A 55,593-nucleotide genomic window follows, 5' to 3' on the forward strand; every position below is an offset into this window, starting at 1 on the left:
TGCCGAGTGAGGCCAGGTCGTCCGCGCGGGCCAGGGCGGCGGCGCCGTAGCCGTCGCAGTGGGTCATGCTGCCGATCAGACCGGCCGGCCAGCGCGGTGCGCCCCGCTCGCTGCTGAGCACGGGCTGCGCCGGCACGCCCAGCTTCTCCATGGCCTGCCGGGCGCAGCCGCGTACGGCCGCGAACTCGCGGCGGCGCTTGTCCACCGCGCGTTCGACGAGCACCGCCTCCCCGGGGTAGAGCGGGGCGTCCCACAGCGGATCGTCACCGTGTGCCTCCACGGCCACGACCGACTCCGGGAGCAGCTCCTCGATCACCGGTTCCGACCTCCATCGGCAGGATGCGGCGCAGCCGTCCCGGCGGTTCCGGGCGCTTGCGCCATTCGCGGGGATAGCCTACGGAGACCTCTTCGAAGCGGACTCCGTCGTGCCAGGTGGTGCGCGGGATGTGCAGATGGCCGTAGACCATCGTGGCGACGGGGAAGCGGCGGTGCCAGTCGGCGGTCAGCTCGGTGCCGCACCACATGGCGAACTCGGGATACCACAGCACCTCGGTCGGATGCCGGTGCAGCGGATAGTGGTTGACCGGTACGACCGGCAGGTCCGCGGGGAGCGCGGCGAGCCTGCGCTCGGTCTCGGCGACCCGCGCCCGGCACCAGTCGTCACGGGTCGGATAGGGGTCGGGATGCAGCAGGTACTCGTCGTTGCAGACGATGCCCGTGCCGTGCGCGTACGCCAGGCCCTCGGCCTTGGTGGCGCAGCCGGGCGGCAGGAACGAGTAGTCGTACAGCAGGAACAGCGGGGCGACGGCGACCGGGCCGCCGGGGCCCTGCCACACCGGGTAGGGGTCCTCGGGAGTGACGACGCCCAGCTCCCGGCACAGCTCGACCAGGTGTTCGTAGCGGGCGACGCCGCGCAGGGTGACGGGATCCTTCGGATGGGTCCACAGCTCGTGGTTGCCGGGCACCCACAGCACCTTGCGGAAACGGCCCGCCAGCTTCTCCAGAGCCCAGCGGATGTCGGCGACCGTCTCGGCGATGTCACCGGCCACGATCAGCCAGTCCGCGTCGCTCGTGGGCCGCATGTCCTCGACCAGGGCGCGGTTCTCCGGATAGGTGATGTGCAGGTCACTGATGGCCAGCAGCTGTCCGGCCCCGGCCGCAGACTCCACCCCGCACCCCTTCCGATCATCCTCTGCCTGCACCACAAGAACACATTCCCGGACAGCGGAGCAAGCGGCAATCCGTAACACTCGCGTTGCACGCACAGTCTCTTGAAAGCCGTATGATCGCCCCGGCATCAGCACCCCAACCTCCCTTCTGCAGGGGTTGTTTGGTGTCCCTCCTCCCTCCTGCCCGGGCACGGGCCGCTGAGCCCTGCCCGAAAACCCTGAAAGGCGGCCTGCATGCTCTCTCGCGTACGCGTCTGGCTCAACCGCACGTACGCGGAGAACGTGTTCTTCATGGATCAGCTGCGCAGAAATCCCAGCGACCGCGCCGTGGAGATCCACGCCACGCACGGGGACCCAGACTCCCCCGTGCTGGCCGCCGCCGACACCGCCGACCTGGAGCCGGAGGGCCTGTCCCCGGCCGGGTACGTCGAGTACGCCCTCGACCAGTGCGTCCGGCGCGGCATCGACGTGTTCGTGCCCCGGCTGCACCAGGCGGCGATCGTGGCGCACCGCGCGGAGTTCGCGGCGGCCGGTACGGCGCTGCTGGCGCCGACTCCCGAGGCGGTGGCCGTGTTCGAGGACAAGGCGACCGCGTACGAGGCGGTCCGCTCGGTGGGGGTCCCGGTGCCGCCGTGGTGGCGGGTCCGTACGGCGGACGAACTCCTCGCGGCGGTCGGGCAGTTGGAGGCGGCCGGGCACAAGCCGTGCGTCAAGCCGGCCGCCGGCGCCGGCGGGGTCGGCTTCCGGATGATCACCCGCGCCCCGTTCTCGCTGGCGAACCTCGCCGGGTTCCCGAGCCCGTACGTCCAGCTGGACCTGGTGGTCGAGGCGCTGCGGCGGGCGGATGAGCCGGTGGACTGGCTGGTGATGCCGCGCCTGGAGCAGCCCGAGGTGTCCGTGGACTGCCTGACCGGGCCGGACAACCGGCTGCGGCTCGCGGTGGGCCGCACCAAGAACGGCCGCCGGCGGGGCTTCACCCTGGACGAACGGTGGCTGGAACCTGCCCGGCTGATCGTGGAGGGCTTCGGGGTGCACCACCTGTCCAACATCCAGTTCCGCATGCTCGGTGACCGGCCGGTGCTGCTCGATGTGAACACGCGGCCCTCCGGGGGCTTGCACCAGCTGTCCCTGTGCGGGGTGAACGCACCCTGGGCTGCCGTGCAGTTGGCGCTGGGCGAGGATCCCGGGGAGATCGAGCCGCCGTTCCTGGGACAGGACTACACGGTGGTCTCGGGGCCGCGGCCTGTGGTGCCTGCTTCACTTCCCCGGCAGAGGGGGGCGGAGATCACCCTGCCGGCAGTGCCTGCGCAGGCGGGTTCGGCGGTGGAGGCGCTGCCGCTCTAGGCCGTAGGCCGGGTTCACCTGCTGAGCGCGCCCTCGCCGTCCCCCGGCCCTCGCTGACCCCGTCCTCGCTGTCCCCCGGTTTTCAGGACCGGGGGACATTTTTTTCCGCAGGGGGTGTATCAGAGCGGGGCCTCGCCGCTCTCCATGACAGCAACGGAAAGCCCACGGGGACCAACGGGGGAATCCACGGGGGGACGGGGGAACGGGCCGGTCGGTCGCGGTCACGGGGAGCGACCGGCCGGCCCGGTGGGCCGGAAACACGGTGCCGGCTCTCCGTCGTCCGTGCGCCCGGACCGCACGCCCTACGACCCGCTCGCCCTACGACCCGCTCGCCCGGGCCCGCCGCAGACGCAGGGTCAGGACCTGGAACGGCCGCAGCGCGACCGGGACCGAGCCGTCGGGGCACGCTTCCGCGTCGGCCAGCGGTCGCTCCAGCAGGTCGGTGACCTGGGCACCCGCCAGCGGGAACCCGGTGCGCAGCGCCCCGGCGGCCCGGCCGCCCCGGCACTCGTACAGCCGTACCACCACGTCCCCCGAGCCGTCGTCGGCGAGCTTGACCGCCTCCACCGTCAGTCCCTCGCCCTCGGCGGAGACGACCGGTTCCGGCTCGCCCGCCGAGTCCGCCACGCGCAGCGGGAGGTTGAGGGCGTAGCCCTCGGCCATCGCGTCCTCGATGCTCGCGCCGGGCAGCAGCGCGTAGGTGAAGCGGTGCCGGCCCTGGTCGGCCTCGGGGTCGGGGACGCGCGGGGCGCGGACCAGGCTGAGCCGGACCGTGGTGGTGGTGCCCCCGTCCTCGCGGACGGTACGGGAGACGTCGTGGCCGTAGGTGGAGTCGTTGATGAGGGCGACACCGTAGCCGGGTTCGGCGATGTGCACCCAGCGGTGCCCGCACACCTCGAAACGGGCCGCCTCCCAGCTGGTGTTCGTGTGGGCGGGCCGCTGGACGTGACCGAACTGGATCTCGGCGGAGGAGTGCGGGGCGCGCAGGTCGACGGGGAAGCCCGCCTTGAGGATCTTCTCCGTCTCGTGCCAGTCGATGTCCGTCTCGATGTCGATGCGGGCGCTGCCGGCCCGGACCGTGATCGTCTGGGTGATCCGGGATCCCCTGCCGAAGGAGCGGACCACCCGGATCGCGCCGACCAGAGGGGTGTCCTCGACCACGGCGACCGAGTCGGGCTCCAGCAGGTCGGTGTACCGGTTCCTGTAGTGCTTGTCGATGTCCCAGGCGTCCCAGCAGTTGGGCAGGTCCGTGTGCAGGCGAAGCAGATTGCCCTGGCCGGCGAGGACTTCACGGTCCGACCGTAGATCGCGTACGGACGACAGTGTTCCGTCGTCCGCCACCTGTACACGGACGATCCCGTTGTCCAGGGTCCGTCCGGAGACCGTGACCGGGTGCGGGGGTTCGGCCGCGGTGAGGGGCGCGGAGCCGTTCGCCGGCACCCGCACATACACCGGTGCGCCCCCGGGAGGACGGACCACCTCGGCGCGCGGGCGCGGGCCGGCGTTGAACACACGGGGCCCGCCGGCACCCAGCGCGGCGATCGCCTCGCCCGTGAGCAGCTGCAGCTCCTCGGCGACCCGGGCGTATGCGGCCTCGGCCTCGCGGTGCACCCAGGCGATGGAGGAGCCGGGCAGGATGTCGTGGAACTGGTGCAGCAGGACCGTCTTCCACAGGCGGTCCAGCGTCTCGTACGGGTAGGCGTAGCCCGGCGCGTGCAGGGCGGCCGTGGTGGCCCACAACTCGGTCTCCCGGAGGAGGTGTTCACTGCGCCGGTTGCCCTGCTTGGTGCGGGCCTGGGTGGTGTAGGTGGCGCGGTGCAGCTCCAGGTACAGCTCGCCCGCCCAGACCGGTGCGTCCGGGTATTCCTCGCGTGCCTTGGCGAAGAACGCGTCGGGGTGTTCGATCTCGACCTTCGCCGAGCCCTCCAGGTTCTTCAGGCGGCGGGCGCGTTCCATGATCTCGCGGGTGGGGCCGCCTCCGCCGTCGCCCCAGCCGAAGGGGGCGAGGGAGCGGGTGCCGCCGCCCTTCTCGGCGTAGTTGCGGACGGCCCGGGCCAGTTCCTCGCCGCTGAAGCGGGCGTTGTAGGTGTCGATGGGCGGGAAGTGGGTGAAGATGCGGGTGCCGTCGATGCCCTCCCACCAGAAGGTGTGGTGGGGGAAGGTGTTGGTCTGGTTCCAGGAGATCTTCTGGGTGAGGAACCACTCGTTGCCGGCGAGCCTGGCCAGCTGCGGGTAGGCCGCCGTGTAGCCGAAGGAGTCCGGCAGCCATACGCCCTTGGTCTCGATGCCGAAGTGGTCCAGGAAGAACCGCTTGCCGTGCACGAGCTGGCGGACGAGGGCCTCACCGCCGGGCAGGTTGCCGTCGGCCTCCACCCACAGGCCGCCGACGGGCGCCCACTGGCCCTTCGTCACGGCTTCCTTGATCCGCTCCCACACCTGCGGGTAGTGGTCGCGCACCCACGCGTACTGCTGGGCCTGGGAGCAGGCGAAGACGAACTCCTCGTACTCGTCGGCGAGCGCGGTGACATTGGAGAACGTCCGGGCCGTCTTGCGCTTGGTCTCGCGGATCGGCCACAGCCAGGCGGTGTCGATGTGCGCGTGGCCGACGCCGGAGAGGATGTGGGCGCTGGCGTGGGCGGGCTTGGCGAGCACCGGGCGCAGGGCCTCGCGCACGGCGGGGGCCGAGCCGGAGACGTCGTCCAGGTCGAGCAGGTCCATGGCCCGGTCGAGGGCGTGCGCGATCTCGTGCCGGCGCGGGTCGTGCTCGCCCAGTTCCGCCATGAGTTCGCGCAGCACCTGGAGGTCGAGGTCGAGGTGCCAGACCTGCTCGTCGAGTACGGCGAGATCGGCGCGGCGGAATGTGTACAGGGGACGGTCGCCTGCCGTCCGTACATCGCCGAGCGGGGTCGGTCCGGCGAAGCCGTTCGCGAGGATGTCCGGGTTGGAGGCAGCCTCCACCAGGTACTCGACCGTCTCCCCGCCCGCCGCCGGGCGCGCCACCGGCACATACTGGTTGAGCGGGTTGACCGCCTTGAGCGGGGTGCCGTCGGTGCGGTGGACGAGCGCCTCGGCCTGGTTGCCCGGCCAGTCCCCGACGAAGCCGAGGTCGATGACCGACTCCACCCGCCGGCCGGCCCACTCGGCCGGCACCCGGCCGCGCATCCGGAACCAGGTCGTCCCCCATGGCGGTCCCCACGGCATGTCCTTCACGAAGGGCGCGTACGGAGCGGCCGCGGCCTCCTCGAAAGGAACCGGTTCCCCGGGGGCCTGCCAGGCTTCCACCTCCAGGGGGACGGCGGCGGCGTAGATCGCGGGCCTGATGCGCTGGTGGTGGAGGCGTTCGGTGCGCTCCTCGATCCGGCGGCGTTCGTCGTGCATGGCGGCCTCCCAAGGACGTCGGCGAAAGCAGAAAACGCTGGGAACACAGAGGACGCAGGGAACGCAGGGGACGCTCGGCGGGCAGGACGGGGCGGAGACGCTTACTTCAGGTATGCCAAGCCAGGATGGACCTCGGTGTACGCCTCGACCAGCCTGCGGGCCACATTGACCGAGTCGACCAGCGGGTGCAGCGCGAAGGCCTTCACGGCCGTCTGCCGGGATCCGGAGTCTGCGGCGGCGAGCACCTCGCGCTCGACGGCCTTGACGGAGCAGACCAGTCCGGTGGCGTGACCGGGCAGCGGCGCGACCGCGACCGGATGGGCGCCGCCCGCGTCGACCAGGCAGGGGACCTCGATGACGGCATCGGCGTCGAGCGCCGACAGGGTGCTCCTGTTGCGCACGTTCAGGATCAGCGTCGTCCGCTCGTTGCGGGCGATGGCCCGCATCAACGCCAGCGCCACCTTCTCGTAGCCGCCGGACAGGTCGTCGGCCTCGCGCTCCCCCGCGCCGGCGCTCTCCCGGTTCTCGGCCATGTAGGTGGCCTCGCGTTCGGCGCGGGTGCGGTTCCACACGTCCAGCGCGGACCGGTCCGTGCGCAGGGCCTCCGCGTAGAAACGGGCCTGCTGGTCGCGCAGGAAGGCACCCCGGGTCCGCTCGGCCTCCTGGTAGGCGCGCACGGTTTCCCGGTTGAAGTAGTAGTAGTGCAGGTACTCGTTGGGGATCGCGCCGAGCGACTGCAGCCAGTCGGCCCCGAACAGCCTTCCCTCCTCGAAGGAGCCGAGCAGGGCGGGATCGGCGAGCAGGCGTGGGAGTTCGTCGCGTCCGGCGACGCGCAGGCCGCGTACCCAGCCGAGGTGATTGAGGCCGACGTAGTCGACGAAGGCCTGCGCCGGGTCGGCGCCGAGGACGCGGGCGATACGGCGGCCGAGGCCGACGGGAGAGTCGCAGATACCGATGACGCGGTCGCCGAGGTGCCGGGACATGGCCTCGGTGACCAGGCCGGCGGGATTGGTGAAGTTGATGACCCAGGCGTCCGGGGCGAGGCGGGCCACCCGCCGGGCGATGTCGACGGCGACGGGGACGGTGCGCAGACCGTAGGCGATGCCGCCCGCGCCGACGGTCTCCTGGCCGAGCACCCCTTCGGCGAGCGCCACCCGCTCGTCGTCGGCGCGGCCCTCCAGGCCGCCGACGCGGATCGCGGAGAAGACGAAGTCGGCACCGGTGAGCGCCTGGTCGAGGTCGGTGGTGGCGGTCACCCGGGGCGCGTCGGGGAGGCCGGCGGCTTGGGCATCCAGTACACGGGTTACTGCATACAGTCGACGGTCGTCCAGGTCGTGCAGGACGACCTCGGTGACCCGGCCTTCGGCGCGGTCGGTCAGCAGGGCACCGTACACGAGCGGCACGCGGAATCCGCCGCCGCCCAGAATCGTCAGCTTCACGTCTGCACCCTTCCCGGAACGTCCGACCCGCCACCTCGACGCCCGCTTCCCGGAGCGCGGACCGGGTGGCCGGCCTCACCGACGCGCCCCGTCACCGGCCCGTCCCTCACCGATACACCCAGGAGGGGATTCCGAGCACCCGCTGCTCGGCCGCGGGGTTCCCCGCGTACCGGGCGTGCGCGCGGTGGCCGAGTACGATGCCCGCCTGCTCGCTCGTCGCGTACCTGGGGGAACGTGACATGCCGTCATCGTAGTGGTGCGGGACCCGACGCCGGAACGCCGGACGAAGCCGCTCCCCACAGGGGCACCCCGGATCACTCCCAGCGGCCCGGACAACCGGCGGCGCCCGCGGACCACCGCACGGCCACCGGGTCCGCCCCGGATCTTCAACGCAGCTTCATGCAGCTGTCCCGGGACCACGGCACTGTGCACCGTGTGAGCGACGGAAGACCGGCCGGGCGCAGCGGCGCCCGGCCGTACGAGCACCTGGAGTGCCGGGGTCCGGTGCGCATCCGGTGCCATCGGCACGAGGGGATCGTGCTCGTCAACGACCATGCCGTCCGGGGCCTCGGCCGCCTGGCGGCGACCTGGAAACTGGTGCGGTCCGACGGCCGGATCCTGACCGCTCCCGCCCGCCTGCCCGATCTGAGGCCGGGCGAGACGGCAGCCGTACTCCCGCCGTTCCCGCTGCCGCGGGACGGCGGCGAGGCGTGGCTGACGCTTCGGGTGGTGACGGCGGTGGACGAGCCGTGGGCACCGCGCGGTACGGAGCTGTGCGCGCCGCGGATCCGGCTGCGGACGGCGTCCCCGGCCGCCGGGCGAGCCGATGCCGGCAGTGACGTACGGCCGTCCCGTCCGGCCGCGGCCGGGAACCACCACCGGAACCGGCCCCTGCGCGCCTTGTGACCCGGCCCCTCCTCCCCGGCTCCCCGCACCCACCTGGGCGACCTCACACAGAACACGGGGCCCAGGAGGAATGCGCCGCGATCGGTGAGGCGTTCGGGCCGCCGGACCGACGGGGCGTCGGCCACCGAGGGCACCGTCACCGACTGGGCCGGGAGACGCCGCTGGAGACCTGGTGGCACCTCGCGGTCGTGAACGACGGCAGCCACACGATCCGGTACGTCGAGGGCTGCCCCGTCGTCCGCGAAGATGGCGCACCGTCTTCGGACCTCGCAGGATCAGCCCGGGAAGGGTCCGTGAGGCTGTGCCATGCCCATCGTTCCCGCCGGGGCCCTGCGGCGGCCCGATCGTGCGAGGAGCACACCGGCGATCAGGAGTACCAGCCCCGCGCCGGCGGCCACGAGGCCCGTCATCCACAGCCCCTGCTCCAGCGGCGCATGCCTGGTCTTCGGGGTTCCGTCCGGAGTCGCCAGGTGCTCCCTGCCGTGGTACGTCACCGGAGCGGTCCTGTCCTCGGGGGGCGAGGCGGCGGCCTTCACCGCCGCGGCGGCGTCGATCGGTCCGTAGCCGAGCCGGGCGCTGCCGCCCCCCGCGGGGCGATGTGCGGTGGCGATCAGGACGTCGTTCACCTGCGCCGGGGTCAGTTTCGGGTTCTTGCCGTACATGAGCGCCACGACCCCGGCGGCCAGCGCGCACGCCGGTGAGGTGCCGTTGATCTTCAGGTAGCCGCCGGTGTTCTTCGCACTGACGATGCCGACGCCGGGTGCGGCCACATCGTTGTAGGTGTGCACGGTGGAGAAGCCGGCGCGCCCACCGCCCGGCTGAGTGGCGGCCACCGCGATCACGCCCGGGTATCCGGCCGGGTAGGAGTTGTCGTTGAGTTTGTCGCCCGAGTTGCCGGCCGACGCCAGCAGCGTCACCCCCTTGCGGAGGGCATAGGCCACGGCCTCGGTCTCTTCGTCGTCGTAGGTGCTGAAACCGTCCGCGCTGCCGAACGACATGGAGATCACGTCGGCGCCGTGGTCGGCCGCGTAGCGGATGCCTTGCGCGGCCGGGCTCCTGCCGCCCTTGCGGAGATGTTCCAAGTCCTTCGCGGCGGTCTTCTCGTCGTCCTTGTCGGAGGTGACGCGCACGGCGAGGATCCTGGCTCCGGGGGCCACCTTGAGGACGTCCGAGGCCATGGCCGTACCGTGCCCTCCCCAGTCCGGGTCCCCCGGCCGCAGCCCGTCCTGGCGGTAGTCGGGGCCGGTCGTCACCCTGCCCTTCAGGGCCGGGTGGCCGGCCACCACGCCGCTGTCGAGGACCGCGACCGTCACTCCTTCGCCCTTGCTCTGCTGCTGCGCCGCGGACAGGCCGAGTGCGCCCCCTTCCCACCCGACCGGTGCCGCCGCCTGTGCGGGGGCGGCGGCCAGAGTGCACAGCAGACCGGTGAGGGCGACCGCGGTGCAGGTGGCGCGTATCGTCTTGAGCTTCACTGCGGGTCTCACCTTGCCAGGTTCAGGATGTGGGCGTGGAACGTCTCGCTGAGCGCCTTGGCCTCGTCCATCCAGGGCTGTCTGTCCGCGTCGTTCCCCTCGAAGCCGCTGGGCAGGGTGGACGAGGCGCGCCCGTCGACGGCGCCCGTGGTGACGGCGACGGCGTAGGGGAAGTCGTCTCCCAGGCCGGTGCCGCCCATGCCGTTGCGCCTGCGCTCCTGCCACTTCGCCGCGAGCGTCCCCGGTACCCGCAACGGGACCACCGCGGCGTCGGGAACGTCCGCCGACTGCTGGTCGTCGAGATACTCGCCCATCTCCTGTGCGGCGGTTCCGCCCTTGGGCAGCACGATGACCGCGACGGTGGCGACCATTTCCCCGGTGAGATCGACGTACGTGGCGCGCAGTACGGCCTTGCAGCCGAGCCGCTGGGCGGTCTTGCGCGTCTCTCCGCTGAGACCGGCGGAGCACGAGGTGTCCTCGGAGACGCCCATCCGGCTCCACTGCGCAACGTTCTTGTCCGAGGCCTGGTGGGTGTAGTCGGGCGGTTCGCCGATGGTCGCAGGGAAGAGACGGCCGACGGTCTCGTCGCGCCACAGCACCGGCCCGTAGGCGTCGGAGTTGGGCACCGACTGCCGGCTGTTGCCGTACGCGTGCGCCGCCAGTGCTCCGCCGCCGAGCATGCCGAGTACACCGAACACGCCGAGCAGACTGCCCAGGACCTTCCGGGCGGTGCGTCCTGAGCCCGCGGGGGCCGCCGGCGGCCCGGGCACGGGATGTGCGGGCGCGGGGTAGGCACCGTACGGTGAGGGCCCCGCGTGGGCCGGAGCGGCAATCGGGGGTGCCGTCGGCATGGGCGGCGGCACCGGGGCCGGGCCCTGCCACTGTGGTTGCGGCTGCCAACCGCCGTGCGAGGGCGGCTGCCCATACGGATGGCCGCTTCCCGGCGGCGGGGGGTAAGACATGGGTGGTTCCCTCTCACAGGTCAATCTGCGAGGGAGCACGATGCCTGGTCCGGCTCACGTGGCAGAGCACACACCTCGAACGACCTGCACACCAGGATGCAGCGAGGCACAACTTCAGCCACCCGCGCACCTCTTCGGCGCCCCCGCGAATCTGACGACAGCTTATGACCTTCGCAGACGCAAGGCGTGTGCCGCTCGTGGAGTTCGTATAACGATCTCATCCCTTCGCCACGGCACCTGCTGGGCCCTTCACCCAGTGAACTCATCTGCGGGGGCGTCGACTTTCCTTGCTTCAAGCCTTGACGACCGCAGAGAGGGGGAGCACATTGGCGGCACGGTGAGAGCGCTCTCAAAATGCTCGGCGAGCGCCCGCCGAGGGCTCCCCGCACAACTCCCCGTACCCGAGAGGCCTCCCCCATGAGCGATTGCTCCGGCATACCCGGAATCCACCGCCGCCGGCGCCCCCTGCGGCGCGCGCTCGTCGCCGTCGCCGCGACGCTCGGCCTGGCCGCGGCCGTCGCCACGGCGGCCTCCGCACCGGCGAACGCCACCGCCCCCGCCCCTCCCTCGGGCTGGACCCAGGTCTTCCTGGACGACTTCGACGGCGCGGCCGGCTCCGGCGTGAACACCGCCGACTGGCAGTACGACACCGGCACTTCGTACCCGGGCGGCGCCGCGAACTGGGGTACCGGCGAGGTCGAGACGATGACGTCGAGCACGAACAACGTGGCGCTGGACGGCAAGGGCGATCTGCTCATCACGCCGCGCCGGGACGCCTCCGGCAACTGGACCTCCGGGCGGATCGAGACCACCCGCACCGACTTCCAGCCCCCGGCCGGCGGCAAGCTGCGCGTCGAGGCCCGGATCCGGATGCCCGATGTGACCGGTGACGCGGCCGCCGGCTACTGGCCGGCGTTCTGGATGCTGGGCGCACCGTACCGCGGCAACTACCAGAACTGGCCGAGCGTCGGCGAGCTGGACATCATGGAGAACGTCCAGGGCCTGAACAAGACGTGGGCCACCGTGCACTGCGGCACCAACCCCGGCGGCCCGTGCAACGAGACGACGGGCCTCGGCAACTCGACCGCGTGTCCGAACACCACCTGCCAGTCGGGCTTTCACACCTACACGATGGAGTGGGACCGCTCGGTGAGCCCGGAGGCGATCCGCTTCGCCGTCGACGGCGTGACCTACCAGACGGTCACGGCGAACCAGGTGGACGCGACGACCTGGGCCAACGCCACGAACCACGGCTTCTTCGTCATCCTGAACGTGGCGATGGGCGGCGGCTTCCCGGGGGCGTTCGGTGGCGGCCCGACCGGCGCGACGGAGCCCGGCCACCCCATGGCCGTCGACTATGTGCAGGTCCTGCAGTCCTCGGGCGACGGCGGTGGCACCACTCCCCCGCCGTCCGGCAACCGCGACGCCTACAGCACCGTCCAGGCCGAGTCCTACGACAGCCAGTCCGGCCTCGGCACCGAGACCACCACGGACACCGGAGGCGGTCAGGACATCGGCTGGATCGCGAACGGCGACTGGGCGCTGTACAAGGGCGTGAACTTCGGCTCGACACCGGCCAGGCAGTTCTACGCGCGCGTGGCGAGCGGGGCGGCGTCCGGGGTGAGCGGGCTGGTGGAGGTGCGACTGGACAGCCGTGGCAACGCACCCATCGGCAGCTTCGCGGTGGGCAGCACCGGCGGCTGGCAGACGTGGAAGACGGTGCCGGCCAACATCAGCGCGGTGACCGGCACCCATGACGTCTATCTGACCTTCTCCAGCGGCCAGTCCGCGGACTTCGTGAACATGAACTGGTTCGACTTCGGTCACTGACCTGGAACGGCCGTACGGCCCTGGAGCCGGCACCAGGACGGCCCGGTGCTCGCCCCAGCGCGGTGACACCGGCGGCCCGCGAAGCTGAACGGGTCCGCCGGGGGCGGCAACTGGCCGCCGGCGGCTGCCGGCGCAGCACGAGCAGCACGGCCGGGGCACCCTGGTCCGGGCCGAGAAGCCGTACACCGTCGCGGGCCGTGGCGGCCGGTGGGGCGGGGGCGCCCCGGCCCGCGCCTTCGCGCCCGGACGGCGTACGCCGACAGAACAGGCCGTCACCGCCCACACGGAGCACTGCCGGACGGCTCTGCGCAGGAACGGCGTGAACGCACGGGTCGTCGATGTGGGCGCCGCCGACCACCACGGCTCCCGGCACCTGGGGGCCGACGCCGCGGCCACGCCGCCGATCGTCCGCTGGTTCGGGGAAATGGCCCGCAGTTGAGCCGAACACGGTGCGCGGCGGAAGGTTCAGCGCAGCTCCGCCCGGAACGCCACCGGCGTCTGCCCGGTGTGCAGATGGAAGAACTTGGTGAAGTTCGCCGCGTCGGGAAAGCCCACCGCTGCCCCGACGCGGCCGATCGGCATGTCGGTGTGGGCGAGGAGGCGCTTGGCCTCCAGGACGACGCGTTTGTCGATGAACCCCTTGGGGGTCTCACCGGTGGCGGCACGGACGGCGCGGACGAGGGTGCGGCGGGAGTACCCGAGTGCGTCGGCGTAGGCGCTGACGCTGTGGTTGGTGGCGAAGCCGTGCTCGACGGCGTCCCGGAAGCGGGTGAAGGTGCTGTCCGTCTGCTGCCGGGTGACCTCCGCCGAGCTGGCCGCGAGATGCGCGAGGCGCAGCAGGAACGCGGTGAGGGTGTGTCTGAGGACGGCGGTGTGCAGGCTGAGCGGCAGCGTGGCCGTGTCCTGGTACTCGCGGCGCAGCTGGTCGAGGGAGGCCTTGAGGGCGATGAGCCGGTCCGGGGCGGGGTGCAGCAGGGGCGGGAGGTCGTAGCGGTACAGGCCGGTGGCCTCGACGGTGGCCCGGGGCAGAAAGCCGGGCTGCATGGTCAGGACGGTTCCGCGGTACACGGTCTCGCGGGAGAAACGGTGGACCTGTCCGGGGCGGATCCAGAGCAGGTCGCCGGCACCCGCCTCGTACTCGGCGAAGTCGATCATGTGCCGTACGGGGCCGTCGGTGAACAGCATGACGACGTGGAAGTCGATGCGGTGGACGCGGTGCAGGGGGGCGTCGGCGTGCCAGGTGCGGTCGGTTCCCATGGGGCCGATCTGCATGCCGACGCCGCCGACGGCCAGTTCGGCCGGGAAGGGAAAGGTTCGGATGCCGTCGCCGTCAGCCTGAGAGGTTCCGTCCGTCATGTCCTTTTCGTGCCGTCCCTGTCGCGCGCTCGCTGTCCCAGATTCACCACAGGCTGACACACCCCGACCTTTCCTCGAAAAAGTCAGACTTTTAAGTTTGAACGCGTCAGGCCAGCAATCCCGTACTGAACGAGGACTTCTTGAAGATGACCACGCAGACTCCCGACGGATTCGAGTGGACCGACCTCGACCGGCGTGCTGTGGACACCGCCCGTCTTCTGGCGGCTGACGCGGTCCAAAAGGTGGGCAACGGCCACCCGGGCACCGCGATGAGCCTGGCACCTGCCGCATACACGATCTTTCAGAAGGTGATGCGTCACGATCCCGCCGACCCCGAGTGGACCGGCCGGGACCGTTTCGTCCTCTCCCCCGGCCACACCTCGCTGACCCTCTACACGCAGCTGTTCCTCTCCGGGTACGAGCTGGGGCTGGACGACCTGAAGGCATTCCGGACCCAGGGCTCCAGGACACCGGGGCACCCCGAGTACGGGCACACCGCCGGCGTCGAGACCACCACCGGCCCGCTCGGCCAGGGGGTCGCCAACGCGGTCGGCATGGCGATGGCGGCCCGCTACGAGCGCGGCCTGTTCGACCCGGACGCGCCGCAGGGCGAGTCCCCCTTCGACCACACCGTCTGGGCGATCGTCTCCGACGGCGACCTGGAGGAGGGCGTCTCCGCCGAGGCCTCCTCGCTCGCCGGTCACCAAAGGCTCGGCAACCTCGTCCTCCTGTACGACGACAACCACATCTCCATCGAGGGCGACACCGCAACCGCGTTCTCCGAGGACGTGCTGAAGCGGTACGAGGCCTACGGCTGGCACACCCAGCGCATCGAGCCCGCCGCCGACGGCGACATCGACGTGGCCGCCCTGCACACGGCCCTGAAGGCCGCGCAGGCCGAGACCGAGCGGCCCTCGATCATCGCGATGCGCACGATCATCGCCTGGCCGGCCCCGAACGCGCAGAACACCGAGGCCGCGCACGGCTCGGCGCTGGGCGCGGAGGAGATCGCGGCCACCAAGCGCGTCCTCGGCTTCGACCCCGGGCAGGCCTTCCAGGTCGAGGAGGCGGTGCTCAAGCACACGCGCCGGGCGCTGGACCGGGGTGCCGAGGCGCACGCGGCCTGGGACAAGCGGATCGCCGAGTGGCGTGCCGCCGACGCCGAGCGAGCCGCCCTCTTCGACCGGATCGCCAAGGGCGAGCTGCCCGAGGGCTGGGAGAGGAACATCCCGGTGTTCGAGGAGGGCAGGTCGGTCGCCACCCGCGCCGCCTCCGGCAAGGTGCTCCAGGCGCTCGGCCCGGTGATCCCCGAGCTGTGGGGCGGCTCCGCCGACCTGGCGGGGTCCAACAACACCACCATCGACAAGACCAGCTCGTTCCTGCCCGAGGGCAACCCGCTGCCCGAGGCCGACCCGTACGGCCGAACCGTCCACTTCGGCATCCGCGAGTTCTCGATGGCCGCGGAGATGAACGGCATCGCCCTGCACGGCAACACCCGCATCTACGGCGGCACCTTCCTCGTCTTCTCCGACTACATGCGCAACGCCGTGCGGATGTCGGCGCTCATGCAGCTGCCGGTGACGTACGTGTGGACGCACGACTCCATCGGCCTGGGCGAGGACGGCCCCACCCACCAGCCCGTCGAGCACCTCGCCTCGCTGCGCGCCATCCCGGGCCTGAACATCGTCCGCCCGGCCGACGCCAACGAGACCGCGATCGCCTGGGCCGAGATCCTGAAGAGGCACGCCACCAGCCCCGCCCCGCACGGGCTCGCGCTCACCCGCCAGGGCGTGCCGGTGTACGCGCCGAACGAGGACGCGGCCAAGGGCGGCTATGTGCTGCGCGAGTCGTCGACCGAGGCCCCGGAGGTGATTGTCATCGCGACGGGCTCCGAGGTGCAGCTGGCCGTGGCCGCGCGGGAGCAGCTGGAGGCCGAGGGGATCGGCACGCGCGTGGTGTCCATGCCGTCGGTGGAGTGGTTCGAGGAGCAGCCGCGCGAGTACCGCGAGCGGGTGCTGCCGCCGGCCGTGAAGGCCCGGGTCGCCGTCGAGGCCGGGATCGCTCTGACCTGGTACCGGTTCGTGGGCGACGCGGGACGCATCGTCTCCCTTGAGCACTTCGGCGCTTCCGCCGACGCGAAGACCCTGTTCACCGAGTTCGGCTTCACCCCCGAGAACGTCGCCGCCGCGGCCCGCGAGTCGCTCGCCGCCGTGCGCGCCTGACACCGACGCCCGATACCGACGCAAGCAGAAAGATGATCACTGTGACCGAAGCAATCGCGACCCCGGGAGCCCTCAAGCGCCTCGCCGACGAGGGCGTGTCGATCTGGCTCGACGACCTGTCGCGCAAGCGGATCACGTCGGGCAGCCTCGCCGAGCTGGTGGCGAGCGGCAGCGCCGTCGGTGTCACCACCAACCCGTCGATCTTCCAGGCCGCGATCGGCTCCGGCGAGGGCTACGAGGAGCAGCTCACCGACCTCGCCGTACGGGGGGTGACGGTGGACGAGGCGGTGCGGATGATGACGACCGCCGACGTGCGGGCTGCCGCCGATATTCTGGATTCTGTATACAGCACATCGAAGGGTGTGGACGGCCGCGTCTCCATCGAGGTAGACCCGCGCCTGGCCCACGACACCGGGGCCACCGTCGCCGAGGCCAAGCAGCTGGCGTGGCTGGTGAACCGCCCCAATGTCATGATCAAGATCCCGGCGACCAGGGCGGGTCTGCCGGCCATCACCGAGGTCATCGGCCTCGGCATCAGCGTCAATGTGACCCTGATCTTCTCCCTGGAGCGCTACCGCGAGGTCATGGCCGCCTACCTGGCCGGCCTGGAGAAGGCCCGCGAGCGCGGCATCGACCTGTCCACGATCCACTCCGTGGCGTCCTTCTTCGTCTCCCGCGTGGACACCGAGATCGACAAGCGGCTGACCGCCCTGGGCACCGACGAGGCCCTGGCCCTCAAGGGCCGCGCGGCCCTCGCCAACGCCCGGCTCGCCTACGAGGCGTACGAGGAGGTGTTCGGCTCCGACCGGTGGCTGGCGCTCGCCGGTGCCAAGGCCAACAAGCAGCGCCCGCTGTGGGCGTCCACCGGTGTGAAGGATCCTGCATACAAGGACACCCTGTACGTGGACGAGCTGGTCGCGCCGGGCACGGTCAACACCATGCCGGAGGCCACCCTGAACGCCGTCGCCGACCACGGCGAGATCACCGGCAACACGGTGACCGGCGGCTACGCGCAGGCCCACGCCGACCTGGCCGCCGTGGAGCGGCTCGGCATCTCCTACGACGAGGTCGTCCAGCAGCTGGAGGACGAGGGCGTCGCCAAGTTCGAGGCGGCCTGGCAGGAGCTGCTGGACGCCGTAGCGAAGTCCCTGAAGAGCAAGGGAGTTGACGCCCGATGACCGACAACGCACCCGCCGCCGCCCCGGCGCCCGCAGAGGTGCCGGTCCCGGTGGCCCCGCCGGGACGTGCTCTCGCCGACTGGGAGAATCCGCTGCGGGACGCCCGTGACCGCCGGCTCCCCCGGATCGCGGGCCCGTCCGGGCTGGTCATCTTCGGTGTGACCGGTGACCTGTCCCGCAAGAAGCTGATGCCCGCGGTGTACGACCTCGCCAACCGCGGTCTGCTGCCGCCGGGCTTCTCCCTCGTCGGGTTCGCCCGCCGGGACTGGGAGGACCAGGACTTCGCCCAGGTCGTCCACGACGCGGTCCGCGAGCACTCCCGCACCCCGTTCCGCGAGGAGGTGTGGCAGCAGCTCGCCGAGGGCATGCGGTTCATCCCCGGCGACTTCGACGACGACACCGCGTTCAAGCAGCTGAAGGACGCCGTCGAGGAGCTGGACGCCTCCCGCGGCACGGGAGGCAACTTCGCGTTCTATCTCTCGGTTCCGCCGAAGTTCTTCCCGAAGGTCGTGCAGCAGCTGAAGAAGCACGGCCTGGCCTCCCCGCCGCAGGGATCCTGGCGGCGCGCGGTCATCGAGAAGCCCTTCGGGCACGACCTGGACAGCGCCCGCGAACTGAACGCGATCGTGCACGAGGTGTTCGAACCGGACCAGGTGTTCCGGATCGACCACTACCTCGGCAAGGAGACCGTCCAGAACATCCTGGCGCTGCGCTTCGCCAACCAGATGTACGAGCCGATCTGGAACCGGTCGTACGTCGACCACGTCCAGATCACCATGGCCGAGGACATCGGCATCGGCGGCCGGGCCGGCTACTACGACGGCATCGGCGCCGCCCGTGACGTCATCCAGAACCACCTGCTGCAGCTGATGGCGCTGACCGCCATGGAGGAGCCGATCGCGTTCGACGCGGAGGCGCTGCTCACCGAGAAGCTGAAGGTGCTGAAGTCGGTGCGCCTGCCCGAGGACCTCGGCCGGCACACCGTGCGGGCGCAGTACGCGGGGGGCTGGCAGGGCGGCGAGAAGGTCGTCGGCTACCTCCAGGAGGACGGCATCGACCCCAAGTCGAAGACCGACACCTTCGCCGCGATCAAGCTGGGCATCGACAACCGCCGCTGGGCGGGCGTCCCCTTCTATCTGCGCACCGGAAAGCGTCTCGGCCGCCGGGTGACCGAGATCGCGGTGGTCTTCAAGCGGGCCCCGCACTCCCCGTTCGACTCCACCGCGACCGAGGAGCTGGGCCAGAACGCGATCGTCATCCGCGTCCAGCCGGACGAGGGCATGACCGTGCGGTTCGGCTCGAAGGTGCCGGGCACGTCGATGGAGATCCGGGACGTGTCGATGGACTTCGCGTACGGCGAGTCGTTCACCGAGTCCAGCCCGGAGGCGTACGAGCGGCTCATCCTGGACGTGCTGCTCGGCGACGCGAATTTGTTCCCCCGTCACCAGGAAGTGGAAGAGTCCTGGAAGATCCTCGACCCGATCGAGGCGTACTGGGCGGCGCACGGCAGGCCGGCGCAGTACGCGTCGGGCAGCTGGGGACCGAGTGAAGCGGACGAGATGCTCGCACGAGACGGACGGAGCTGGCGCAGGCCATGAAGATCGACCTGACCGACACCACGGCAAGCAAGATCAACAAGGCGTTGGTGCAGGGCCGCCGCGCCATCGGCACCCCGGCCGTGGGCATGGTCCTGACGATGGTCATCGTCACGGACGAGGAGAACGCCTACGACTCGATCAAGGCCGCCGAGGAGGCCTCGCACGAGCACCCCTCGCGGACCCTGGTCGTCATCAAGCGGCACGCCCGCACCCTGCGCGACCGCACCCACTCCCGGCTGGACGCGGAGGTCCGGGTCGGTTCCGAGGCGGGCACCGGGGAGACGGTCGTGCTGCGCACCTACGGCGAGGTGTCCGACCACGCCGACTCGGTCGTCCTGCCGCTGCTGCTGCCGGACGCGCCCGTCGTCGTGTGGTGGCCGGTGGAGGCCCCCGACACCCCGTCCAAGGACCCGCTCGGCGCGCTGGCCCAGCGCCGGATCACCGACCTGTACGCGGTCGAGCGGCCGATGGAGGTCCTGGAGACCCGCGCCCGCAACTACGCGCCCGGCGACACCGACCTCGCCTGGACCCGGCTGACGCTGTGGCGGTCCATGCTGGCCGCCGCGCTCGACCAGGCCCGGGTGAAGGTGACCACGGCGGCCGTCGAGGCCGAGGCGGACAACCCCAGCGCCGAGCTGCTGTCCCGCTGGCTGGAGGCCCGCCTGAACGTCACCGTGGACCGCGTGGTCAGCGCCGGCCCGGTCGTCACGGCCGTACGCCTCGGCACCGCGAACGGCGAGATCGTCATCGACCGCCCCGAGGGCCCCCTCGCGACCCTGACCCTGCCGGGCCAGCCGCCGCGCACCCTTGCCCTGAAGGTCCGCCCCACCTCCGAACTCATCGCCGAGGAGCTGCGCCGCCTCGACGCCGACGAGATGTACGCCATCGCCCTCAAGGGCGAGGCTGCCAAGGAGAACGCCTGACATGGCACAGTCCGAGTTCCCCAAGCTCACCAGCCGGCCCGAGTGGACGGCCCTCGCCGACCACCGCGCCGAGGGGCAGCCGCAGCTGCGCGAGCTGTTCGCGGCGGACCCCGGCCGCGCCGAGCGGTATGTCGTACGGGCCGGCGACCTGTACATCGACTACAGCAAGCACCTGATCACCGACGAGACCCTGGCCCTGCTCCAGGAACTCGCCGCCGCCACCGGCGTGTTCGCGCTGCGCGACGCCATGTTCCGCGGCGAGAGGATCAACCTCACCGAGGACCGGGCCGTGCTGCACACCGCGCTGCGTTCCGCACGGGACGCGGTGATCGAGGTCGACGGCGAGAACGTCGTGCCCAAGGTGCACGCGGTCCTGGACAAGATGGCCCACTTCGCCGACCGGGTCCGCTCGGGCGAGTGGACCGGCCACACCGGCAGGCGGATCAGGAACGTCGTCAACATCGGCATCGGCGGCTCCGACCTCGGCCCGGCCATGGCCTACGAGGTGCTGCGCCCTTACACCGCACGGGAGTTGACGTTCCGGTTCGTGTCGAACGTGGACGGCGCCGACCTGCACGAGGCCACCCGTGACCTGGACCCGGCGGAGACGCTGTTCATCGTCGCGTCCAAGACGTTCACCACGATCGAGACGATCACCAACGCCACCTCGGCACGCAAGTGGCTGCTCGACGGGCTCGGCGGCGAGGAGAAGGCGGTCGCCAGGCACTTCGTGGCACTGTCCACGAACGCCGAGAAAGTCACAGAGTTCGGCATCGACCCGGACAACATGTTCGAGTTCTGGGACTGGGTCGGCGGCCGGTACTCGTACGACTCGGCGATCGGCCTCTCCCTGATGATCGCCATCGGGCCCGACCGGTTCCGGGAGATGCTCGACGGCTTCCGGCTGATGGACGACCACTTCCGCACCGCGCCCGCCGAGGCCAACGCGCCGCTGCTGCTGGGCCTGCTGGGCATCTGGTACGGCAACTTCCACGACGCCCAGTCGCACGCGGTGCTGCCGTACAGCCACTACCTGTCGAAGTTCACCGCCTACCTCCAGCAGCTGGACATGGAGTCCAACGGCAAGTCGGTGCAGCGCGACGGCGAGCCGGTGCAGTGGCAGACCGGGCCGGTCGTCTGGGGCACCCCGGGCACCAACGGCCAGCACGCCTACTACCAGTTGATCCACCAGGGCACCAAGCTGATCCCGGCGGACTTCATCGGCTTCGCCCGCCCGGTCGACGAGCTGAGCGCCGAACTCAAGGCCCAGCACGACCTGTTGATGGCCAACTTCTTCGCCCAGACCCAGGCACTCGCCTTCGGCAAGAGTGCCGATGAGGTCCGCGCCGAGGGCGTGCCCGAGGAGCAGGTGGCGCACCGCACCTTCCAGGGCAACCACCCCACCACCACGGTCCTCGCCCCCGAGCTGACCCCGTCCGTGCTCGGCCAGCTGATCGCCCTCTACGAGCACAAGGTGTTCGTGCAGGGCGCGGTGTGGAACATCGACTCCTTCGACCAGTGGGGCGTGGAGCTGGGCAAGGTCCTCGCCAAGCGGGTCGAGCCCGCGCTGACCGAGGGCGCACAGGTCCCCGGTCTCGACCCGTCCACCACGGCCCTCGTCGCCGCCTACCGCACCTTCAAGAACGCTCAGGAAGTGAACTGATCATGCAGCTCGGTCTCATCGGTCTCGGCAAGATGGGCGGCAACATGCGCGAGCGGATCCGCCGCGCCGGCCACACCGTCATCGGCTACGACCGCAATCCCGAGGTCTCCGACGTCAAGTCCCTCGCCGAACTGGTCGAGAAGCTGGACGCGCCACGCCATGTGTGGGTGATGGTCCCGGCCGGCACCGCCACGCAGACCGTCATCGACGAACTGGGCGACCTGCTGCAGCCCGGCGACACGGTGATCGACGGCGGCAACTCCCGCTGGACGGACGACGAGAAGCACGCCGCCGCCCTCGGCATCAAGGGCATCGGCTTCGTCGACGCCGGTGTCTCCGGCGGGGTGTGGGGCCTGCAGAACGGCTACGCGCTCATGGTCGGCGGCGACAAGGCGCACGTGGAGCCGCTGGAGCCGATCTTCGAGGCGCTCAAGCCGGAGGGCCCGTACGGCTATGTCCACGCGGGCCGGGTCGGCGCCGGGCACTTCTCGAAGATGGTCCACAACGGCATCGAGTACGCCATGATGCAGGCGTACGCCGAGGGCTGGGAGCTGCTGGAGAAGGTGCACTCGGTGGAGAACGTCCGCGAGGTGTTCCGCTCCTGGCAGGAGGGCACCGTGATCCGTTCCTGGCTGCTGGACCTCGCGGTCAACGCCCTGGACGAGGACGAGCACCTGCAGAAGCTGCGCGGCTACGCGGAGGACTCCGGCGAGGGCCGCTGGACGGTGGAGGCGGCGATCGACAACGCCGTACCGCTCCCGGCGATCACGGCCTCGCTCTTCGCCCGGTTCGCCTCCCGGCAGGACGACTCACCGCAGATGAAGATGATCGCGGCGCTGCGCAACCAGTTCGGCGGCCACGCGGTCGAGAAGAAGGACTGACGCCCTCGCCCTGTCCAGCCCGCTGGACAGGGCAATACGCACCGCCGAGCCGGCGGACCCGACCGGAGCCGTGCCCGACCCCGATCTGCACGAGTGGCACTACGGCGGCCACGAGGGCGTCACCACCGTCGACATCCACCGCACCCACCCCGGCTAGGACCTGTGACGGCCCTTCCGGGAGCGAGACACCGTACGGCTCGCAGCCGCGCGGACTGTGAGGAACATCCCGGCCACCACCCCGGGCCCGGCTTCTACAATCTCCGGCACGCACAGTGAGCGTGCCGCCCCGGCGGCCACCGGCCCGAAGGAAAGCGATGACCAGCGTCGAAGAACCGGTACGCCCCGGGGGACGCGTACGCGACGCGGCCCGCACCAAGGCCGAGATCCTGGACGTGGCCACGCAGGAGTTCGCCCGAGCCGGCTACGACGGCGCCCGCGTGGACGAGATAGCGGCCCGCACCCGCACCACCAAGCGGATGATCTACTACTACTTCGGCGGCAAGGAGCAGCTGTTCACGGCCGTGCTGGAGCGGGCGTACGGAGTGATCCGCGAGGCCGAGCAGCAGCTGGACGTCGAGCACCTGGACCCGGTCGCCGCGATCCGGCGGCTGGCCGAGCTGACCTTCGACCACCACGAGCGGCACCCGGACTTCATCCGGCTGGTCGGTATCGAGAACATCCACGGGGCCGAGCACCTCGCGGCCTCCGGGAAGCTCGGCAGGACCGGCTCACCGGCCCTGGAGCTGATCCGCCGGATCCTCGCCGCGGGGCGGGAGTCCGGGCTGTTCACAGCCGATGTGGACGCGGTCGACCTGCACGCGGTGATCAGCTCGTTCTGCTTCTTCCGGGTCGCCGGCCGGAACACCTACGGCGCCCTGTTCGGCCGGGACCTGGCGGACCCCGCCCGGCGGGAGCACTACCGGACCATGCTCGGCGACATGGTGATCGCCTACCTGACGGCGGAGCGGGCGGCCGGCTGACCGCCGTAGCCCCGGCTGCCCACCGCGGCTGACTCTGCACATCCGGGTCGGGGAGCCGGTTCGTTGATCAGCAGCGGGGATCCGGTCTCGGGTGGCGCGGCTCGTAGAGGGTGAGTTCACCGCCGCCCGGCAGGCGCAGGGCGGTCACCCGGCCCCACCGGGCCTCCTCCACCGGACGGGTGAACTCCACGCCATGTCCGGCGAGTTGACGCTGCGTCGCGTCGAGGTCGTCGCACATCAGCATCAGCTCGTGCGCGGGCTCGCCGTCGGTGGGGTGACAGGCCACCTCGGCAGGCGGTGCCTGGAAGATCAGCCAGCCGTGGCCCGCGTCGACGTGCGCCCAGCCGAGGGTGTCGCGCAGAAAGGCCCGGTCGGCCTCCGCGTCGCGGCTGTAGAGCACCACATGTGCACCGTTGATCACGCGCGGAGGCTAGTGCGGCGGAGGGGTCCGGGCAAGCACCGGCCGCCTGCGCCCCGCCGTGCGGCCCGGTCACGGGGCCGGGTTCACGGCCGCGTCGAGGAGCGGGCCGAGTTCCCTCACGGCCGTGGTCAGGGGGCCTGCGTCGCATTCGGCGCGGGCCATGAGGATCGCTCCCTCCAGCGTGCTGATCATCAGTGTGGCGAGGGATGCGGCACGGGCCCCGGGCACCCCCATGCCGGCCAGGGCCTCGGCGAGCGGGTTCCGCCAGGTCGTGAACGCGGCGGCCACGGCCTCCCGGGTCGATCCGGCGGCGGAGGTGCACTCGACCGTGGCGGCGGCCACCGGGCAGCCCGCCGCGAAGCCGTCCGTCGCGTACTCGTCGGTCCACTGCGCGACCATCGCCGCGAACAGGGCGCTCGGCGTCGGCTCCTCAAGTCCCGCCAGAAAACGGGCGATGCGCCGGCCCGCGTACCGTCCGGCCCAGGCGACCGCCTCGTTGACCAGCTGTTCCTTTCCACCCGGGAAGTAGTGCTGGAGCGAACCGCGCGGTGCGCCGGCGTGCGCGGCGACCTCGCGCAGACCGGTGGCGGCGACTCCGTCGCGGCGGATGAGCTGGGCGGCGCTGAAGACCATCCGCTCCCGCGGCCCCCGTCTCGCCTCGCTCATCGCGGCCCTCCGTTCCTCACGGCGCCCACTCTATGACCGGCGTCATAACGACCGCTACTATGACAGCGGTCATAGTCCGCTCCGGGAGCAGAGGACGGTCCCCATGCACGTCGGTTTCATCGGTCTCGGTGTGATGGGCCGGCCCATGGCGCAGCGCCTGGTGTCCGCCGGCACTCCCCTGGTGGTCTGGAACCGGACCCCGGAACGCACCGCAGCCCTGCGCGCGGCCGGGGCCTCGGTCGCCGCGGACGCCGACGAGGTGTTCGCACGGTCGGACGTGGTGCTGCTGATGCTCGCCGACGAGGCCGCGGTCGACGCCGTCCTCGGCCGCGGCACCCGTGTGTTCGCCGCGCGCGTCGCCGGGCGCACCGTCGTCCACATGGGTACCACCTCGCCCGAGTACTCCCACGCCCTGGAGAGGGACATCCGGGCGGCCGGCGGCGGGTACGTCGAGGCGCCCGTCTCCGGGTCGCGGGTGCCGGCGGAGGAGGGCCGGCTGGTGGCGATGCTCGCCGGGGAGGCGGACGCCGTGGACGCCGTACGGCCGCTGCTCGCGCCGTTGTGCCGGGAGACGTTCGTGTGCGGTCCCGCGCCCGGCGCCCTGTTGATGAAGTTGTCCGTGAACCTCTTCCTGATCACGCTGGTGACCGGCCTGACCGAGGCGTTCCACTTCGCCGAGCGCCAGGGCCTGGACCGCCGGCTGTTCCTGGAGGTCCTCGACGCGGGGCCCATGGCCAGCGCGGTCTCCCGGATGAAGGCACCCAAGCTGGGTGAGCGGGACTTCTCGGTTCAGGCGGCCGCGCTGGACGTCCTGAAGAACAACCGGCTCATCGCCGAGGCGGCGCGCAAGGCGCGGCTGGCCTCACCGCTCCTCGACGTGTGCCACACCCTGTTCGAGGAGACGGTGGCGCAGGGGTACGGCGGCGAGGACATGGTGGCCGTACTGCGCGCGATCGAGACCCGGTCCGCCGAGGCGTCGTAGCCGGCCGTCGTGGGTCAGCGCTTAGGGGCGCCGTAGACCCGGTCGACGTGCAGGCGCACCACGAGGCGTCGGTCGCGGACCATCGCCGCCCGGTAGTCGTCCCAGTCCGGGTGCTCGCCGAGCACGTCCCGGTACAGCCGGATCAGTTCCTCGACGGTCTCGTCGTGCGGGTCCCGGGCGACCGGGGACAGCTCGGCCGTGCCCTCGGCGACCGTGTACGCCCAGCGGTCGGCGCTGGTGACGTGGTAGGAGGCGCGGGGGTCGCGGCGCAGGTTGCGGGTCTTGGCGCGGTCGTCGGTGACCGAGATCCGGATGATCCGCTCGTCGGGGTAGTAGGCGTGGCTGACGTTGGACAGCTGGGGACGGCCGTCGCGCTTGAGGGTGACCAGCACCCCGCCATGGCCGTCGGAGAGGAGGTCGAGCAGCGCGTCCTGTGCCGGTTCCTGAGTCATGACGGGGTCAACCCTGCGCGGCCCGCCGGGCATTCCCTCAGCCGGGAGGAGCGGCAGGCGCCCCCGCGACCAGCAGTAGACACTGTCTACGCACGCCTGGTAGACAGTGTCTATGACTGAGTCCGACATCGGGTTGCGCAAGCGTCTGGTCGACGTGGGAGCGGAGCTGCTGGCCGCCGAGGGGCTGCAGGCGCTCACCCTGCGGGAGATCGCCCGGCGCGCCGGCGTCTCGCACGGGGCGCCGCGCCGCCACTTCCCCACCCATCTGGAGCTGCTGTCGGCCATCGCCCGCCGCGGCTTCGACGATCTGGCCGAGCGGGTGCGCAGCACACTCGCACACGAGCCCGCCGACCCGCGCGCACAGGTGGCGGCGCTCGCGCGGACGTATCTGGAGTTCGCGCTGCACAACCCCGGCATGTACGAGCTGATGTTCCGTCACGACCTGCTGGAGAGCGGACATCTCGGGTTGCGGGAGACGAGTCTGCCCCTGTTCGGTGTGCTCGCCGGGCTGGTCGGTGAGGTGCGGCCCGAGGCCGACGCACGGCGGGTGGCGGGCGCACTGTGGGCGAACCTGCACGGGATCGCCCAGCTGTGGCGCTGGCGCAGCCTCCAACTGGCCCTCGGCGAGGACGACTTCGGCCGGTTGCTCGATGCGGTGCTGGCGGCCCACCTGGGCGCGGACGGCGACCGGTGAACCGGCGGTGGACGCTGGCGAGCAGTGTGGCGGGCGCGGTGGTCGTCGCGCTGGACGGCACGGTCCTCACGGTCGCCCAGCCCCGTCTGCAGGGGGACTTGGGCGCGTCGTTCGCCGAGGTGCAGTGGACCAGTACGGCGTATCTCGTCGCGGTGGCGAGCCTGCTGGTGTTCGCGGGGCGGCTCGGTGACCGGTACGGGCAGCGGCGGGTGTTCGCGCTGGGCCTGCTGGGGTTCGGGGCGGCGTCGGCGGGGATCGGTGCCGCGCCCTCGGTGGGCTGGGTGATCGGACTGCGGGCGGTGCAGGGAGTGTTCGGCGCGCTGTTGCAGCCGGCCACGCTGGGCATGCTGCGGGCCGCGTTCCCGCCGGACCGGCTGGCCGGGCCGCTCGCCGTACGGACGGCCGCGATCGGGCTGGCGGCGGCAGCGGGGCCGCTGGTGGGCGGGGCGCTGGTGGGCGGCCTCGGCTGGCGGACGGTGTTCTTCGTCAACGTGCTGCCCGCGCTCGTCTTCGGCCTGCCGGCCCTGCTGCGGCCACAGCCGCCCGCCGCGGGCTCCCGGACAGCGCTGGACGTGCCGGGGGCCGTGCTGCTCGCGGTGTCCCTGGCCTGCCTGGTGCACGCGCTGACCGCGCCGCCGGACTTCGTGGCGGGCCTCGCCGCCGCCGCGGTCACCGCCGCCGTCCTCGTGCGGCACGAACGGCGTACGGCGAGCCCGCTGCTGCCGGCCGCGGTCCTCGGCTCGCGGGCGGTCGGGGCGGCGCTCGGGATGCTGGTGGCCGTCTCCGCGGCCCTGTTCGGCGCCCTGTTCGTGGTCACCTACGTGCTGCAACGCCGGCTCGGCCTCGACCCGTTGCCCAGTGCCCTGCGCAGTCTGCCCCTGGCGGTGCTGATGGTGGCGTCCGCCGCGCTGTGCCCGGTGCTGCTGCGCCGGTTCGGGGCGCGCGGTACGACGACGGCGGCGACGGCTCTGCTGGCGCTCGGTGTCCTCGTGCTGTCCGGCACCACCGCCGCGCCGGCGCTCGGCTGTGCGTTCGCCCTGCTGGGCGCGGGCTTCGGCACGGTGATGGTGGCGGCCACCCAGGTGGTCGTACGGCGGGCGCAGGTGGCGGTGGCCGGAGTGGCGGGCGGACTGCAGCAGACAGCACTGAACGTCGGCCCGGCCGTCGGCGTCGCCACGGCGACCGCCCTGATGGACACCGGAACCGGTCAGGCCCTGCTGGTCCTGGCAGCCGTCGCAGCACTCGGCATACCGCTGGCCCGCGCGCTGCCGGGCATCGGGGACGGGGATGCACTGCCCGGCACCCGGGACGGGGATGCGCTGCCGGGGGCCGGGGACGGGGATGCGCTGCCGGGGGCCGGTGACGACCGTTCGGTGCCCGGGCCGGACGGCGACGATCCGCTGCCAGGGACCACCCGCGCCCGATCGCTGCCTGGCATCGAGGGCGCCCCTTCGTCTTCCTAGACCGCAGGCATCATCCGCCGCCCGGACCCGCCCTCGCCCGGCTGGTGCCCTGCGCCAAGGCGCCCCTTCGTTGCCCTGGACCGCGAGCGACCACCCGCTGCCGGAACCACCTCGCCCGGCTCCTGGCCCGCACCGAGGGCCACCCTTCGATGCCCTGGAGCCGCAAGCGACCATCCGTCAGGGACCGCCCGTGCCCGATCGCTGCCTGGCATCAAGGGCGCCCCTTCGTCTTCCTGGACCGCAGGCACCATCCGCCGCCCGGACCCACCCCCGCCCGGCTGGTGCCCTGCACCACGGGAAACCCTCGTCGCGTGGGACCGGAAGCCGCCGTCCGCTGCCCCGGGCCGGCCATGAGCCCTCTGCTGCCCGGGACCCTCTGGCGCCTCCCTGGCGGCGCGGTCCGGTGACGGGGGCGGGCGGGCGGCCGCTGCCGGTGCCGTTGCGTCGATGACGTGCGGCGCTGAGCAGCGGGTGGGTAAGGGTGCTCCTGCGGGACGATGAGGGGCGGGTGCTTCCGGTGGGCGGCCGGGGCATCGCGGACGAGGTGACCGGAGGAGAGCGATGGCACAGCTGCGGCAGGAAGCCGACCCGGGCGAGGCGGGCCTGGACGTCGAGGCGCTGGACCGCCTGGACCGGCAGTTCGCCCGCTACGTCGACCAGGGGCGGCTGCCCGGCTTTCTGGTGGCCCTGTCCCGCGGCGGCCGGGTCGCCCATCTCACCACATACGGCCGGCGCGATGTCGCGGCCGGCCTGCCGGTCGAGGCGGACACCCTGTGGCGGATCTACTCGATGACCAAGCCGGTCACCGCGGTCGCCGTGCTGCTGCTGGCGGAGGAGGGCAGGCTGTCCCTGGACGACCCACTGGACCGCCATCTGCCCGCATTCGCCGACCCGGTGGTGTACGAGGGCGGTTCGGGCGCCGAGGTGCGCACCCGCCCGGCCGCAGGCCCGATCCTGATCCGCCATCTGCTCACCCACACCGCCGGCCTCACCTTCGGCTTCTACTACCGTCACCCCGTCGACGCCCTGTACCGCGAGGCCGGCCTGGAGTACTCCGTCCCGCCGGGCAAGAACCTCGCCGAGACGGTCGAGGTGTACGCGCGCATGCCCCTGCAGTTCGATCCCGGCACACAGTGGAACTACTCGGTCGCCTCGAACGTGCTGGGCCGGGTCGTCGAGGTGGTGTCCGGGCAGCCGCTGGACGCGTTCTTCACCGAGCGGATCCTGCGTCCGCTCGGCATGACCGACACCGGTTTCCACCTCGGGCCCGGACATACGGGCCGACTGGCCGAGTTGTACGGGGAGACGGACGACGGCGGGATCGAGCCCGTGCCGGGACTGCCGGTGCACGGCCGGCCGCGGTTCCTGTCCGGCAGCGGCGGCCTGGTCTCCTCCGCGTACGACTTCCACCGGTTCATGGAGATGCTGCGCCGGGGCGGCGAACTGGACGGTGTCCGGCTGCTGTCCGCGGACAGCGTCGCGCAGATGACCCGCAATCAGCTGCCCGGCGGCGCGACGCTGCGGTCCTTCGGCGCACCCGTCCATCAGGAGCGGGGCAACGACGGGCTCGGCTTCGGCTTCAACGTGTCGGTGGTGACCGACCCGTCCCGCACTCCGGCCCCGTCCACCCTCGGCACGTACGGCTGGACCGGTGTGGCCACGACCGCGTTCTGGGTCGACCCGGCCCATGAGCTGACGGTGCAGTTCATGACGCAGATGCGCCCGAAGACGCTGAAGATCTTCCCGGAGCTGCGGCGGCTCGTGCACGCGGCACTGGTGGACTGAGCGCCGAGGACGCCGCCCGCCGCTCGTCCCCCATGGGGAGCGGCGGCGGGCCGCACGGTCCGGCTTCAGGAGCCGTGCGCGACGGCGTCCAGATGGGGCAGGATGTGGTCCATCCGCTCCCGCTTGGTGCGCAGATAGGTGATGTTGCTCTCGCACGGCTCGATCAGCAGCGGCACCTGCTCGGCGACCTGGACGCCATGCCGGACCAGCGCCTCCCGCTTGCGCGGGTTGTTGGACATCAGGCGTACCGAGCGCACCCCGAGGTCACGCAGGATCCCGGCCGCGACGCCGTAGTCACGGGCGTCCACGGGCAGGCCGAGCGCGAGGTTCGCCTCCACCGTGTCCAGGCCCTCCGCCTGCAGTGCCATCGCGCGCAGCTTGGCGAGCAGTCCGATCCCGCGGCCCTCGTGGCCCCGCAAGTAGACGACGATCCCGCTGCCTTCGGCGACCACGGCGCGCAGGGCGGCCTCCAGCTGGTCGCCGCACTCGCAGTGCCGGGAGCCGAACGCGTCCCCGGTCAGGCACTCGGAGTGCAGCCGGGTCAGCACGTTCTCGGTGCCGATGTCGCCGTACACCAGGGCCACTTGCTCGTCACCGAGGTCGTGGTCCAGGTAGCCGATCGCCTGGAATTTCCCGTACACGGTGGGCAGCGGTGCATTCACGACGCGTTCCACGCCCGACCGCCGCGAGGACTTCTTGCCGAGTACGCCGAGGTTGGCGCCGGTGTTTTCTGTCATGATCTGATTCCTAAGCAGAGACGAAAGGCCGTGAAAAGATGAGTGGTTCGGGCGCGCGTGCGGCGGCAGGCGAGGGGACGTACGACGTGGCGAACGGCGTGCTGCCGACGGACACCACGGAAGACGTACGGAGGCGGGGGGCGGGCGTTTCAGCACAGGTCGCCGTCCTCCCCGTCGGGAGCTTCGAACAGCACGGTCCGTTCCTTCCGCTGGCGACCGACACGCTCGTCGCCTGCGCCGTGGCGCGGGAGATCGCCGCCGCGTACCCGGTGCACCTCCTTCCTCCGGTGACGGTCTCCTGCTCGCACGAGCACGCCAACTGGCCGGGGACCGTCAGCATCTCCTCCGTGACCCTCCATGCGGTGGTCCGGGACATCGCGGCGTCGCTGCGCCGCTCGGGCGTCGGCGCGCTGGTCGTGGTCAACGGGCACGGCGGCAACTACGTGCTGGGCAACGTCGTCCAGGAGGCCTCCGCGCGCGGCGAGCGGATGGCACTGTTCCCGGCCGCCGAGGACTGGGAGTCGGCCCGGGAGCGGGCGGGGGTGCACACCTCGCTGCTCACCGACATGCACGCGGGAGAAATCGAGACCTCGATTCTGCTGCACGCTCACCCCGAATTCGTCCGCCCTGGTTACGAGTCCGCCGATTTCACCGCTGACGACCGTCGTCATCTGCTCACCGTGGGAATGTCCGCCTATACCGAATCGGGTGTCATCGGCCGTCCTTCCCTGGGGTCGGCGGAAAAGGGGAAGGAACTCCTGGCGAGCCTGGCGGAATCCTTCGCACCGTATTTCGCGTTGCTCACCTCGGCGGAGGGGCGCGGGTAGTCTCCGGCGGCAGCGGGGCCCGGCTCCTCGGTCACGGCGGCCGGGCCGGGGTCCGCCGGCGCGCCGGCGGGGCGCAGACCGGCGTACCAGCGCGCGGCGAGGACAAGGGCGCCGGGCAGGCTCGCCACGAAGCTGAGTACGCCGTACACGACGGCGACGGCGACACCGGTGCTCGCGCCGAGACCGGCGGCGCCGAACGCCCAGGCGGTCACGCCCTCGCGGGGGCCGAAGCCGCCGACGTTCAGCGGCAGACCCATGGCGACCAGGGCGAGGACCGCGAGCGGGACCAGTACCGCGACGGGGGCGGCACAGCCGGCGACCCGGGCCGCCACGACGAACATCGCCAGGTGCCCGGCCAGGACGAGAGCGGAGGACACGGCGATGCCCGGGCCGCCGCGACGGGAGAGCAGGCCCCGGCGTGCCTCGCCGAGGGCGGTGCGCAGGGCTCCGGTCCGGCGCGAGGGCGCGCGGTTCATGCGGACGGCGAGGCCGACGGCGAGCGCGCCGGCCGCCGCGAGGGCCACCAGCGGGGCGAAGTCGCGGGCCTCGGCGCGGACCGGGGACGGCAGCGTCGGCAGCACCGCCACGGCGAACACGGCCAGCGCGATCTGCCCCGCGACGCGTTCCAGTACGACGGCCTTCACCCCGCGCCGCAGGTCACCGGCGCTCTGTCCGTGCCGGACCGCCCGGTGTACATCGCCCAGGATCCCGCCGGGCAGCGCCGCGTTGAGGAACAGCGCCCGGTAGTAGTCGGCGACGGCGGGGCCCAGCGGCAGCCGGATGCGCAGGCCGCGGGCCACCAACTGCCAGCGCCAGGCACTGAGCACGGTGGTGGCCGCGCCGATGCCCAGCGCGGCCAGCACCGTCACCGTGTCGATCCGCCGCAGCCCGTCGAGGAGCACACCGGTGCCCAGCCGCCACAGCAGGAAGCCGAGGACGACGACGCCGGTGACGCTGCCGACGTGCCTACGCAGCGCGCGGAGTCGGGGACGGCCGGGGCTGGTGGGCTGCGGGGCCTCGGAGGCCGGCGGCTCCGTGAGCGAGGACCGCGAGGACAGCGAGGACGAGGACGGCTCCGGCATCCGGGCGCCGGCCGTGCGGGCCGTCTGCCCGGCGTCCACGCCAGGGTGTGCGGGTGCGGGGTGTGGGCCCGCACTCTGCACATGCGCGGGTGCCGCGCGGACCAGGCCGGCGTCGTGCGGGCGGGCGGGCGCCGGGCCGGTGGGCAGCACGCGCGCGTGGGCGTCGGCTCCGGTGACCCGGTGCTCCGCCTCCACCGCAGCCGTCCGCGGGGTCATGACGCCCCGCCCGTCGGCCGGGGCAGGGCCAGCAGGTCGCTGTGCTGGACCACGACCCACAGTTCACCGGCGGCGCAGGCGGCGAGCCGGTCCCGCAGATAGCGCTCGGCACGGTCGCGCAGCTCCGGCCGCTGCTCCACGGCCGCGCCCACCCAGCCGCGCAGCCACTGCTCGGTCAGCGCCGACTCCTCGGGGCCGAGTCGCCACGGGCTCGGATGCACGCGTACGGCGGCGCCGCGCTCGGCGAACGCCTCGCAGGCCGCGGTGACCGCGTCGGGACCGAGCAGCCCGGCGCGCCGCTGATGGGCGTTGAACGCCTCGGCGATCTCCGCGTCCAGCGGGTCGGCCGGGGTGAGTTCGACGCGGCCGGCGACCGACAGCGTGAGCAGCGCGGGGCAGCCGGCCCCCGCGCAGGCGTCGGCGAGGGTGACGACCTCCTCGCGGGTGAGGACGTCGAGCAGCGCGGAGGCGGTGACCAGCGAGGCCCCAGCCAGCGCGTCCGGGGTGAGCCGGGCCACGTCGCCGCGCCGGGTCTCGACGGTGACGCCGCTGCCGTCGGCGGCGGAGCGCGGGGAGCCGACGGCGGCGAAGTGCAGCAGGTAGGGGTCGCGGTCGTGCAGGACCCAGTGCTGGGATCCGTCCAGGCGGGGCGCGAGCCAGCGGCCCATCGAGCCGGTGCCGCAGCCCAGGTCGTGCACGGTCAGTGCGCCGGTGCGGCCGGGCGGGTTCGCCAGCCGGATCCGCAACGCGTCCAGCAGTTCCTCCGCGCGGGCGGCCGCGTCGGCCCCTTCCCTGAGCCGCAGCCATTCGGGCGCGTACCGGGGCGGCTCCTCGGGCTCGCTGTCCCGCAGCCGCACGGTGGCCCGCTCACCGCGACTCCCCACGGGCCCGGCTCCGGCGACCACCCCGGTCTCCTCACCACCGACGGCACCGCCGAACTCCCCGTCTCCCACCGCCCCGTGGGCGGCACCGCTCTCCCCGCCCCCGGCGACGACCTGGCCGCTCAAGTCCGCAGCACTCTCCGCCGCCTGCGCACCCGCCGCGGCGGCCGGAGTGCGGGCCTCCTCGCGACCGGCGTCGGGTACCGGCTCCGCCTCGGCACCGCGCAGCGCGCGTACCTGACTCGGCCCGGACTGGGCCGGTATCGACGAGATGCCGTTTGTCGTGGTGTGCGGGCCGGTCATGCCGCCCTCCTCGGGGTTTCGGGGAGTCGTGCGAGGACTCCGGCCAGGCTGCGGGCGGTGGTGGCCCAGCCGTCGAGTGCGGCGCGGCGGGCGCGGGCCGCGGCCTTGAGCCGGCGGCGCACGTCGGGCTCGCCGAACCAGCCGCGCAGTTCGGCGGCGAGCGCGGCGGGGTCCTCCGGCGGGACGAGGATGCCGGGCACCCCGCCGTCGGGGGCACGGCCGACCGCCTCCGGCAGGCCGCCCACGTCGGTGGCGAGGACCGGGACACCGCGGGCCAGCGCCTCGGTGACCGCCATGCCGTAGGTCTCGGCGTAGGAGGTGAGGACCATCAGGTCGGCGGCGGCGTACGTGGCGTCGAGGTCCGCGCCGGAGCGCGGGCCGGTCAGGTGCAGCCGGTCGGCGAGGCCGTACCGGGCGATCAGTTCCCGCAAGTGGGCGACGTACGCCGGATCGTGGCCGAGTCCGCCGACCAGTTCGCAGGTCCACGGCAGGTCCCGTACCGTCGCGAGCGCCTCCACGAGCCGGTGCTGGCCCTTGCGCGGGGTGACCGCGGCCACGCACAGCAGCCGGGACACGCCGTCGGTGCCGGGCGCGAGCGGCGCGATGTCGGCGCCGGGCGCGGCGGCATGCACGCGTTCGGGGGCGAGGCCGTGGTGGGAGAGCAGTCGGCGCACCGCCCAGTCGCTGGTCGCGATCACAGCGGGCACGGCACGCAGCACGGCGCGTTCGCGGGCGTCGAGGTCGGCGGCGACGGCCGGGTCGAGACCGGTCTCGTCGCCGAGCGGAAGGTGGACGAGCACCGCCAGGCGGAGCCGGCCGGTCTCCGCGGTGATGACCTCCGGGACGGCGCAGGCGACGAGCCCGTCCAGCAGGACGACCGCGTCGTCCGGCAGGTCCCGCAGGGTGCGGGCGAGGCCGTCGCGGGCCGCGCGGTCGGGGCGCGGCCAGGTGCCGGGAGCGGCGTGCGGGGTGACCTGCCAGCCGAAGCCGGGCAGGTCCAGGCTGACCCGGCGGTCGTAGGCGTTGCCGCCGCTGGGCGCGGCCGGGTCGTCGACGCCGCCCGGCAGGACGAAGTGGACGGTGCGCAGGGACATGGGGACGATTCCGGCCTTCTCGACGGCGATGGCCTTCTCGACGGCGATGGCCTCGTGCTCGACGGTGGCCTTCTCCTCGGCGGTGGGCTTCTCGTCGGCGGTGGGCTGCGCCGGCACATAGGCCAGCCGCGCCGGCGCCGTGGTCGCCCCGGTCACAGGCCACGCTCGTAACTCGCCCAGGCGACATGGGACTCGTGCAGGGTGACGCCGATACCCGCGAGTCCCTTGGCGCCCTCGCCGAGCGCGCCCTTGTGGATGCGTTCGGCGAGCCGGTCGGCGATGACCTTGGCGAGGAACTCGGTGGAGGTGTTGATGCCGGCGAACTCGGGTTCGTCGTCGAGGTTGCGGTAGTTCAGCTCGGCGGTGATGGCGCTCAGTTCCTGCGTGGCCAGGCCGATGTCGACCACGATGTTGTCCTCGTCCAGCTGCTCGCGGCGGAAGGTTGCGTCCACCAGGAACGTGGCGCCGTGCAGGCGCTGCGCGGGCCCGAACACCTCGCCGCGGAAGCTGTGGGCGATCATGATGTGATCGCGGACGGTGATGCTGAACAACGGACGACCCTCCAGGTACGGCGCGTCTGGTCCCCCGGTCCTTACCCGTCGGGGGATGCCGGATAGTACGGCTCTCCGCCTCCCCGCGTTCAGCCCCCTCTCACTCTTTTCTCAGGTCAGGCCGGTTCCGCGTACCGGACCCGGTGGCACAGGGCGGGGACCTCGCCCGAGGCGAGCTTCGGCAGGACGTCCGGGAGTTCCTCGAAAGCGCTCTCCCCGGTGATGAGCGCGTCCAGTGCCGGGTCGGCGAGCAGGTCGAGGGCGAGCGCCATCCGGTCGGCGTAGCCGCGGCCGGGGCGGGCGGCCGGGGAGACGGTGCCGACCTGGCTGCTGCGCACGGTGAGCCGGCGGGAGTGGAAGGCCTCGCCGAGCGGCAGGGCGACACGCCGGTCGCCGTACCAGCTCAGTTCCACGACCGTGCCCTCGGGCGCGAGGAGTTGCAGGGCGCGGGTGAGGCCGGCCTCGGTGGCGCTGGCGTGCACCACGAGGTCGCAGTCGCCGAGGGCGCCGTCGGGCGTGGCGAAGTCGACGCCGAGCGCCTCGGCGGTCCTGGCGCGGGCCGGGTCGGCGTCGACGAGCTGCAGCCTGACGCCCGGGAAGCGGGCGAGCAGCGCGGCCACCGAGCAGCCGACCATGCCACCGCCGACCACCGCGATCCGGTCGCCGATCAGCGGCGTCGCGTCCCACAGGGCGTTGACGGCGGTCTCCACGGTTCCGGCGAGCACGGCCCGCGCGGCGGGGACCCGTTCGGGCACGACGGTCACGGCGCTCGCCGGGACGACGTAACGGCTCTGATGCGGGTAGAGGCAGAAGACCGTACGTCCGATCAGCTCGGCCGGCCCCTCTTCCACCTCGCCGACGCTGAGGTAGCCGTACTTGACCGGACCGGGGAAGTCGCCCTCCTGGAACGGCGCCCGCATCAGGGCGTGTTGGCTTTGCGGCACCCCGCCGCGGAAGACGAGCGTCTCCGTGCCGCGGCTCACCCCGGAGTACAGGGCGCGCACCAGGACCTCGCCCTCGGCGGGCGCCGCGAGGGTGACGTCGCGCAGCTCGCCGTGGCCGGGTGAGCGCAGCCAGAACGCCCGTGCCGAGCGGTTCATCGGCATCCTCCTGAACGATAGGGAAGTTGTTCACGTACCGAGAAGTGCACAGGCCGCGCACAGTACGCGGCGTTGATCGACTCTGTCACTCGGCCGGAGGGTGTGCGGTGGCCCTGAACAACACGTATGACGCGAGGCTCCAGCAGGAGACCGCTGTGGGAGCGGGCGTACAGCTGCTGCTGCTCGCGCTGCTCGGCACGGCGATCGGCATGGGGCCGGCCGGCTGGCTTACGGGGCTGGCGTTCGCGTTCGCCACCTGGGCGGTGCTGGCCCGTGCGCTGCACCGCTCCCCCCTGCGCTCCTTCGGCCCCGCGAACCGGGTCACGCTCGGCCGGGCGACCCTGGTGGGCGGGGTGACCGCGCTGGTCGCGGACTCCTTCGAGAGCGCGCCGCCGGTGACGCTGCTGGTCGGCCTGACCGCGGTCGCCCTGCTCCTGGACGGCGTCGACGGCAAGGTGGCCCGCCGCACGGGGACCTCGACGGCGCTCGGCGCGCGCTTCGACATGGAGGTCGACGCGTTCCTGATCCTGGTGCTGAGCGTGTACGTGTCCATGCAACTCGGCCCGTGGGTGCTGCTGATCGGCGGCATGCGGTACGCCTTCGTCGCCGCCGCCCGGCTGGCCCCCTGGCTGAACGCCCCGCTGCCGCCGTCCTTCGCCCGCAAGACCGTCGCCGCCGTCCAGGGGGTGTGCCTGCTCCTGGCCGGCGCCGAACTGCTCCCCCACCTGGCGAACCTCGCGGTCGTCCTGCTGGCGCTGGGCTCGCTGGTGTGGTCCTTCGGCAGGGACGTGCGGTGGCTGTGGCGCACCTCCCGGATGCCCGTGGAGCCGGCGGCCGGGGTGCAGGTCCTGGAGCTGGCGGCGCGCTGAGCGCGGCCCGACGGCTACGCAGAGGGCCCGGACCGGGTGACCGGTCCGGGCCCTTCGTCATGCTTCTTCGGCTGTTACGACCGTGCCGCCCGGCTGCGTACGATCGCGAACGCGGCGGCCGCGAGGCCGAGGACGCCGACGGCCAGGCCGGCGATGCCGAGCCCACGGGCGGTGGAGTCGCTCGTGCCGGCCGCTTCGGCGGTGGCGGCGGCGGTCTTGGCGGGCGCCGGCGCGGCGGTGGCATCACCGGCCGTCAGCTTCAGCACCGGGGCCGGGTTCTCCGGCTCCTCTCCGCCCGTCGGCTCCTCGATCCAGCGCGCGACCTTGCCGTCGGAGTAGGTCTGCAGGGTCTTGAACACCAACTGGTCTGTGTTGTCGGGAAGTTGACCGAAGGCGACGTCGAAGTCCTCGTACTGCCCGGCGCCGATCTTCCCGCCGGTGAAGGTGATCTCGGAGGCGGCCTCGGTGATGGTGCCGTCGTCGGTCTTGACCGGCGTCTTGAGCTTGGTGGTGGTGACCTTGGCGGTCCAGCCGTCCTGCGGGTGGACGAGCACGCCGAGGACGGGGTGGTCGGTGGGCAGGAAGACCTGCACCTTGGTGGTGGAGGCGCTGTCCTCCTCGTTCGGGACGCGGAAGGTCAGCACACCGTCGGTGGCTCCCTTGGCGTAGCTCTCGGGGTGGACGGTGACGTGCGCGAAGGCGGCACCGGCGGCGAACAGGACCGTCGCGGCGCCGACGGCGGCGACGGTTCCGGCGCGGCGCGCGGTGAGACGTGCTGCGGACATGGACATGGGTGAGTCGATCTCCGTACGGGTGATGGGTCGTTCGGGGTCAGAGCGAGTACGGGATCGGGGCCGGGGGTCCGCGCCGGCTGACCGCGTGCCGCAGCAGGGCCGGGCGGGGCGCTGCGGGGGCGACCGGGACCCGCGGGGCGGCACCGGCGGGGGCGGGCAGCGGGGAGCCGCGCCACCAGGCGAAGAGACCGGGTACGAGCGTGGCGGCCCGGCGCAGCAGCGACCACAGGGCGGCCTCACCCCGCCGCAGCCACCAGGAGGCGGCGAGCGCGGCGAGGACGTGGGCGGCGGTGGCGTGGCCGGTGAGATGCGCTGTCACCTGGGCGTGCGTGTGCATCGCGGCCATGGTGTGCCCCGGCATGGCGGCCATGTGCGCGGTCCCGATGCCGGGGCGCGCGGCGTCGAAGCCGAGGTGCAGTCCGGCCTGGGTGAGCAGCGTGGCCGCACCGATGCCGGGCAGCGACCGCTCCCGGCCGCCGAGGACCCAGCCGAGCGCGAACACGGCGAGGAAACCGGCCGCGTCGGCCCACAGCGGCGGCATGGCGCCCATGGCAAGGCCGTGCCCGGCGGCGGCGAGCAGCACGCACACCGCGGCGAACACCGCGGCACGCAGGGCTCTCACCGCCGGGGACGCGCTCATGGGACTCATGGTGAGGGATCCTCCCACGGCTGGGTGATACGCGCGGCTCGGACGCTGTGTTCAGCGGCCGGGGGAACACACTCACACCGGACGGCTGACTCCCCCGGCCCGGACGCTCCCCGGCCGTACAGCGGTGCGCGGCACCCGCACCACGCAACCGCAACCGTCTCTCGGGTCCCGCACCACGAACCGCGTCGGTCCGTGGTGCGGATCCCCGTCCCGTGCTGCCTACCGGACCGGTGCGGGTCGGGGCGCCGGGACGTAGCCGGCGGGCCGGGTCGTGAAGGTGCCCCGGCCCTGGGTGCGGCTGCGCAGCCGGGTGGCGTAACCGAACAGTTCGGCCAGCGGTACGGTTGCGGTCAGTACGGCCGTACCGTCGCGGTTCTCGGACCCGCCGACCCGGCCGCGCCGGGCTGCCAGGTCGCCGAGGACCGAGCCGACGGCGTCCTCCGGCACGGTCACCGTGACCTCGGCGACCGGCTCCAGCAGGGCGACCGCGCAGGCGCGCAGGGCCTCGCGGAGCCCGAGCCGGCCGGCCGTGCGGAAGGCCGTGTCGGACGAGTCCTTCACGTGGGTGGAGCCGTCGGTGAGGGTGACCCGCACCCCGGTCACCGGGTGCCCGTCGAGCGGTCCCTCGGCGAGCGCGTCCCGGCAGCCGGCCTCCACCGCGCGCACGTACTCCTGCGGCACCCGCCCGCCGACCACGGCGGAGCGGAACTCGAAGCCGGTGACGCCGGTTTCGGGTCCGAGCGGTTCCACGTCGAGCACGACATGGGCGAACTGCCCCGCTCCGCCGTCCTGTTTGACGTGCCGGTACACGAACCCGGTCACCCCTTCCAGGACCGTCTCGCGGTGGGCGACCCGCGGCCGGCCGACGCCGACCTCCGGTCCGCCGTCGCGGCGGATCTTCTCCACCGCGACCTCCAGATGGAGTTCGCCCATCCCGGACAGCACGGTCTGCCCGGTCTCGGCGTCGGTACGCACCACCAGCGAGGGATCCTCCTCGGCGAGCCGTGCCAGCGCCGCCGCCAGCCGGCCGGTGTCCGTGGCGCGCCGGGCCTCGACCGCCACGGACACCACGGGTTCGGCGGCCACCGGCGGTTCCAGCAGCAGCGGTGCGCCGGGGTCGCACAGGGTGGAGCCGGCCCGCGCCGCCTTCACGCCGGCGAGCGCGACGATGTCACCGGCGACCGCCCGGTCGAGCTGGGCATGCCGGTCCGCCATGACACGCAGGATGCGCGCGACGCGCTCGGTGCGCCCGGTGCCCGGGTCCCGCACGGTGTCTCCCTTCTCGATGGTGCCGGCGTAGACGCGCACGTAGGCCAGCCGCCCGGTGGCGCTCGCGTTCACCTTGAACACCAGCCCCGCGAACGGCGCTTCGGGGTCGGCGGCCCGCCGCTGCTCGGTGCCCTCGTGGACACCGCGTACGGCGGGGACGTCCAGCGGCGAGGGCAGATAGGCCACGACCGCGTCCAGCAGCGGTTCGATGCCGCGGTTGCGGTAGGCGGAGCCGCACAGCACGACCACGCCGTCCCCGGTGCGGGTGAGGTCGCGCAGGGCGGCGGCGAGGGTGCCGGCGTCGAGCGTGTCCCGGTCGCAGAACTCCTCCAGGGCGGCCGGGTGCAGCTCCGCCACCGTCTCCTCCAGCGCCCGGCGCCGCCGTAGCGCCTCCTGCCGCAGCGGCTCGGGTACGGGCCCCGCCAGGGCCGTTGCGGCACCGTCGGCCCAGACCAGCGAGCGCATCCGCACCAGGTCGACCACTCCGGTGAACGCGTCCTCGGCGCCGATGGGCAACTGGACGACGAGTGGCGCGGGATGCAGCCGCTGCCGGATGGACTCGACGGCCCGGTCGAGCTCGGCGCCCGCGCGGTCCATCTTGTTGACGAACGCGATTCTCGGCACACCGTGCCGGTCGGCCTGCCGCCACACCGACTCGCTCTGCGGCTCGACCCCGGCGACGGCGTCGAACACGGCGACCGCCCCGTCGAGGACCCGCAGCGAACGCTCGACCTCGTCGGCGAAGTCGACGTGCCCGGGGGTGTCGATCAGGTTGACGCGGTGGCCGTCCCAGGCGCAGCTGACGGCGGCGGCGAAGATGGTGATGCCACGGTCGCGTTCCTGCGGGTCGAAGTCGGTGACGGTGGTGCCGTCGTGCACCTCGCCCCGCTTGTGGGTGGTGCCCGTCGCATACAGGATCCGCTCGGTGACGGTGGTCTTGCCGGCGTCCACGTGAGCGAGGATGCCGAGGTTGCGGACGGCGGCGAGGGTGGTGAGGTTCGTGCGCACGGCCCGGGGCCTTTCTGGCGATCAGGGAAAGATCCTGAAAGATCAGGAAAAGGGCAGCGCGATTTACCCGTGCGTCCGGGTCAGCGAGGCGTCACGGGCGTCCGGTGCCGGCCGCGCAGCGGGCACCGGCCGGACCAGGACACGAGGATCACCTCGTACCGGGATCGGGGAGCGACGACAGCGGTGCGTGCGCGCACGGCCGGGCTCCCCTCTGTGTCGGTCGACAGGCGCCGCCGTACGGTCGTCGCGGCGCTCGGTACGGCATGACGGTACGAGAGCGGCGCGGCCGGGGCACGTGATTTTCCGGGCGGGTCGTGGATCACCTGGATCCGGCCGCCTCCGGCTGTCCCGGACTACCGCTGGGGGATGGCGAGTTCGCGGCCGCGGTAGAACCCTTCCCGCTCCTCGACGACGAAGGGGGCCATGGCCGCGCGCCGTTGCGCCTCGTGCTCGGAGGACCTCCAGGCGTCGCATGCCTCCCGGGAGTCCCAGAACGACACACCGGTGATCTCCTGTCCGTCCTCGGACCAGTAGGCGTAGGCACGGCGAAGGCCCTGCGGGGAGGGTGTGGGCCGCCACGCCTGTTCGAAGTCCTCCAGGGTGTCCGGCCGGATGCGGCGGGTGGTCACCCAGATGTAGTGCTCTTCCATCGCGGCCTCCTGCGCAACGCCGGCTCGGTCGGCTCGCCGGGCTCTCTCCGCCCACCGTAGGCGCGGGCCGCCGCCTCCGCCTGCGTGGCGGGCCCGGCCTCGTCCAACCGTGTCATGGGCCCTGTGCGACCAGGGGGTTCGCTGCCCGGCAGGGGCGTTCCCCGGCCGCGGCCGACGGTGGACCATGGAGGAAGGACCCGTGCGGTGGCTGGGCACGAGTCGTCGGCGGTGAGGACGATGAGGGGTTCGATCCGGCTCGGGAGTGTGCGAGGAGTGGTGCTGCGGGCCCACTGGAGCGTGCCGTTGATCATGCTGTTCTTCGCGTACGGTCTGGCTGCCCGCACCCTGCCCCGGTACGCCCCGGGCCTGGCACCCGTGGTGTACGCGGTGGCCGGAGTCGCCGGAGCCGTGCTGTTGCTGGCGAGCCTGGTGGTGCACGAGGCGGCGCATGCTCTGACGGCTCGCCGGGCGGGGATCGGTGTGCGGGACGTGACGCTGTGGGCGCTCGGGGGATTCACCCGGATGGACCAGCCGACGACCGCGCGGGCGGCCTTCGTGGTCGCGGTCAGCGGGCCGCTCGCCAGCCTGCTTCTCGGCGGGATCGGGCTCGGCGCGGGGGCCGCGGTTCAGGCGGCGCCGGACGCGCGGATCGTTGTCGCCGTACTGGGCTGGCTCGGTGGCACGAACCTGGTGCTGGGCGTGTTCAATCTCCTGCCTGCCGCGCCGCTGGACGGCGGCCGGCTGCTGCAGGCCGCGCTGTGGTGGCGTACCGGGGATCGCGAGCGGGCCCAGCGGGCGGCCGGGCGCAGCGGTCAGGCCGTCGGCATGGTGCTGGCCGTCCTGGGCTGGCTCGCGTTCGCCCGGGGCCTGTCGGGTGGCTTGTGGCTGGTCCTCGTCGGAGTCTTCGTCGCGGGCGTCGCCGCGGCCGAGCGCCGGTGGGCCGAGCTGGTCACGGCCCTGCGGGGCCTGCGGGTCGGGCAGACGATGACCGCGCCGGTGGTCACCGGTCCGGACTGGCTGACCATCGACCGCTTCCTCGCCGAGGTGGCGGCCCCGGCACGGCACTCGGCGCTGCCGCTGCTGGACTTCGAGGGCCGGCTCAGTGGCGTCGTACAGCTGAGCCGGCTGGCCGCCGTGCCGTCCGGGCAGCGTGCGTCGCTGCGGGCACGAGACGTGGCGACCCCGCTGTCCCGGTGCGCGCTCGCCGCACCCGACGAGCTGCTGACCTCCGTCCTGGAACGGCTCGGCACCGAGGGCCGCCTGCTGCCCATCCTGGTCATGGACGACAGCCGGCTGCTCGGGATCATCACCGCGCACGACATCGACCGGTCCCGCCGCACCACCGGGCATGCACCGGAGGAACAGGCGCCCCCGTAGAGCGGCACGGAGGCATTCATTCCGGGAAGCGAGGGGGACGGTGAGAGCGCGGCGGCCGTCACGACGGCGTGGTCGTCGCTCCCCCCGACGTCCTCCGGGCCGGCCCGCGCCGCCCTGTGTCTTGGTCAGCTGAGCCGGATGCCCTCGACCGCGGTGTCGAAGACCGGCCGGTACTGCTTTGAGCCGGCTGCCGGCCGGCCGTCAGTCGCAGGGGCGGAGGCTGGCTTCTTCGAGGTCGAGTTCGTGCTGGATCCGGCGCCGGGTGGCGTTGCTGATCTTGTTCGCTTCGTAGAGGCGGTGGAGCTCGGCCGCCTCAATGGCGATGAGCGTCCGGCGAATCTCGCGGTAGGCGTCGGCAGGGCGGGCGTCCGGGTCGCTGTAGTGCGCGTCTTCGACCTGGTGGATGCGCGCTTCCAGATGACGACGGGCCTGTTTCAGGGCGACCTCGGCGGCCGTACCCAGCTCGGCGAGCTGATCCAGATCGCCCAGCAGTTTGAGCTCATCGAGAGCGGCGTGGGCAATGTGCCGGCGGGTCCGGGCCTCCTCTCGGGCGGTGTGCTCCGGTTCCAGGGCGATGCCGGAGCGGCGGACGACGGGGACCAGCGTGAAGCCCTGGAAGACGAGAGTGAGCGCGACGGTCCCGGTGGTGAGCGTGAGAATGAGCGCCCGGTGCGGCAGTGGCGCCCCTGTGTGGGTGACCAGGGGGATGGAGAGCGCGGCTGCCAGCGGCATGACACCCCGGGTGCCCGCCCAGGACAGGACAGCCGGAATCCGCCAGGAGAGGCGGTTGTCGCCCTCCCTGTGCCGGTGGTGGATCAGGGCGGACAGCGGGAAGATCCACAGCAGGCGGATCGCCAGCAGAGTGAAGGCGATCACCGGCACCCACAGCGGCCAGCCGTGCTCATCGCGCGCGAGATGACGGACGGTCGAGGGGAGCTCAAGTCCGATCAGGGCGAAGACGACGCTCTCCAGCAGGAAGGTCACGGTTTCGTAGACGGCGTGGACCTGCAGGCGGACGGGGGCGTCGCCGAGCTTGTGACCGGTGCTGCCGAGGACGACTCCGGACACGATGACGGCCGTCACGCCGGAGGTGTGCGACTGCTCCGCGATGACGTACGAGGCATAGGGAGTGACCAACGCGATGACGGTCTCCAGCATGGGGTCGTCGGTCCGTCTGCGGATCAGGGTCACCACTGCGGCGAGCGCCGCCCCGATGAGGGCCCCTCCGCCTGCGAGGATCAGGAACTGCAGGGCGGTCCCGGACGCACTGATGACGCTGCCGGACACCACGGTGGCCACGGCGACCTTGTACAGGACCAGCGAGGTGGCATCGTTGAACAGGCTTTCCGCCTGCACCATGGCCTGTACGCGCGGTGGGAGCGACAGGCGCCGGCCGAGCGCGGTCACGGCTACGGGGTCGGTGCTGGCCAGGACGGAGCCGAGGATGAACGCGGTCGCGGCGGTGAGCGGCGTGATCGCCTGGGCCACGTACCCGACGGCGAGGGCCGAGGCGAGGACCAGGCCGAAGACCAGGCCTGTCACGGGCCGCCATACAGCACGCAGGTCGCGGACGGAGATTTCCCCGGCCGATGCGTAGAGCAGCGGTGGCAGCACCAGCACGTTGATCACATGAGGCGGCAGCCGGACCTCGGGAACCCAGGGCATCAGCCCCACGACCAGACCCACGACCACGAGGAGCGAGGGGGCGGGCAGGCTCCAGCGCCGGGCACCGGTCGCCACAGCGGTGGCCAGGACCACCAACAGCAGGACGACGATCACGCCGGTCATGGAGCGTCCTCGGTGGGTTACGGCTTGTGCCCCCTCTGGCCAGGTGCTTTACCAACGTAACCGACGTACGGCGGTGACGCAGCCGACGGGGAGCAGCGACCGACCGGTGTTCCGGCCCCTCGTCCGAACTCGGAGCTCAGCGCGGCGCCGGAGCGTTGGACGCCGCGGGCGGTGTTCGAGTCGACGCCGGTCGGACAACAGGGCGTGCGTCCACTGGAACTGCTGGGCACCACGACTGATCCACGGCCGACACTGCCCCACACCCGCTGGTGCTGACGCGGGCACCCTGCCCCGGCACGAGCGGAGGCACTTCACGACGGGCGCCAGTTCGCCCTTCGGGATGTCGATGACCTTGAGACGCCCGCCGCGGCTCTCATCGGTCCTGAAGCAGAGTACGGAGCCCTCTTCCAGGGGCTTGCCGTCGGGCTCGGCGGCGTGGCTGATCACGGCCCACGCGACCGCCGCCCCGACGAGCAAGACGCGCGGCCTCCGGCGTGAGCCGGGGGCTGAGGGCGGCCGAGCCGGCCGGCCCCGTTGCACCGGGCCAGGTGCACGTTGACGTGGGTCACGGTCCGGTCGCGGCCCGCCTGGTACACACCGCCGTGGTCCGAGGCGCAGGCCCACAGATGGATCGCGCCGGTTCTGACTTCTGGCTTCTGGCTCGTCGATGCGGTCAGCCGTAGTGGTTGACGGTCTGGTCGCGTGCGGACCGGTACACCTGGGCCTGGCCCTCCGCGCGTGCCTCGAGGTGCACGTTTCCGGCCCCAGGCGTCAGTCGCCATCAGCGTCACGACAGTAGGAACGCGGTGGCGGAGCCCGGGAGTCGTATCCAGCTCCCGGGCCCCTGGGGATGCCACCCAATTGCGCACGCCGGCGGCGTTTAAGAGGACGGATCAGTCATCATGCCGTCGTGTTCTTCCTTTGAACTACCGCAGCACGAAAGAGCTGCAGGCGAGAGTCGAACTCGCATCCGACGGCGTTCGTCCGGCCTCGGTCGATCCGGCGATCGGCGGCGATGCTGAGACTGGAGCGAGAGTCTGAGATTGACCGCGGCTGCCTCTGCCGTGTTGGGCTACCCCGGCCCGTTGGTGGTGCTGTGCCGGGGGAAGGACTCGAACCTTCACTGTCACCGCGTGTTTCAGGCTGAACTTCAGTGTCAGCTTGCGCTCCTCACGCGAACCGGTCCTCAATCCGGCACGCGCCTGTCGCGCACCCCCGCGCTCACACGCGGGGGCGATCGTGGATGCTACCCGTGCACGGCGTCAGCCGAACAGGTAGCCGAACACCGCGTCGCCGACCCGCTGGTCGGTGACCTCGGCGCCGTTGGCCTCCTCACGGGCGAACTTCACCGCCTGCTGGAGCTTCTCGACCCGCTCCACCAGTTCGTTCACCCGCCGCGCCGGAAGCGCTCCGGAGAACTTCACGGTCGTCCAGTACCCGATGGGCACGTCCTCGTAGTACACCTCGACCTGCGCCGGGTGCTTGTCGGTCGCCTCCGCCTTGACGTGGTTGCGGGGGACCTTCTTCGTACGGATCGTGCGAACCGGGTCCGTCTTCCACCAGTCCGTCGACGGGTCGTGGGACCAGGATTCGGCGGCGTCGAGGGTGGGGAGCTTCCTGACGAACGTGTGCAGGTCGGTGAGCTGCTTCTCCAGGAAGAGGAGGTAGCTGACCGGGACGTCGGCGACGATCGTGCGGCCGTCGACCGTGACGTCGGCGCGGGCCGTGCAGTTCGCCCAGTCCTTGGTGGCGGTCACGTCGAAGAGCCGGGTGAGCGACGCGGACATCTCCCGCAGTACGTCCTCGGCCTGTACCTGCACCCGCGTGGACTCGGGCGGCAGCTGCTCGCCCTCCTCGTCCTTCGGCTGGTACGTACGCGAGATACCGGCCAGCAGAGCCGGCTTCTGCACCTTGTGGTGCGCCGCGGTGATGTCCTGGAGCGACTTGCTCTTGACACCCTTCTCGACAGCGATGATCTGGTTCAATCGCGCCACTTCTGATCCCCCTTCGAACAGGCAGGAACGTACCTCAGCGACTCGCACGCACGCACTCCGTTTATCGCCCCGCCTCTCGTGTCCGCGAGGCACGGCTGGTGACCGCCACGGCCCGCCGCTGCCGGGAGCAGCGCCGGCTGCCGGTCCTGCTGTCCACAGCGGCCACCGGCCTGTACGGCAGGCAGGGCGAGGGTCACGAGAGCGCGCGGATCACCCCGCTGACGCCATAGGGCGGCTGGTCCGTCAGATCCGCTCGGGCACCGACTCCCGCCCTCTTCTGTCGGCTCTGCCCTGGTCAGGCCCTGGTTTTGGGTCTCTGACCGGCGAGTGCCCCCGGCAGGATTCGAACCTGCGCACACGGCTCCGGATAGCTTGCGTATGACAGGGTTAGATGTGCGCCTGACCTGCAACTTCTGAGGCGCGAAGCAGGTCAGGGCTCGGGTCTCACTCGCCGCTCACTCGCATCGTGACCTTGCTGGGCGCCGGCGAGTGCGACGGCACCTATGCATCGGGCGGTTGCACCCCCGCCGTGTAGCCGCCAACAGCATCGATCCCCAGTCCGCGGTTCACTAATCCCCGGTCGATACTGGCCTTCCGGGTGTCCTGCAGCATGCGGAGAGCTGCGTGGAAGTCGGAGATGGGCTTATCAACTCCGAGATCGTGCCTGAGGACCTGGCGGTGTACCCATGCCGCCTCCGAGAGGCCGTCGTAGAGCCACTGTTGAAGCTCAGCAGCCTTGGCTGCGTCGTAGTTCTTCTGGAGTTGAGCCAGGACCCGATAGGCACTGTTGAAGCTTCTGTTGATTTCGGATGTGATGATCATGGGGTGTTCAGGGAGGACCATCTGCGCGCGGGCGTACTCGATCTGGTAAGCGCGCCGGGGCTCGTCCAGGACGTCCAGTGTGGGGCCCGGCGAGGCTGCTTGGTCCAACAAGTCCTGCACATAGAGTTCGATCGCTGCGCGGAAGGCACGCACGGCTTGGTTAAGATCGGCGTACAGCGCTCGCTTTTCAGCGAGCTCGGCCCGCTGGTCTTCGTGTGCTCGTTCCTCAGCCCGCTCCTGGCGCTGGAGATCAAACTCCTGCTTCTTCGCGCGGGCTGCGGAACGTTGCGTCGTAATGGGTGCTGCCAGCGTTCCTATGATGCCGATGACGGCGACGAAGGCTGCAGTAAGGTTCCCTGACAAGGTCTCTCCCGAAGCGGACGAGGAACCGACGAACAGTGCGGCTACAAGCACACTGCTTCAGGGCGGTTGTGTCGAGATTCTTTGCAGGTTGCAGCACGCAGCAGCCGCACATGTGCGGTCCGAGATGCCCGATGATCCCGCGCGGCAGCCGACTTGGACACACCGAATAGCGGGCCGAGCTGACGCAGCGTCATGTTCGTCCGCCAATACGCGGTGACCAACAAGACCCGATCGTGTAGAGACAGGACGGCTCCGACGCCGTGATCAGACCAGGCACGACAAGATCATGTCGCCAAGAGCAGTCGCTACGGGACAGCCCATAGTTCGGAGAATGGACGTACGGCACTTCGGCACGGTGCTGAACCGGCTGCTGGACCTCGGGGTGCACGGCCGTACCGTCAATGTGGCCTCGGGGATCTCCTGCTCGGCCGAGGAGATCGTCACCGCGGTCGAGGCGGCCCTGGGCAGGCGGGCGCACCGGGTCCCTCACGAGGTGCCGCCCGAGTCCCTGCGGATCTCTACCAGCCGGATGCGGGCCTGCGTCCCCGAGGCCGCGCACTTCGGCTTCGGCCCGGCCTACCTGGACGGCCTCATCTCGCGCTACGCGCCAGCCACGGTGTGAGGTTGGCGTCCACGATCAGTTCCTTGTAGGTCTCGTCCCCCGGGAGCGGCACGATGAGCCACTGGCCGGGCGGGAACAGCCGGCCCTTGGTCCGGGCGAGCCCGCCGTAGACGGATCGCAGGAACCCGGGCACGGAGTCCCGCGGCACATCGTGGAACTCCACCCCGTCGACGATGATCCGCGCGTCGTCCTCGGGAAAGAGCCGGACGCTGACGGAGGGCGACCCGGCCAGTTCCACGAACGCCTCGTGCGGCAGCGAGCCGTCGGGGTCGAACACGGTGAACAGCTCTGCCGAGGTGCGGCGCGAGGTCTGGTCGGCACCGATGTCGTCGGTGACGGTCATGCTCAGCCCGAACTCCACCGCGAGGTCACGAATCGCCACGACAGCGGACTCAGTGGTCGGCAAATGCGCGCTCTCCATGCACCGATCATGCCCGACGAGCCCCACAGAGGTCTAGACAACACTCCTCACCTCTCCTGACGGGCCACGACTTGAGGGTGGCGACGGCCTGCTCGACGAGGGGCCGGATCTTCGCGTGGGACCGGTCGACCGCCTGTTGCCCCATCGACAGGTTCTGCCAGCGGCCCCAGTAAGGCGGCATGAGCAAGGGCGAGCGCAACCGCAGTCCCCGCTCGACCCGCAACACTTCCGACAGATCACTGAGAGTCTTGGAGATGTTGCAGAGCGCATCCAGATCGCCGCCATCGAGAAGAAAGGTCCGCTCCAGGAGGCTCTGGGCATCACTGTCAGCTACGAATACGCAACGAGGACCGCGACCGTAAGGTCGAGGCCCTCGTCACCGTATCGTCAATCGTTGTGTCCGAGGGGGGACTTGAACCCCCACGCCCGATAAAGGGCACTAGCACCTCAAGCTAGCGCGTCTGCCATTCCGCCACCCGGACTAGGTGTCTGCCGCCTCGCGGGGGTGTTCCCCGCGGCGACATGGACAACAATACCAAGGTTTCGGAGTGCGTTTCACCTGCGTATCCCCCCTGTGCGTGGCAGTCCGGGCCCACGGATCGGCGACGGTGTACAGAATGCAAGATCTTGCCTACAGGTGGTGAAGATCAGGGCGTGAGGACGTGCCCCTCTACGATCTGCTCACCGAACGCCGGAGGGGGAACACCGCATGGACATCACGTCGTTGCACACGCCGTTCAACACGACGGCCGAGGAGCCCGGGCGCCGGGTCACCACCCTGGAACTCTTCTTCGACCTGGTCTTCGTCTTCACACTCACCCAGCTCACCGTGCTGCTCGCGCACGACCTGTCCTTCGCCACGGCCGGCCGGGTGGCACTGATCCTCGTCGTGCTGTTCTGGATGTACGGCGCCTACGCCTACCTCACCAACCAGGTGCCTCCCGACCGCCCCTCCCGGCGCCTGCTGCTGATGCTCGGCATGGCCGCGTTCCTGGTCTGCGCGCTGGCCATCCCCCGGGTCTTCGAGGACACCGGCGTGGTCTTCGGGCTCGGTTTCCTGCTGGTGGTGGCCGTCCACACGGGCCTGTACACCCGCGGCCACGGCTGGGACTCCATCTGGTACGGCGTCCCCAACGCGCTCGCGGCCCTGTCGGTGACCGCCGCCGGGCTGGTCGACGGGCTCGCGGCGGACGGCCTGTGGCTGCTCGCGATCGCCCTGCAGTTCGTGACGCCGCTGGTGGCCGAGCACGGGCCGGGCCGCAGGGACGGGCGCAGTGCGGCGACGCTGCGGGTGCAGCTGGGCGCACTCGACCCGGCCCATTTCGTGGAGCGGCACGGGCTGCTGCTGATCATCGCCTTCGGCGAGTCCGTGATCTCCATCGGGGTCGGCATCGGCGATCTGCCGCTCACGCCGGAGCTGCTCTGCGGCGCGTTCCTCGCGCTGGCCCTGTCGGTCGCGCTGTGGTGGACGTACTTCGTGCGGGACGAGGAGGCGGCCGAGGTCACGTTCCGGGCGACACCGCCGCCGGCCCGCTGGCGGCTGGCGATGAACGCGTACTACTACGCCTTCCTGCCGATGCTGCTCGGCATCGCGTTCCTCGCGGCCGGCATCAAGAAGACCCTCGGCCATCTGACCGGACACCCGCAGCCGGGGCCCGCGTTGGCACTTGCGGGCGGGGTCGCGCTGTTCCTCGCGGGCGACGTGGCCTTCCGTACGGCTCTGCGGCTGCGGCCAGTGCGCCACCGCGCGGCCGGTGCCCTCCTCGCCCTGGCCACCGCCGCGGCCGGCGTCCGCATGCCGGTCTACGGCGAACTCCTCCTGCTGGTCGCCGTGCTGGCGGGGATGCTGGCGGTGGAAGCCCGGTCCTGCGTCACGGCGACACCGGACCCCGCGGCGGCCAGGACGTGACAGCGGCGGGTCAGGACTCGTTACGGTGGCGGTACGAGCGCCGGGTGCGCTCGGTGTGCTCGCGCATCAGCCGGCCGGCCCGCTCCGCGTCCCCCTCCTTGATCGCGAAGGCCAGGTCCGAGTGTTCGCTCCAGGAGGTGCCGCCGCGCAGCCGGGCCACAGGGGTGTAGTACCAGCGGACCCGCCGGTCGACCTGGGCGGCCAGCTCGGCGAGCACCGCGTTGCCGGCCAGCTCCATGACCTTGGCGTGAAAGGCCGCGTTGAGCGCCACGGCACGGGCCACGTCGTCGGCGGCGACCGCCGTCCGGCCTTCCTCCACGATGGCGAAGAGGGCCTCGACCCCCTCCTCGCCGGCGTTGAGGGCCGCCAGCCGGGCCGCCTCCGCCTCCAGCAGGGTGCGGACCGTGAGCAGCTGGTCGGCCTCCCCCTCGGTCGGCTCGTGCACGAACGCGCCCTGCGCGGGCCGCAGATCGACCCAGCCCTCGGTGTTGAGCCGCTGCAGCGCCTCGCGCACCGGCTGCCGGGAGACGCCGAGGTGCCCGGCGAGTTCGCTCTCGACCAGATGCTGACCGGGGTGCAGGGCGCGGGTGGTGATGAGTTCCAGCAGCGCCTCGTAGACGCGCTCGCGCAGCGGTCCGGGACGTTCCAGCTTCGGCACCGGCATCTGCGGCAGTCCGGTCGACAACATCGCGGTCCCCCTCCTGAGCAGCGCCGGCGCGTGAACCCTGGACGCTCGGTATCGATGAGCTCGGTGTCGTGTCCTTCGTCCACAGTCCGCGGTGTACGAAATCCACGCTGCCGGTATACAACATCCCGGCAGGGGCACCGACTTCACCCGCTCAGGGGCAGCGTACGACCTGCCCGGCGTACGACAGATTGCCGCCGAAGCCGAACAGCAGCACCGGGTCGCCGGTGCTGAGCGCTCCCTGCTCGATCAGCTTGGAGAAGGCGAGCGGGACACTGGCCGCCGAGGTATTGCCGGATTCGGTGACATCGCGGGCGACCACCGCGTTGACGGCACCGAGCTTCTCCGCCAGCGGTTCGATGATGCGCAGGTTCGCCTGGTGCAGGACGACGCCCGCGAGGTCCGCCGGGACCACGCCGGCCTTCTCGCAGGCCCGCCGGGCGATGGCCGGCAGCTGGGTGGTGGCCCAGCGGTAGACGCTCTGTCCCTCCTGCGCGAACCGCGGTGGCGTGCCCTCGATCCGTACCGCGTGCCCCATCTCCGGCACCGACCCCCACAGCACCGGCCCGATCCCCGGCTGCTGTCCCGGCGCGCAGGCCTCGACCACGGCGGCCCCGGCGCCGTCGCCGACGAGGACACAGGTGCTGCGGTCGCTCCAGTCGGTGACGTCGGACATCTTGTCGGCGCCGATGACCAGCGCGCGGCCGGCCGCGCCGGCCCGGACGGTGTGGTCCGCCGTGGCCAGCGCGTGGGTGAACCCGGCGCACACCACGTTCACGTCCATCGCAGCCGGCTGCGGGATGCCGAGCCTGGCCGCGACCCGGGCGGCGGTGTTCGGGGAACGGTCGATCGCCGTGGAGGTGGCGACCAGGACCAGGTCGATGTCGCCGGGGGTGAGACCGGCGGCGGCGAGGGCCTTGGCCGCGGCGTGCGCGGCCAGCTCGTCGACCGGCTCGTCGGGACCGGCGATGTGCCGGGTCCTGATGCCGACCCGGCTGCGGATCCACTCGTCACTCGTGTCGACCAGGCCCGCCAGGTCCTCGTTGGTGAGCACCCGGGCGGGCTGGTAGTGACCGATGGCGGCGATGCGCGAGCCGTTCATGGCGGAGGTCCCTCGTTTCCGTCGTGGCGGATTCACCAGTCTGAACAGTGACTCGCGAGTACGGCGGCAGGTGAAGCCACAGGAATCGGGCGCCCGCGTTGTCGGCTTCGCGCAGGCCCTCGGACGCCCGAGTATTCATCCCGTGAACAGCTGGGTCGCCTTGTGTACGAGTTCGCAGACCCCGTAGGCGAGGGGTGCTCCGACCCACAGCCAGGCGAGGGTGATCAGGCCCCGCCGGCTAGGCGGGCTGCTGTCGCTGGGCATCTGCGGCCTCCCTCGGGGCGGGGACGTGATGGCGGGTGTGGACGGGACGGACGAGTTCGTTGGCGACGAAGCCGACGACGAGGAGGCCGATCATGATGCCGAACGACAGCCCGTACAGCGACGAGCCGTGCTTGCCCGCGCCCTTCTGCCGGTCGGCGATCCAGTTGACGATCAGCGGCCCGAGCACGCCTGCCGTGGACCAGGCGGTGAGCAGCCGGCCGTGGATGGCGCCGACCTGGTAGGTGCCGAACAGGTCCTTCAAGTAGGCGGGGACGGTCGCGAAGCCGCCGCCGTAGAAGGAGAGGATCACCAGCGCGCACAGGACGAACAGCGGCTTGGACGCGTCGCCGAACAGGGCGATGAGCAGGTACATCAGCGCACCGACGCCCAGGTAGAGACGGTAGATGTTCTTGCGGCCGATCAGGTCGGAGGCGGACGACCAGCCGATGCGGCCGGCCATGTTGGCGGCGGACAGCAGGGCGACGAACCCCGCGGCCGCGGACGCCGACACCGGGGTGGAGCCGCCGGCGAAGAAGTCCGTGATCATCGGTGCGGCTTTCTCCAGGATGCCGATGCCGGCGGTCACGTTCATGCAGAGCACGATCCACAGGCACCAGAACTGCGGGGTGCGCACCGCGCTGCGTGCGGAGACCTGCACTCCCTCGAAGGCGCTCGGCCCACTCGCTGTGCCGGCACGGCCCTCGGTGCGCGGCACGCGGACCAGCAGGACGCCCAGGGTCATGAAGACGGCGTACGACAGCCCGTGCACCAGGAAGGCGAGGGCGATGCCGTCGTTGTCACCGCCGAAGGACGCGAGCATCTGCGCGGACCACGGCGAGGCGATCAGCGCGCCGCCGCCGAAACCCATGATGGCGATGCCGGTGGCCGTGCCCGGCCGGTCCGGGAACCACTTGATCAGGGTGGACACGGGCGAGATGTATCCGATGCCGAGGCCGATCCCGCCGACGAAGCCGTAGCCGAGGACGATCAGCCAGTACTGCTTGGTCTCGGCGCCGAGCGCGGAGAGCAGGAAGCCGGAGGAGAAGCACACGAGGGCGACGGTCATCGCCCAGCGCGGGCCGTTGCGCTCGACGAGCGTGCCGCCGAACGCGGCCGACAGCCCGAGCATCACGATCGCCAGCTGGAAGGGCAGTGCGCTCCGGGTGCCGTCGAGGTGCAGGGCGGATTCGAGCGGCGGCTTGAACACGCTCCAGGCGTAGGCCTGGCCGATGGACAGGTGGACGGAGAGGGCGGCGGGCGGGACGAGCCGGCGGCTCCAGCCCTCAGGCGCGACAGGGGGGCTGCTCATGAGGCCGGACGGTACGGCGGGGCACGGGAGTTGAGAAGGCGCGGCGTCGACCGTATGCGGTGAACGGTAGGCGGAATGCGGTCAACGGTCGACACGCGAACCCTTGCCGCGACCGGCTCCGTACTGTGGTGCCGGGTGCGTGACGGAGGCCGAGGGCGCGCGGACGCCGGCGCCTGCCTGGGCACGCACCGCGCAGCCCGGGGCGGGAGCCCCCAGAATGAGATCGTGAGGGTCACCTTGCCGCAGGCAACCCGGTGACCCACGGCAATCCCTGCAGCAAGGGCCGTTTCGGCCACCAGCACATACAGAACCGGGGCTGATCAGGACATGGGACGAGTCACGGAACGACGCAAGGTCCTCCGCATCCGGGACGGGGCGGTCTCCACCCGGCCGGACACGCTCGTCGCCGAGGAACCCCTGGAGATCCGGCTGAACGGCAAGCCGCTCGCGATCACCATGCGCACACCGGGCGACGACTTCGCGCTGGCGGCGGGGTTCCTGGTGAGCGAAGGTGTGCTGGCGACCGCATACGATCTGCAGAACATCGTCTACTGTGCGGGGGCGACCGCAGACGGCTCCAATACCTACAACGTCGTCGACGTGAAAACCGCGCCGGGCGTCGCCCTGCCGGACTTCACGCTGGAGCGGAACGTCTACACGTCGTCCTCGTGCGGCCTGTGCGGCAAGGCCAGTCTGGACGCCGTCCGTACGACCGCGCGCTTCCCGATCGCCGACACTCCCCCGGTGCGGGTCACCCCGGAGCTGCTGTCGAGTCTTCCGGAGCGGCTGCGGGCGGCCCAGCGGGTGTTCGACCGGACCGGAGGCCTGCACGCGGCGGCCCTGTTCAACGAGGACGGGGAGCTGCTGGACATACGCGAGGACGTGGGCCGCCACAACGCGGTGGACAAGCTGGTCGGGCGGGCGCTGCAGAACGGCGACCTGCCGCTGTCCCGGACGATCCTGCTCGTCTCCGGGCGGGCCTCGTTCGAGCTGGCGCAGAAGGCGGTGATGGCGGGCATCCCCGTGCTGGCGGCGGTGTCGGCGCCGTCGTCGCTGGCGGTGGACCTGGCCGCCGAGACGGGGCTGACCCTGGTGGGTTTCCTGCGGGGCAGCTCGATGAACGTGTACGCGGGCGAGGACCGC

Annotated in this window: 49 protein-coding genes, 1 tRNA gene and 5 pseudogenes (2 of these 55 running past the window's edge); 23 read left to right on the forward strand and 32 right to left on the reverse strand. The window is 71.8% G+C overall.

Translation table 11 applies throughout. The features are described 5' to 3' along the window. Positions 1–316, reverse strand: the beginning of a protein-coding gene (locus ACZ41I_RS11435) for a 4'-phosphopantetheinyl transferase family protein (RefSeq protein ID WP_468513929.1). Its footprint begins 365 nt before the window's first position; the window shows 316 of its 681 coding nt (coding positions 1–316); it begins with the start codon at positions 314–316; its stop codon lies off the left edge, out of view. Next, positions 264–1,169 carry a metallophosphoesterase family protein gene (locus ACZ41I_RS11440; protein ID WP_363218488.1) on the reverse strand — a complete coding sequence of 302 codons (906 nt, stop codon included), beginning with the start codon at positions 1,167–1,169 and terminating at the stop codon, positions 264–266. Before ACZ41I_RS11440 ends, ACZ41I_RS11435 begins: the two co-directional genes overlap by 53 nt. Positions 1,170–1,403: 234 nt before the next feature. On the opposite strand from ACZ41I_RS11440, the gene ACZ41I_RS11445 reads away from it, so the two are divergent. Continuing rightward, on the forward strand, positions 1,404–2,513 hold the full coding sequence (locus ACZ41I_RS11445; protein ID WP_399765871.1) for an ATP-grasp domain-containing protein: 1,110 nt from the start codon (positions 1,404–1,406) through the stop codon (positions 2,511–2,513). 318 nt (positions 2,514–2,831) lie between these two features. Here ACZ41I_RS11445 and ACZ41I_RS11450 read toward each other — a convergent pair whose 3' ends face one another. The 3 genes from ACZ41I_RS11450 to ACZ41I_RS11460 all read right to left on the reverse strand — a co-directional run bounded on the left by ACZ41I_RS11450 (position 2,832) and on the right by ACZ41I_RS11460 (position 7,571). After that, entirely contained in the window at positions 2,832–5,891 is a 3,060-nt protein-coding gene (locus ACZ41I_RS11450; RefSeq protein WP_468513930.1) for a glycoside hydrolase family 38 N-terminal domain-containing protein, read from the reverse strand. Positions 5,892–5,992: 101 nt separating this feature from the next. Beyond that, positions 5,993–7,330, reverse strand: coding sequence for a 6-phospho-beta-glucosidase (locus ACZ41I_RS11455; protein WP_363218491.1), 1,338 nt, complete (start codon positions 7,328–7,330; stop codon positions 5,993–5,995). A 106-nt stretch (positions 7,331–7,436) separates the two neighbouring features. Continuing rightward, positions 7,437–7,571 (reverse strand): hypothetical protein, encoded by a 135-nt coding sequence (locus tag ACZ41I_RS11460; RefSeq protein ID WP_468319081.1) that lies wholly within the window; start codon positions 7,569–7,571, stop codon positions 7,437–7,439. A gap of 194 nt (positions 7,572–7,765) precedes the next feature. Between ACZ41I_RS11460 and ACZ41I_RS11465 the strand changes: the two genes are divergently transcribed. Then, entirely contained in the window at positions 7,766–8,236 is a 471-nt protein-coding gene (locus ACZ41I_RS11465) for a DUF4981 domain-containing protein (protein WP_468513931.1), read from the forward strand. Positions 8,237–8,511: 275 nt separating this feature from the next. Here the strand turns inward: ACZ41I_RS11465 and ACZ41I_RS11470 are convergent, their stop codons facing one another. After that, positions 8,512–9,708 carry a S8 family peptidase gene (locus ACZ41I_RS11470; RefSeq protein WP_468513932.1) on the reverse strand — a complete coding sequence of 399 codons (1,197 nt, stop codon included), beginning with the start codon at positions 9,706–9,708 and terminating at the stop codon, positions 8,512–8,514. Between the two features lie 8 nt (positions 9,709–9,716). Continuing rightward, complete coding sequence (locus tag ACZ41I_RS11475) at positions 9,717–10,406, reverse strand: hypothetical protein (protein WP_363218494.1); 690 nt, start codon at positions 10,404–10,406, stop codon at positions 9,717–9,719. 681 nt (positions 10,407–11,087) lie between these two features. Here ACZ41I_RS11475 and ACZ41I_RS11480 point away from each other — a divergent pair. Continuing rightward, positions 11,088–12,500, forward strand: coding sequence for a glycoside hydrolase family 16 protein (locus ACZ41I_RS11480; RefSeq protein WP_468513933.1), 1,413 nt, complete (start codon positions 11,088–11,090; stop codon positions 12,498–12,500). Positions 12,501–12,965: 465 nt separating this feature from the next. Here ACZ41I_RS11480 and ACZ41I_RS11485 read toward each other — a convergent pair whose 3' ends face one another. After that, positions 12,966–13,856: a helix-turn-helix domain-containing protein gene (locus ACZ41I_RS11485; protein ID WP_399765884.1), complete on the reverse strand. Its 891-nt coding sequence runs from the start codon at positions 13,854–13,856 to the stop codon at positions 12,966–12,968. Between the two features lie 146 nt (positions 13,857–14,002). Here ACZ41I_RS11485 and tkt point away from each other — a divergent pair, with 146 nt between their 5' ends. The 8 genes and pseudogenes from tkt to ACZ41I_RS11525 all read left to right on the forward strand — a co-directional run bounded on the left by tkt (position 14,003) and on the right by ACZ41I_RS11525 (position 23,301). Next, positions 14,003–16,078 (forward strand): transketolase, encoded by a 2,076-nt coding sequence (gene tkt, locus ACZ41I_RS11490; RefSeq protein WP_468513934.1) that lies wholly within the window; start codon positions 14,003–14,005, stop codon positions 16,076–16,078. Positions 16,079–16,110: 32 nt separating this feature from the next. Beyond that, positions 16,111–17,256 (forward strand): transaldolase, encoded by a 1,146-nt coding sequence (gene tal / locus ACZ41I_RS11495; RefSeq protein ID WP_468513935.1) that lies wholly within the window; start codon positions 16,111–16,113, stop codon positions 17,254–17,256. Next, the gene (gene zwf, locus ACZ41I_RS11500; protein WP_399765891.1) at positions 17,253–18,854 is read left to right on the forward strand and encodes a glucose-6-phosphate dehydrogenase; all 1,602 of its coding nucleotides are present in this window, start codon (positions 17,253–17,255) and stop codon (positions 18,852–18,854) included. The genes tal and zwf overlap by 4 nt, the downstream gene beginning before the upstream one ends. Further along, on the forward strand, positions 18,851–19,777 hold the full coding sequence (opcA, locus tag ACZ41I_RS11505) for a glucose-6-phosphate dehydrogenase assembly protein OpcA (protein WP_363216359.1): 927 nt from the start codon (positions 18,851–18,853) through the stop codon (positions 19,775–19,777). The genes zwf and opcA overlap by 4 nt, the downstream gene beginning before the upstream one ends. A 1-nt stretch (position 19,778) precedes the next feature. Beyond that, positions 19,779–21,440, forward strand: coding sequence for a glucose-6-phosphate isomerase (pgi, locus tag ACZ41I_RS11510; RefSeq protein ID WP_399765894.1), 1,662 nt, complete (start codon positions 19,779–19,781; stop codon positions 21,438–21,440). 2 nt (positions 21,441–21,442) lie between these two features. Further along, positions 21,443–22,321: a phosphogluconate dehydrogenase (NAD(+)-dependent, decarboxylating) gene (gene gnd, locus ACZ41I_RS11515; RefSeq protein ID WP_363220101.1), complete on the forward strand. Its 879-nt coding sequence runs from the start codon at positions 21,443–21,445 to the stop codon at positions 22,319–22,321. Next, positions 22,314–22,472: pseudogene (locus ACZ41I_RS11520) on the forward strand (histidine phosphatase family protein); the annotation flags it as partial. The gene gnd and the pseudogene ACZ41I_RS11520, both read left to right, overlap by 8 nt. A 163-nt stretch (positions 22,473–22,635) precedes the next feature. Continuing rightward, positions 22,636–23,301 (forward strand): TetR/AcrR family transcriptional regulator, encoded by a 666-nt coding sequence (locus tag ACZ41I_RS11525; RefSeq protein ID WP_399765898.1) that lies wholly within the window; start codon positions 22,636–22,638, stop codon positions 23,299–23,301. 67 nt (positions 23,302–23,368) lie between these two features. Here the strand turns inward: ACZ41I_RS11525 and ACZ41I_RS11530 are convergent, their stop codons facing one another. Further along, a complete protein-coding gene (locus ACZ41I_RS11530) occupies positions 23,369–23,722 on the reverse strand; it encodes a VOC family protein (protein WP_363220099.1) in 354 nt (117 codons plus the stop codon). Between the two features lie 69 nt (positions 23,723–23,791). Continuing rightward, positions 23,792–24,388, reverse strand: coding sequence for a TetR/AcrR family transcriptional regulator (locus ACZ41I_RS11535; RefSeq protein ID WP_468513936.1), 597 nt, complete (start codon positions 24,386–24,388; stop codon positions 23,792–23,794). Between ACZ41I_RS11535 and ACZ41I_RS11540 the strand changes: the two genes are divergently transcribed. Beyond that, positions 24,330–25,370, forward strand: coding sequence for an NAD(P)-dependent oxidoreductase (locus ACZ41I_RS11540; RefSeq protein WP_468513937.1), 1,041 nt, complete (start codon positions 24,330–24,332; stop codon positions 25,368–25,370). The two genes, ACZ41I_RS11535 and ACZ41I_RS11540, sit on opposite strands and share 59 nt — an antisense overlap. Positions 25,371–25,384: 14 nt before the next feature. Here ACZ41I_RS11540 and ACZ41I_RS11545 read toward each other — a convergent pair whose 3' ends face one another. Next, the gene (locus ACZ41I_RS11545) at positions 25,385–25,822 is read right to left on the reverse strand and encodes a PPOX class F420-dependent oxidoreductase (protein ID WP_363220096.1); all 438 of its coding nucleotides are present in this window, start codon (positions 25,820–25,822) and stop codon (positions 25,385–25,387) included. 112 nt (positions 25,823–25,934) lie between these two features. Here ACZ41I_RS11545 and ACZ41I_RS11550 point away from each other — a divergent pair, with 112 nt between their 5' ends. From ACZ41I_RS11550 to ACZ41I_RS11560, 3 genes are all read left to right on the forward strand, one after another. Further along, the gene (locus ACZ41I_RS11550) at positions 25,935–26,516 is read left to right on the forward strand and encodes a TetR/AcrR family transcriptional regulator (protein ID WP_468513938.1); all 582 of its coding nucleotides are present in this window, start codon (positions 25,935–25,937) and stop codon (positions 26,514–26,516) included. Continuing rightward, positions 26,513–27,979, forward strand: coding sequence for an MFS transporter (locus ACZ41I_RS11555; RefSeq protein ID WP_468513939.1), 1,467 nt, complete (start codon positions 26,513–26,515; stop codon positions 27,977–27,979). Before ACZ41I_RS11550 ends, ACZ41I_RS11555 begins: the two co-directional genes overlap by 4 nt. A gap of 561 nt (positions 27,980–28,540) precedes the next feature. Further along, positions 28,541–29,764: a serine hydrolase domain-containing protein gene (locus ACZ41I_RS11560; RefSeq protein WP_468513940.1), complete on the forward strand. Its 1,224-nt coding sequence runs from the start codon at positions 28,541–28,543 to the stop codon at positions 29,762–29,764. A gap of 65 nt (positions 29,765–29,829) precedes the next feature. Here the strand turns inward: ACZ41I_RS11560 and ribA are convergent, their stop codons facing one another. Then, entirely contained in the window at positions 29,830–30,501 is a 672-nt protein-coding gene (gene ribA, locus ACZ41I_RS11565) for a GTP cyclohydrolase II (protein WP_363220054.1), read from the reverse strand. Between the two features lie 38 nt (positions 30,502–30,539). Here ribA and ACZ41I_RS11570 point away from each other — a divergent pair, with 38 nt between their 5' ends. Further along, positions 30,540–31,328, forward strand: a complete 789-nt coding sequence (locus ACZ41I_RS11570; protein WP_363220053.1) for a creatininase family protein — start codon at positions 30,540–30,542, stop codon at positions 31,326–31,328. A gap of 170 nt (positions 31,329–31,498) precedes the next feature. Here the strand turns inward: ACZ41I_RS11570 and ACZ41I_RS11575 are convergent. From ACZ41I_RS11575 to ACZ41I_RS11595, 5 genes and pseudogenes are all read right to left on the reverse strand, one after another. After that, positions 31,499–32,626, reverse strand: a pseudogene (locus ACZ41I_RS11575) (lysylphosphatidylglycerol synthase transmembrane domain-containing protein); the annotation flags it as partial. Next, positions 32,623–33,810: a class I SAM-dependent methyltransferase gene (locus tag ACZ41I_RS11580; RefSeq protein WP_468513941.1), complete on the reverse strand. Its 1,188-nt coding sequence runs from the start codon at positions 33,808–33,810 to the stop codon at positions 32,623–32,625. The pseudogene ACZ41I_RS11575 and the gene ACZ41I_RS11580, both read right to left, overlap by 4 nt. Further along, the gene (locus ACZ41I_RS11585) at positions 33,807–34,952 is read right to left on the reverse strand and encodes a glycosyltransferase family 4 protein (protein WP_399766155.1); all 1,146 of its coding nucleotides are present in this window, start codon (positions 34,950–34,952) and stop codon (positions 33,807–33,809) included. The genes ACZ41I_RS11580 and ACZ41I_RS11585 overlap by 4 nt, the downstream gene beginning before the upstream one ends. Positions 34,953–35,056: 104 nt before the next feature. Further along, entirely contained in the window at positions 35,057–35,455 is a 399-nt protein-coding gene (locus ACZ41I_RS11590) for a 6-pyruvoyl trahydropterin synthase family protein (RefSeq protein ID WP_468513942.1), read from the reverse strand. Between the two features lie 116 nt (positions 35,456–35,571). Beyond that, complete coding sequence (locus ACZ41I_RS11595; RefSeq protein ID WP_468513943.1) at positions 35,572–36,555, reverse strand: zinc-dependent alcohol dehydrogenase; 984 nt, start codon at positions 36,553–36,555, stop codon at positions 35,572–35,574. A gap of 107 nt (positions 36,556–36,662) precedes the next feature. Between ACZ41I_RS11595 and ACZ41I_RS11600 the strand changes: the two genes are divergently transcribed. Then, positions 36,663–37,424, forward strand: coding sequence for a CDP-alcohol phosphatidyltransferase family protein (locus ACZ41I_RS11600; protein ID WP_363220049.1), 762 nt, complete (start codon positions 36,663–36,665; stop codon positions 37,422–37,424). A gap of 74 nt (positions 37,425–37,498) precedes the next feature. Here ACZ41I_RS11600 and ACZ41I_RS11605 read toward each other — a convergent pair whose 3' ends face one another. The 4 genes from ACZ41I_RS11605 to ACZ41I_RS11620 all read right to left on the reverse strand — a co-directional run bounded on the left by ACZ41I_RS11605 (position 37,499) and on the right by ACZ41I_RS11620 (position 41,794). After that, a complete protein-coding gene (locus ACZ41I_RS11605) occupies positions 37,499–38,209 on the reverse strand; it encodes a YcnI family protein (protein ID WP_399765929.1) in 711 nt (236 codons plus the stop codon). 46 nt (positions 38,210–38,255) lie between these two features. Beyond that, entirely contained in the window at positions 38,256–38,858 is a 603-nt protein-coding gene (locus ACZ41I_RS11610; RefSeq protein ID WP_468513944.1) for a hypothetical protein, read from the reverse strand. Positions 38,859–39,086: 228 nt separating this feature from the next. Continuing rightward, complete coding sequence (gene fusA / locus ACZ41I_RS11615; protein WP_468513945.1) at positions 39,087–41,144, reverse strand: elongation factor G; 2,058 nt, start codon at positions 41,142–41,144, stop codon at positions 39,087–39,089. A gap of 353 nt (positions 41,145–41,497) precedes the next feature. Beyond that, complete coding sequence (locus ACZ41I_RS11620; RefSeq protein WP_363218584.1) at positions 41,498–41,794, reverse strand: antibiotic biosynthesis monooxygenase; 297 nt, start codon at positions 41,792–41,794, stop codon at positions 41,498–41,500. A 237-nt stretch (positions 41,795–42,031) separates the two neighbouring features. Here ACZ41I_RS11620 and ACZ41I_RS11625 point away from each other — a divergent pair, with 237 nt between their 5' ends. Further along, the gene (locus tag ACZ41I_RS11625; protein WP_399765940.1) at positions 42,032–43,171 is read left to right on the forward strand and encodes a site-2 protease family protein; all 1,140 of its coding nucleotides are present in this window, start codon (positions 42,032–42,034) and stop codon (positions 43,169–43,171) included. 201 nt (positions 43,172–43,372) lie between these two features. On the opposite strand, the gene ACZ41I_RS11630 is transcribed toward ACZ41I_RS11625, so the two are convergent. Then, positions 43,373–44,959 (reverse strand): Na+/H+ antiporter, encoded by a 1,587-nt coding sequence (locus tag ACZ41I_RS11630; protein WP_468319108.1) that lies wholly within the window; start codon positions 44,957–44,959, stop codon positions 43,373–43,375. A 1,262-nt stretch (positions 44,960–46,221) separates the two neighbouring features. Beyond that, positions 46,222–46,953, reverse strand: coding sequence for a DUF7873 family protein (locus ACZ41I_RS11635; RefSeq protein WP_363218588.1), 732 nt, complete (start codon positions 46,951–46,953; stop codon positions 46,222–46,224). A 98-nt stretch (positions 46,954–47,051) separates the two neighbouring features. Between ACZ41I_RS11635 and ACZ41I_RS11640 the strand changes: the two genes are divergently transcribed. After that, positions 47,052–47,183 carry a hypothetical protein gene (locus ACZ41I_RS11640; RefSeq protein WP_399765945.1) on the forward strand — a complete coding sequence of 44 codons (132 nt, stop codon included), beginning with the start codon at positions 47,052–47,054 and terminating at the stop codon, positions 47,181–47,183. 271 nt (positions 47,184–47,454) lie between these two features. On the opposite strand, the gene ACZ41I_RS11645 is transcribed toward ACZ41I_RS11640, so the two are convergent. Continuing rightward, positions 47,455–48,138, reverse strand: coding sequence for a hypothetical protein (locus ACZ41I_RS11645; RefSeq protein ID WP_468513946.1), 684 nt, complete (start codon positions 48,136–48,138; stop codon positions 47,455–47,457). A gap of 79 nt (positions 48,139–48,217) precedes the next feature. Next, a pseudogene (locus ACZ41I_RS11650) lies at positions 48,218–48,416 on the reverse strand (helix-turn-helix domain-containing protein); the annotation flags it as partial. Positions 48,417–48,469: 53 nt separating this feature from the next. On the opposite strand from ACZ41I_RS11650, the gene ACZ41I_RS11655 reads away from it, so the two are divergent. After that, on the forward strand, positions 48,470–48,760 hold the full coding sequence (locus tag ACZ41I_RS11655) for a hypothetical protein (protein WP_468513947.1): 291 nt from the start codon (positions 48,470–48,472) through the stop codon (positions 48,758–48,760). Here the strand turns inward: ACZ41I_RS11655 and ACZ41I_RS11660 are convergent. From ACZ41I_RS11660 to ACZ41I_RS11670, 3 genes and pseudogenes are all read right to left on the reverse strand, one after another. Continuing rightward, positions 48,729–49,181, reverse strand: coding sequence for a hypothetical protein (locus tag ACZ41I_RS11660; protein WP_468513948.1), 453 nt, complete (start codon positions 49,179–49,181; stop codon positions 48,729–48,731). The genes ACZ41I_RS11655 and ACZ41I_RS11660 overlap by 32 nt on opposite strands. Positions 49,182–49,221: 40 nt before the next feature. Next, positions 49,222–49,359, reverse strand: a pseudogene (locus ACZ41I_RS11665) (IS5/IS1182 family transposase); the annotation flags it as partial. A 219-nt stretch (positions 49,360–49,578) separates the two neighbouring features. Beyond that, positions 49,579–49,663: transfer RNA gene (locus ACZ41I_RS11670), tRNA-Leu, on the reverse strand. A 227-nt stretch (positions 49,664–49,890) separates the two neighbouring features. Here ACZ41I_RS11670 and ACZ41I_RS11675 point away from each other — a divergent pair. Continuing rightward, complete coding sequence (locus ACZ41I_RS11675) at positions 49,891–51,090, forward strand: low temperature requirement protein A (RefSeq protein ID WP_468513949.1); 1,200 nt, start codon at positions 49,891–49,893, stop codon at positions 51,088–51,090. Positions 51,091–51,100: 10 nt separating this feature from the next. Here ACZ41I_RS11675 and ACZ41I_RS11680 read toward each other — a convergent pair whose 3' ends face one another. The 4 genes from ACZ41I_RS11680 to ACZ41I_RS11695 form a co-directional block, all read right to left on the reverse strand. Continuing rightward, positions 51,101–51,778: a GntR family transcriptional regulator gene (locus ACZ41I_RS11680; RefSeq protein ID WP_468513950.1), complete on the reverse strand. Its 678-nt coding sequence runs from the start codon at positions 51,776–51,778 to the stop codon at positions 51,101–51,103. Positions 51,779–51,929: 151 nt separating this feature from the next. Continuing rightward, positions 51,930–52,877 (reverse strand): beta-ketoacyl-ACP synthase III, encoded by a 948-nt coding sequence (locus tag ACZ41I_RS11685; RefSeq protein WP_399765960.1) that lies wholly within the window; start codon positions 52,875–52,877, stop codon positions 51,930–51,932. Positions 52,878–53,012: 135 nt separating this feature from the next. Beyond that, positions 53,013–53,141, reverse strand: a complete 129-nt coding sequence (locus tag ACZ41I_RS11690) for an MFS transporter small subunit (protein ID WP_468513951.1) — start codon at positions 53,139–53,141, stop codon at positions 53,013–53,015. Beyond that, a complete protein-coding gene (locus ACZ41I_RS11695) occupies positions 53,116–54,450 on the reverse strand; it encodes an OFA family MFS transporter (RefSeq protein WP_468513952.1) in 1,335 nt (444 codons plus the stop codon). Before ACZ41I_RS11695 ends, ACZ41I_RS11690 begins: the two co-directional genes overlap by 26 nt. Positions 54,451–54,666: 216 nt before the next feature. Here ACZ41I_RS11695 and ACZ41I_RS11700 point away from each other — a divergent pair. Both ACZ41I_RS11700 and fdhD read left to right on the forward strand, forming a co-directional pair. Beyond that, positions 54,667–54,770: pseudogene (locus ACZ41I_RS11700) on the forward strand (2Fe-2S iron-sulfur cluster-binding protein); the annotation flags it as partial. A 7-nt stretch (positions 54,771–54,777) separates the two neighbouring features. Then, positions 54,778–55,593: the 5' portion of a formate dehydrogenase accessory sulfurtransferase FdhD gene (fdhD, locus tag ACZ41I_RS11705; RefSeq protein ID WP_363218595.1), read on the forward strand. The gene runs 33 nt beyond the window's last position; the window shows 816 of its 849 coding nt (coding positions 1–816); the start codon lies at positions 54,778–54,780; its stop codon lies beyond the right edge, outside the window.

This window comes from Streptomyces sp. NPDC030799 (assembly GCF_055572255.1).

Bases quoted from the DNA above. Each gene is read 5' to 3' on its own strand.
- zwf (WP_399765891.1), top strand. From the start codon at position 17,253: ATGACCGACAACGCACCCGCCGCCGCCCCGGCGCCCGCAGAGGTGCCG.
- ACZ41I_RS11480 (WP_468513933.1), top strand. From the start codon at position 11,088: ATGAGCGATTGCTCCGGCATACCCGGAATCCACCGCCGCCGGCGCCCC.
- ACZ41I_RS11450 (WP_468513930.1), bottom strand. From the start codon at position 5,891: ATGCACGACGAACGCCGCCGGATCGAGGAGCGCACCGAACGCCTCCAC.
- ACZ41I_RS11630 (WP_468319108.1), bottom strand. From the start codon at position 44,959: ATGACCGGCGTGATCGTCGTCCTGCTGTTGGTGGTCCTGGCCACCGCT.
- ACZ41I_RS11625 (WP_399765940.1), top strand. From the start codon at position 42,032: ATGAGGGGTTCGATCCGGCTCGGGAGTGTGCGAGGAGTGGTGCTGCGG.
- ACZ41I_RS11695 (WP_468513952.1), bottom strand. From the start codon at position 54,450: ATGAGCAGCCCCCCTGTCGCGCCTGAGGGCTGGAGCCGCCGGCTCGTC.
- ACZ41I_RS11445 (WP_399765871.1), top strand. From the start codon at position 1,404: ATGCTCTCTCGCGTACGCGTCTGGCTCAACCGCACGTACGCGGAGAAC.
- ACZ41I_RS11580 (WP_468513941.1), bottom strand. From the start codon at position 33,810: ATGACCGGCCCGCACACCACGACAAACGGCATCTCGTCGATACCGGCC.
- ACZ41I_RS11660 (WP_468513948.1), bottom strand. From the start codon at position 49,181: ATGGAGAGCGCGCATTTGCCGACCACTGAGTCCGCTGTCGTGGCGATT.
- ACZ41I_RS11605 (WP_399765929.1), bottom strand. From the start codon at position 38,209: ATGTCCGCAGCACGTCTCACCGCGCGCCGCGCCGGAACCGTCGCCGCC.
- ACZ41I_RS11525 (WP_399765898.1), top strand. From the start codon at position 22,636: ATGACCAGCGTCGAAGAACCGGTACGCCCCGGGGGACGCGTACGCGAC.
- ACZ41I_RS11535 (WP_468513936.1), bottom strand. From the start codon at position 24,388: ATGAGCGAGGCGAGACGGGGGCCGCGGGAGCGGATGGTCTTCAGCGCC.
- ACZ41I_RS11620 (WP_363218584.1), bottom strand. From the start codon at position 41,794: ATGGAAGAGCACTACATCTGGGTGACCACCCGCCGCATCCGGCCGGAC.
- gnd (WP_363220101.1), top strand. From the start codon at position 21,443: ATGCAGCTCGGTCTCATCGGTCTCGGCAAGATGGGCGGCAACATGCGC.
- ACZ41I_RS11675 (WP_468513949.1), top strand. From the start codon at position 49,891: ATGGACATCACGTCGTTGCACACGCCGTTCAACACGACGGCCGAGGAG.
- ACZ41I_RS11485 (WP_399765884.1), bottom strand. From the start codon at position 13,856: ATGACGGACGGAACCTCTCAGGCTGACGGCGACGGCATCCGAACCTTT.
- ACZ41I_RS11550 (WP_468513938.1), top strand. From the start codon at position 25,935: ATGACTGAGTCCGACATCGGGTTGCGCAAGCGTCTGGTCGACGTGGGA.
- opcA (WP_363216359.1), top strand. From the start codon at position 18,851: ATGAAGATCGACCTGACCGACACCACGGCAAGCAAGATCAACAAGGCG.
- ACZ41I_RS11545 (WP_363220096.1), bottom strand. From the start codon at position 25,822: ATGACTCAGGAACCGGCACAGGACGCGCTGCTCGACCTCCTCTCCGAC.
- tkt (WP_468513934.1), top strand. From the start codon at position 14,003: ATGACCACGCAGACTCCCGACGGATTCGAGTGGACCGACCTCGACCGG.
- ACZ41I_RS11610 (WP_468513944.1), bottom strand. From the start codon at position 38,858: ATGAGCGCGTCCCCGGCGGTGAGAGCCCTGCGTGCCGCGGTGTTCGCC.
- ACZ41I_RS11685 (WP_399765960.1), bottom strand. From the start codon at position 52,877: ATGAACGGCTCGCGCATCGCCGCCATCGGTCACTACCAGCCCGCCCGG.
- ACZ41I_RS11595 (WP_468513943.1), bottom strand. From the start codon at position 36,555: ATGAACCGCTCGGCACGGGCGTTCTGGCTGCGCTCACCCGGCCACGGC.
- ACZ41I_RS11690 (WP_468513951.1), bottom strand. From the start codon at position 53,141: ATGCCCAGCGACAGCAGCCCGCCTAGCCGGCGGGGCCTGATCACCCTC.
- ACZ41I_RS11540 (WP_468513937.1), top strand. From the start codon at position 24,330: ATGAGCTGGGCGGCGCTGAAGACCATCCGCTCCCGCGGCCCCCGTCTC.
- ACZ41I_RS11460 (WP_468319081.1), bottom strand. From the start codon at position 7,571: ATGTCACGTTCCCCCAGGTACGCGACGAGCGAGCAGGCGGGCATCGTA.
- tal (WP_468513935.1), top strand. From the start codon at position 16,111: ATGATCACTGTGACCGAAGCAATCGCGACCCCGGGAGCCCTCAAGCGC.
- ACZ41I_RS11680 (WP_468513950.1), bottom strand. From the start codon at position 51,778: ATGTTGTCGACCGGACTGCCGCAGATGCCGGTGCCGAAGCTGGAACGT.
- ribA (WP_363220054.1), bottom strand. From the start codon at position 30,501: ATGACAGAAAACACCGGCGCCAACCTCGGCGTACTCGGCAAGAAGTCC.
- ACZ41I_RS11560 (WP_468513940.1), top strand. From the start codon at position 28,541: ATGGCACAGCTGCGGCAGGAAGCCGACCCGGGCGAGGCGGGCCTGGAC.
- ACZ41I_RS11570 (WP_363220053.1), top strand. From the start codon at position 30,540: ATGAGTGGTTCGGGCGCGCGTGCGGCGGCAGGCGAGGGGACGTACGAC.
- ACZ41I_RS11655 (WP_468513947.1), top strand. From the start codon at position 48,470: ATGGACGTACGGCACTTCGGCACGGTGCTGAACCGGCTGCTGGACCTC.
- pgi (WP_399765894.1), top strand. From the start codon at position 19,779: ATGGCACAGTCCGAGTTCCCCAAGCTCACCAGCCGGCCCGAGTGGACG.